The sequence below is a fragment of the Bacillus thuringiensis genome (assembly GCF_022095615.2).
In the GTDB taxonomy this organism is placed as follows: Bacteria; Bacillota; Bacilli; order Bacillales; family Bacillaceae_G; genus Bacillus_A; species Bacillus_A cereus_AG.
In genome coordinates, this window is the sequence record NZ_CP155559.1 from 4,617,501 (window position 1) to 4,675,171 (window position 57,671).

The following is a 57,671-nucleotide window of genomic DNA, read 5'->3' on the forward strand; positions in this document are numbered from 1 at the left end:
TGTACTGACTACTTTTTCCGGCTTCCTTATACATAGATTAGAGCCATCGCACTTCACCACATGGTTTGATGGAGTTTGGTGGTCAATCGTTACTATTTTCACTGTTGGCTATGGTGACTTTGCCCCGCATACACTAATAGGCAAACTTATCGGTATGGGTATTATTTTATTAGGAACCGGATTTTGTTCTTATTATATGGTTCTGTTCGCTACTGAAATGATTAGTAAACAGTATATGAAGATTAAAGGAGAAGAAGCTGCGACTTCTAACGGGCATATGATTATTGTAGGCTGGAACGAACGGGCAAAACATGTTGTAAAACAAATGCACATCTTACAACCGAACCTTGATATCGTTTTAATTGATGAAACACTTTCTTTACTCCCAAAACCATTTCATCATTTAGAATTTATAAAGGGTTGCCCCCATCACGATCAAACCTTATTAAAAGCTAATATTACAACGGCTCACACTATATTAATAACAGCTGATAAAGAAAAAAATGAAAGCTTAGCAGATACACAGTCCATTTTAAATATTTTAACTGCAAAAGGACTCAATCCAAACATTCACTGCATCGCTGAACTTCTTACTTCTGAACAAATACAAAACGCAACGAGAGCTGGTGTATCAGAAATTATAGAAGGAAATAAATTAACGAGCTATGTATTTACCGCTTCTCTTTTATTCCCTTCCATTTCAGGTGTACTATTTTCACTTTACGATGAAATTTCTGATAACAAATTACAACTAATGGAGCTTTCTCTGACCTGCACCGGACAAACTTTTGCAAATTGTAGCTATACTCTTTTAAAGCAAAACATTCTCTTATTAGGTATAAAGCGCGACGAACAATATATGATTAATCCAGTCCATTCCTTTGTCCTCATTGAAAGCGACATACTCATTGTTATTCGCCATTAAGAAAATGTTTTTCTAGTTCCTGCATAAGCACTTTCCCAATATTGATATATTTTCTTTTCACATCTCCATCTGGATCTTTCGGCTCAGCAAATTGATCCATTCCACTTGTTCCAGCTGTTAAAGTATTTACATGATCATCTAGTTCATCTTGATATACGTGTGAAAGAATATACGGCGTTTCAAGACGGACGATTACGCCCGGCACATCTAGTTCGCCATTCACCGCTGTAAATGGCACTCGTAAAAATTGATAGCCATCTTCTTCATCGATTTTATAATCAAAGCACCCTTTATCATAATCCCAATTGCCACCAATGCTATATCCAAGTGGCTTCATTATCTCTTCTAACTTATATAACGCATATGTACGTCCTTCTAAGTTTGATTGAATTGGAATCAAGCCCATCCCTCCTAGACTTTTTCTTTAGCATACCCACTCTAGTTTGAATATACCGATGAACTTTTCGATGAAATAATAAAAAGCGACCGGAATCCGGTCGCTTTTTATTATTTTAAACGCTCTTCTAATTCTGCTTTTAACTCTTCAAATCCTGGTTTACCAAGTAAAGCAAACATGTTTTTCTTGTATGCTTCTACTCCTGGTTGATCAAATGGATTTACGCCTAATAAATAGCCGCTCATCGCACATGCTTTTTCGAAGAAGTATACAAGGTAACCGAATGTATACTCATTTAATTCAGGAATATTTACGATTAAGTTTGGTACGCCACCATCGCTATGTGCAAGTAATGTACCTTCGTATGCTTTTGTGTTTACGAAGTCTACAGTTTCACCAGCAAGATAGTTTAATCCATCTAAATCGTTTTCTTCTGATTCGATTGTTAGTTCATGTGTAGATTTACCTACTTTCAGAACTGTTTCGAATAAGTCACGACGACCTTCTTGAACGTATTGACCTAATGAGTGTAAGTCAGTTGAGAAGTTTGCTGAAGATGGGAAAATACCTTTTTGATCTTTTCCTTCACTTTCACCAAATAACTGTTTCCACCACTCAGAGAAATATTGAAGTGCTGGCTCATAGTTAACAAGCATTTCAATTGTTTTTCCTTTATTGTATAAAGCATTACGAACTACTGCATATTGGTAAGCTGGGTTTTCTTCTAGTTCTGATGCACCGAAGTCACCATGACCAGCAGCTGCACCTTTCATCATCTCTTCAATATTTAAGCCACTTACTGCGATTGGCAATAAACCAACTGGCGTTAATACAGAGAAACGTCCTCCAACATCATCCGGAATAACGAATGTTTCGTAACCTTCGTTATCAGCTAATGTTTTTAATGCACCACGCGCTTTATCTGTCGTTGCATAAATACGTTTGCGAGCTTCTTCTTTTCCATACTTTTCTTCTAATAACTTACGGAAAATACGGAATGCCAGTGCCGGCTCTGTTGTTGTACCTGATTTGGAAATAACGTTAATAGAGAAGTCTTTACCTTCTAATACATCCATTAAATCTTTCATGTAAGTGGAGCTAATGTTTTGTCCAACAAATAGCACTTGTGGAGTTTTACGTTGTTCTTTAGAAAGTGTGTTGTAGAAAGAATGGTTTAACATTTCGATTGCTGCACGTGCTCCTAAGTAAGAACCACCGATACCTACAACAAGTAAAATGTCAGAGTCATTTTTAATTTTTTCTGCGCATTTTTGAATGCGAGCAAATTCTTCTTTGTCATATTGAAGCGGAAGCTCTACCCACCCAAGGAAATCGTTCCCAGCTCCAGTTTTTTCGTGGATTGCATGATGTGTTACTTTCACTGCATCACGTAAATAAGATATTTCATGTTCACCGATGAAGGATAACGCTTTAGAATAGTCGAACGTTACATGTGTACTCATCTTTTTCCCTCCAATTATGGATATGTATTTCTGTATTCACTTTAGCGAAACTGAAGTTGTAAATCAAGCGATTCAACTAGTGTAAACGTAACCAATATATATTTTTTAGAAAAAGTTCATTTTTTGCATAAAAATTCGCATTTTTCGGTATAGATGTATATACATCCTTTTTATTATATTTTTTATGTATAAAAACAACATAACTACCCCATTCTATAAAGGAGTTAATTAACTCATCGCTTGCTCATGCTTCACAATTAAGGGGGGCTTTTTCATGAGTACTCTGCAACGTATCGCATTAGTCTTTACTGTAATTGGCGCTGTGAACTGGGGACTGATCGGGTTCTTCCAGTTTGACTTAGTGGCAGCCATTTTCGGTGGACAAAACTCAGCTCTCGCACGTATTATTTACGGAATCGTCGGTATTTCTGGGCTTATCAATCTTGGTTTACTCTTTAAACCATCAGAAAATCTTGGTACTCACCCAGAAACGAACGAAATCCACTAGTCAGTATGTCTTTATTTCACCTCCGACATACGAATATGATTGCATGCAATCATATTTGCAAATATATATCATAAGACAAAGTAAAAGAGGAGCGCTCATATGCGCTCCTCTTTTACTTTGTTAACTCGGACTCTTCAATCCATTCTGTTAGCTTTTCTCGCAGCGTATTAAATCCGTTCTCAGATGGATTCGGTATAAGAATCCGTCCTTGTTTTCTTTTCGCCGCTTTTAACGATAAACTCATTTTTCTGTGTTCTTCATCAATTGAAAGTACCTTTACTTCTACTGTATCGCCGACTTTTAAAAAGTCATGAATATCCTTTACAAATCCATTTGTAATTTCAGATATATGCACAAGCCCTTGTGTTTCTGCATCTAACGCTACAAATGCACCGTAATCTTGAATCCCAGTCACTTTCCCTGTTACAACCACTCCTGTTGTATATTGTTCTGACATATGAAACACTCCCATACGTTTACCATTTTCTCTACACTTGTAGATAGCAAAGCAGATGATTTATTGTTAAATATCCGATTAGTTAGTACGTACCCTAAGTAAAGCGACTCAGGATACGCATACCTTATATTAGTAAATTATACCACTATGACAGAACTCATTCAAAATTAACGAAAAATTTCCTGTAGTACGTATAATTCTCCAATATTGGGATAGAATACTAACACATGGCTTTCTAGTATTCCCCCCCTTTTATGGACAAAACGTATTACGTTTTGTCCTTTTTTTATTTTCTATAAACCGTTCCATTCTCTTCATTGCTTCCATTAGTTGTTCAAGCGATGTTGCATACGAGCAACGAATAAATCCTTCACCACTTTCGCCAAATACACTTCCAGGTACAACAGCCACCTTTTCTTCTAATAATAACTGTTCTGCGAATTCTGCCGAAGATAGTCCAGTTGAAGAAATAGCAGGGAAGACATAAAATGCTCCGCCCGGCACATGACACGTTAAACCCATTTCATTAAAAGATGTCGTCATAAAATTACGGCGTTTCTTATAACTATCTCTCATCCGAATTACTTCATCATTCCCCGCGCGTAACGCTTCAAGTGCTGCGAATTGAGACATCGTCGGTGCACACATCATGGAATATTGGTGGATTTTGAGCATTAATTCTGAAAATTGAACAGGAGCTGCAATCATACCAAGGCGCCATCCTGTCATCGCAAAACCTTTTGAAAATCCTGAAATTAAAATCGTATGCTCGCGCATATTTTTAATACTCGCGAAACTTGTATATACTTCGTCGTATACAAGCTCTGCATAAATTTCATCAGATAATACGATTAAATTGTACTTCTCAACAATCACTGCTATTTCTTCAAGCTCGGCTTTGTTTAACATTGCACCTGTTGGATTATTTGGTGAACAAAGCAAAATTGCCTTTGTTTTCGCTGTAATAGCTGCTTCAATTTGTTCTGGTTGTACTTTAAACTCGTTTTCTAAAGTCGTTGCCACAGGAACCGGAACTCCTCCAGCTAATGTCACAAGCGGTGCATAAGAAACGAAACTGGGTTCAATAATGAGTACTTCATCATCAGGATTTATAATGGCACGCATCGCTACATCTAACGCCTGACTCGCTCCAACTGTAACAATGATTTCATCGTTTGGATCATAAGATACTGCAAATTGTTTTTTTAGATACTTTGCTATTTCTTGACGGAGTTCCAATAATCCTGCATTTGCTGTATATGACGTATATCCTTGTTCTAAAGAACGGATACATGCTTGCCTCACATTCCAAGGTGTAACAAAGTCAGGCTCTCCTACTCCAAGAGAAATAACACCTTTCATATTTGCTGCTAAATCGAAAAACTTTCGAATACCAGATGGCTGTAAAGATTCTGCCGTTCTAGATAGTTCAAATTGCTTCATGGTGTCACCACAATGCGCTTATCATCATCGTTTTTTTCGTAAATAATTCCCTCATGTTTATACTTCTTCAAAATGAAATGCGTTGTTGTAGAAACGACAGATTCAATTGTTGCTAATTTCTCAGAAACAAACATCGCTACTTCTCCCATTGTCTTTCCTTCTAATGTAATAGAAAGATCGTATGTCCCTGACATTAAATACACAGATTTCACTTCTGAATAACGATAAATTTGTTCAGCAACCGCATCGAACCCAACGCCGCGCTTTGGCGTAACTTTCACATCGATCATCGCCGTTAAACCTGTATGTTCTTTCACCTTTGTCCAATCGATATGTGTTACATAATCCACAATAATCTTTTCCGCTTCTAATTTTTCAACCATCTTCTTTACTTCTTCTACTTCTATATTTAACAGCTTCGCTAATGTATCTACAGTTAATCGACTACTTTTCTCAAGACAAGCTAATAATTCTAATTCCTTTTCTGTCACCATATAAATCATCCTTCCTTTTCGTTTGTGTCTAAATTATACAAATACCCTTTCCAGTTTGAAAAGAAGATTTTTTTAGTGAATTATGTCAAAATGAAGTGAAACTTTAATCAGCGGAAAAATGTGGGATAAAGTGAAAGGGGATGGAACCATGAAACCAAAAGTTTATATTGCTGAACCAGTTCCAACATTTGTAGAAAACTATTTATCAGAACACTGTGATTATGAAAAATGGGAGCAAAATGAGAAGGTACCTCGTGATATCCTATTGGAGAAAATACAAGATAAAGATGGCTTATTAAATTTCGGATCTGCTATTAATGAAGAATTATTAGAGGCGGCCCCTAACTTAAAAGTAGTAAGCAATATTTCTGTCGGTTACGATAATTTTGATTTACAAGCGATGGAAAAGCGAAATGTCATCGGAACGAATACACCATACGTACTAGATGATACAGTAGCCGACCTTGTTTTCGCTCTTATGTTATCTGCCGGTCGCCGTGTTTGTGAACTCGACTCCTACGTGAAAAATGGTGAATGGAAAGCCGAAATTGGAAAAGAACACTTCGGGCTGGATGTACACCATAGTACAATCGGTATTATCGGTATGGGCCGAATTGGAGAAGCTGTCGCAAAACGAGCGAAATTCGGATTTGATATGAATGTTCTTTATTATAACCGTCGCCGTAAAGAAGAAGCAGAGCAAAAATTCGATGCTACATATTGTGATTTACAGACACTACTAAAACAGTCTGACTTTATTGTCCTTCTCACTCCATTAACAGATGAAACGTACCACCTTATCGGAGAAAAGGAATTTTCATTAATGAAAGAAACTGCAATCTTCATTAATGCTTCTCGCGGAAAAACAGTAGATGAAGAAGCGTTAATCCATGCATTAACAGAAAAGATGATCTTTGCAGCAGGCATCGATACATTTACACAAGAACCGATTCAAAAAGATAATCCACTCTTATCACTACAAAATGTTGTGACTTTACCACACATCGGATCCGCAACATTAAAAACTAGGCAGCAAATGGCTATGACCGCCGCTGAAAATTTAGTTGCAGGGTTACAAGGAGAAACACCGCCTAATATTGTTCGCAGATAATAATGAATAAACGAAAGGCAAGATGACATCGTCATCTTGCCTTTTTTTGTTAACATATTTTCTTCTTCCTTGGAAATGATATGAACAAAAATCAATGGAGTGACAAAAAATGAATCACGAATATACTTGTCCTTATTTCACTTTTTCCACTCGCGGCACTACTATTCATTACGAATTGTATGAACATGACAACAAAACAGAACGTCCTACTTTTGTGCTCATTCACGGCTTTTTATCTTCCTCATTCAGTTACCGCCGTCTCATTCCTTTACTATCGAAAGCAGGAACAGTAATTGCTCTTGATTTACCGCCGTTCGGAAAAAGTGATAAGTCTCATCTCTTTAAGTATTCTTATCACAATTTAGCAACGGTTATTATCGATTTAATTGAACATTTATCTCTCTCAAACATTGTGTTAGTTGGGCATTCTATGGGTGGACAAATTTCTCTCTATGTAAACCGTATACGCCCTGAATTAATCTCCAAGACAATTTTATTATGCAGCTCTAGCTATTTAGCACGCGCAACCTTACCTTTACTGTACTCTTCTTATTTACCGTTCTTTCATTTATACGTAAAGAACTGGATTATACGGCGCGGGATTGTTCATAACTTAATGAATGTCGTTCATGATCACTCATTAATTGATGATGAAATGAAGGAAGGTTACTCTGCTCCTTTTTATGACAACCGTATATTCCCTGCTTTAACTCGTATGATAAGAGACCGTGAAGGTGACTTATCTTCAACTGAATTACAAAAAATCAAAACACCTACACTACTCATTTGGGGTGAAAAAGATCGTGTCGTCCCTGTACATGTAGGTCATCGGCTACACAAAGATTTACCGAATTCAAAATTTATTTCTTACGAAAACACAGGGCATTTACTACCTGAAGAAAAACCTGAACACGTTTATGAAGAAATTATCGCTTTTTCTGCGCAGTAATTACAAAGGGCTGTCGGAAATTCCGACAGCCTATAATGAACAACTTCCGCCTTCTTTTATTACAAGTAATTCCACAGCTAACTTCTCACATTTTCCAAGCGCAGGTACTTCCTCAAAAGACATAAAGTATATATGTTGAATCTTCTTTGCGATGTATTTTGGATCGTCAAACACACTTACGACGTTCACAACATCGCTCGCTTCTGTTTCATAAAACTCCGGTCCCATTTGAAACGGATCCCAATTCTTCACAACCTCTATCATCTTTTCATATGTACCCATTCGCTTCCCGCCTTTTCACTTTTTAATACTTTTCTTTATCCTATCACATCAGCTATTCTATAAGAAGAGAGAGAACTTTCATAACTTATCGTTTTTACAGAAGAAGGGGGCAAACTTATGCAACTATTTCATAAAGCAGTCAATCGACGTGGAACTCATAGTACAAAATGGGATACGTATAAAAACGAAGAACTTCTCCATGCTTGGATTGCTGATATGGATTTTGAAGTACCACAACCAATTCAAACTGCTTTAAAGAAACGTATCGAGCATCCTATTTTCGGCTATACACTTCCTCCCGAAAATATTGGAGATATTATTTGTAACTGGACAAAAAAACAGTACAACTGGGATATTCAAAAAGAATGGATTGTCTTTAGCGCGGGAATCGTTCCAGCTCTTAGTACAAGCATACAGGCCTTCACAAAGGAAAATGAATCTGTTCTCGTACAACCACCTATTTATCCACCATTTTTCGAAATGGTTACAACAAACAATAGACAATTATGCGTGAGTCCATTACAGAAACAAAATGATACATATGCGATAAACTTCGAGCATTTAGAAAAGCAATTTCAACAAGGCGTCAAGCTCATGCTTCTTTGTAGTCCTCACAATCCAATCGGGCGTGTTTGGTCAAAAGAGGAACTCGCACAGCTTGGCACGTTATGTACAAAGTATAATGTAATCGTTATCGCGGATGAAATTCATGCCGATATTATTTATGGAGATCGTACTCATACGCCATTTGCTTCTTTATCTGAAGAATTAGCAACACGCACCATTACTTGTATGGCTCCGAGTAAAACATTTAATATCGCCGGATTACAGGCATCGATTATTATCATTCCAAACGAAAAACTCCGTCAAGCCTTTACAGCTATCCAATATAGACAAGGTTTCCACGGATTAAATACATTTGCCTATACAGCGATGCAAAGTGCCTATACAGAATGCAACGATTGGCTAAATGAAATTCGATTATATATAGAAGATAACGCTAGGTTCGCTTGTAAATATATTAAAGATCACATACCTGCTCTTTCTGTAACGAAACCAGAAGGTAGTTTTTTATTGTGGATTGATTGCTCTCGCCTACAGCTTTCTCAAAACGAACGCACCACACTGCTTGAGGAAAAAGGGAAAATCATCGTTGAACCTGGTGAGAAATACGGATTAGGCGGAGAAGAACATATTCGAATTAACATCGGCTGTCCAAGATCTGTTTTAGAGGAAATTTTAAATAGACTGCGCCATACTTTTTCATAATAAACTCCTTTGTCAGTTTTTGTAGGTAAATCGATATATTTTCACTTCCGTTTCACAAAAAAAGCTACCATGCACGGTAGCTTTTACTTTTTCTTTATATCCGATGCTTTTTTTACAATGACACCACAAGCAATTCGATCACCGGATTTACCTGCTGGTTGTGTCATACCATCATCAGCGTTTTCTGTAATAATAATAGATGCTCCATCTTTTCTATGAATCGTCGTTTTTCCTTCTTCAAGCGTTATGTGCGGCGCATCGATTTCTGCTTTAATCTTTCCAGAACCGTCTGCAATTACGTTCGGTAAATCTCCATTTTCTGCACCTTTCGGATTAAGAAGTCCATGCTTTTTATTATCAGGATTAAAATGATTCCCAGATGATTCAAATCGTGGTGCTTTACACTCACCAATTTCGTGTACATGTATGCCGTGCGGGCCAGGTGCGAAACCTTCCCCTTTAACCGTAATTTTCACTCCGCTTGTTTGCTGTACTACTTTTGCAGTCCCCACTTCATCACCTGAAGCATTATGTAATTTCACGTCAATTTCTTTCGGCTTTCCTTGGTCACAACCTGCCATCAGAAATAATAAACAACAACTGAAAAAAAGCCGTTTTTTCATTTTATTCCCTCCAAAATATATTCTGCCCTTAGATTGTCCGAGCATAGAGGGAAACATACAAAAATGAGTTACTGTTTCTTTTCCGCTAAAAGTTTTTCTTCAACTTTCTGTAATCGATCTGCTTCTCGTTTTGATACACGAATGAACATACGCCATGTGGCAACAGCACCAATGATAAATAGAACGCAAACAATCCCTGGAATAATATATTCTGTTTTATCTTCCGGAAAATATAAAGGCATCATATTGAACACTCCTTATGATTGGATTAGAAAACATCAGAATTTTCTGTTATATATCTTTAGATTATAGTTGAACCGATTCATATTCTCAAGGGGGCGTTCCGAAAGCGAATGATTTCTTTGACTCCTTCTCCTACTTTCCTTACTATAAACTTGAGGTGAAAAATATGAGAGAAACATTTGAAATTGGCGAAATCGTTACTGGTATTTATAAAACTGGAAAATACATCGGCGAAGTTACAAATAGCCGCCCTGGCAGTTACGTCGTAAAAGTGTTAGCTGTTTTAAAACATCCGGTGCAAGGTGACTTACATAACGTAAAACAAGCTGACGTACCATTTTTCCATGAAAGACGCGCCTTAGCTTTCCGTGAACAAACGAACATTCCGGAGCAAATGGTGAAGAAATATGAAGGAGAAATTCCAGAGTATACAGAGTCACTCAAATTAGCATTAGAAACTCAAATGAATTCATTTTCTGAAGATGATTCACCTTTTGCGGTTCGTAGTCTAGAAACATTAGAGCAGTTAAAAAAAGACTACAAACTTTAAAAAAACAAAACGACCAAATTACATACTGTGCAATTTGGTCGTTACTGTGTACTCACTTTCTTTAACACTTTTGAAAAATCAACGAGTTCTCCTAATGTTGGAGGTGCTGGTTTCACTAAATACTCTTTATCTTTTTCTACTAATTTAAAAATGTTATACGTCGTCATCGCATCATCTAGCGCACAATGATGCTTACCCGTCCCTGCTTTTCCATACGCCTCAATTGCTTTCCACAATCCTGTTTGATTTCTCTCCCCAAAAAACTTCTTATACTCAAGTGATAGGTCACGACACTGTCCTAAGAATGGAAAGTCTACTCCCGCCATTTCACAATTGTGCTTCAACACTTTCATATCCATATTTCCCCACGTAACAATGGTTGGTTTACATCTCTTTTCATATTCTGCAAGTTTTTCAACGAGTTCTGGAAACGAAATTCCTTTATCTACGACTTCTTGTTTAATTCCTAAAAATTTCTTACATCGATCCGTTAAAGAAGGAAAAGTTTTCGGCCTAACATGAGCAGAATACGTGTCTTCTACCTTACAGCCAACAACCGAAACGAGTCCTACCTCAATAATTTCCGGGAAAAATCCTTTTGGTTTTTTTCTGTGCTGGGGCATCGTAAACTCAAAATCCAAAAATAAAAATTGTTGTTCATCCATACGATCCCTTCCTTATCATCTTTGTCATTCCTTTCTATTTGACACTCCTACACGAACAAGCTCGAATGCTAATTCCATTTTAAATATTCAGATTGGATGTATCTTATATATATGTCAAATGCCCACAAATATTTTTAAAAATAAGAAAAAATGACCAATGCAGAAAATATGACAAAATACCCTCTCTCATTTACATCCTCCATTTTTCTACTTTATAATGACGTTATGTGTGTTTCATCTAGTTAATTTTTGACACACTAAGAAAAGTGAATGAAAGGAGATGAGAGTTTTGCACGAAACAACGCAAGAGCTCGCAAACTGGCAGTATTATTTTGCTATCGCAGTCTTTTTAATTACATATGCCATTATTATTTCAGAAAAAATTAATCGCGCTGTCATCGCACTTCTTGGTGCAGCACTTATGGTAATTATGGGGGTCGTTGATTTACACAACGCCTTTACGAAACATATTGAATGGGGGACGATTACGCTACTCATCGGTATGATGATTTTGGTGAACATTACGAGTAAATCGGGTGTCTTCCAATACGTTGCCATTAAAGCAGCAAAAGGAGCTCAAGGAAATCCAATTAAAATTTTAATTTCACTTTCCTTACTTACTGCGCTTGGTTCCGCATTTTTAGATAACGTTACAACTGTACTTCTTGTTGTTCCAGTTACTTTATCTATTACGCGCATACTGCAAGTAAATCCTGTTCCTTATTTACTTTCTGAAATTATTTTTTCAAACATCGGAGGAACAGCAACATTAATTGGTGATCCACCTAACATTATGATCGGTTCTGCAAATAAGCATTTAGATTTCAATGCTTTCTTGCTAAACTTAGCGCCAATCGTAATTATTATTATTGCAGTTACAGCAGTAATACTTTACTTCATGTACCGTAAACAATTAATTGCTGATCCTGTACAAGTTAAAAAATTAATGAGCCTTGATGAAAAACAATACATTAAAGATCCAGTATTAATGAAAAAATCTTTAACAGTACTTGGACTTACAATTGTAGGTTTCATGACTCATTCGATCTTCCATGTTGATGCAGCTATCATTGCCTTAACTGGCGCTACTGTTCTTATGCTAATTGGTGTGAAAGAACATGAAATTGAAGAGGTATTCGCAAGTGTAGAATGGGTAACAATCTTCTTCTTCGCAGGACTATTCGTACTCGTTGGAGGACTTATCGATATCGGGCTTATCAAAACGTTAGCTCAAAAAGTAATTGGAATAACGGGCGGAGATATTTCTCAAGCATCTATCCTTATTCTATGGGTATCTGGTATCGCCTCTGCAACAATCGATAACATTCCATTCGTTGCAACAATGATCCCACTTATTAACGATATGGCAGTTGGGCTAGGTTTATCACCTTCTGACGCACAAATCGACGTATTATGGTGGGCATTAGCATTAGGTGCTTGTCTAGGCGGAAACGGAACATTAATCGGAGCTTCTGCTAACGTAATTGTTGCAGGTATCGCAAGCCGCGAAGGACATAAGTTTAGCTACATGGACTTCCTAAAAGTCGGTTTCCCAATTATGATCGTTTCATTAATTATTTCTCATATTTATATTTATTTACGCTACCTTATGTAGTAGAAAAAGCGCCCAAATAAACAGGGCGCTTTTTTCATTACACATATTTAAAATATATCAACTCATCAACAAAAAATAACAAACCTACTCATTATACCTCATCGGCTCGTTCCGAATAATGAACAAGTGAATCGGCAAGAACACCGAAAATGTGATTACATGAATAATCGTAAATAATATAGAGTTCGTTCCATATCTGTCTAAGATAGCGTAGATGAGATAAATAGATAATACAAGTGATACAGCTGTTGCTATTAAATATAGAATGGGTACGAAGTTAAAAATAAAACATGCGACATATATACCGAATACTTTCCATCCTGCTTCTTCTTTCAAGAAATCCGGTAATTTATCTTTCGCTAAGTCACCCCATACCTTACTATTTACAAAAGGAATAAAAGCAAGAGCACCATCCGTTGCACCATCATTTTTCGCCATCGTATACAGTGCAAAAGCCGTTAAAAAATACGCAATAATTGCCCAAATTATGATAACAAGAATAAACGCAAAACTAAGAGCAAAGAAACCTGCTAGTAAGCCCTGATCTTCCATCTTATCCTCTCCTCTCTACTCTCAACATATTTCGTTACATTGCAAGTTATGTTTTAAAATTCAACCAAACTCTCTGTATAATAATAGGAGTAAGATAATTAGAGAGGAGAACGGACCTATGCATCCATTTGTAAAAGCATTACAAGAACATTTCATAGCTCATAAAAGCCTTGAAAAAGCAGAACCGATGGCACGTTATATGAAAAATCACTTCCCGTTTCTCGGTATTCAAACTCCCGAGAGAAGACAGTTATTAAAAGACGTTATTCAAATACATACTCTCCCAGATCAAAAAGACTTCCAAGTTATCGTACGTGAGCTTTGGGATTTACCGGAACGTGAATTTCAGGCAGCCGCACTCGATATTATGCAAAAATATAAAAAGCATATAAACGAAACGCATATCCCCTTCTTAGAAGAACTGATTGTCACGAAGTCTTGGTGGGATTCTGTTGATAGCATCGTCCCCACATTTTTAGGTGGTATTTTTTTAAACCACCCGGAATTAATTTCTGCCTATATTCCAAAATGGATTGCATCAGACAACATATGGTTACAACGCGCCGCTATTTTGTTCCAGCTAAAATATAAACAAAAGATGGATGAAGAGCTTCTTTTCTGGATTATTGGACAACTACATTCGTCAAAAGAATTTTTCATTCAAAAAGCGATTGGCTGGGTCCTTCGCGAATACGCAAAAACGAATCCCGCTGTCGTTTGGGAATACGTGCAAAATAACGAGCTTGCCCCGCTCAGCAAACGTGAAGCAATTAAGCACATTAAACAAAATTACGGAATAAATAACGAAAAAATAGGCGAGACTCTATCATAGATAGACGCGTTCCTCTATTGAGATTTAAAAAAGAACGTGTTAGAATATGTTCATTATTATTAATATAAGTAGCGATGACGGACTTATAAGTACTTGCACAAAAAGCGATTCAGGGATAGTGAAAGCCTGAAGCCGCAAGGAAACGGCAGTCCCGAGCAATACGTGATAAAGTGGATGCACCTGTTGTGTATCAACTAGGGTGGAACCGCGGGCAAACGCTCGTCCCTAGGCAATTAAGCCTTGGGATGAGCGTTTTTTTTATGTTTTTCAAAGCATATACTGCTCGTTTCATAAGTGCCAGAGCACGTCATCGCCAATACGTTAACTTTCAAAAGGAGGATTTTCTTATGTATTCAATGGAACAAGTAGTAAACTTAGCGAAACATCGCGGTTTTGTTTTCCCTGGTTCTGAAATTTACGGTGGTCTTGCAAACACTTGGGATTACGGTCCACTTGGAATCGAATTAAAAAATAACGTTAAAAAAGCTTGGTGGAAAAAATTCATTCAAGAATCTCCACATAACGTTGGTTTAGACGCAGCTATTTTAATGAACCCAAAAACTTGGATCGCTTCTGGTCACGTTGGTAACTTCAACGATCCAATGATCGACTGTAAAAAATGTAAAGCGCGTCACCGTGCTGACAAATTAATTGAAGATGCATTAGATACAAAAGGCATCGAAATGGTTGTTGATGGTCTTACTTTCGACCAAATGGCTGACTTAATGAAAGAACATGAAGTAAAATGTCCTGATTGTGGTAGTGAAGATTTCACTGAAATCCGTCAGTTCAACTTAATGTTCAAAACATTCCAAGGTGTTACCGAGTCTAGCACGAACGAAATCTTCCTTCGTCCTGAAACAGCACAAGGTATTTTCGTAAACTTCAAAAACGTACAACGCTCTATGCGTAAAAAACTTCCATTTGGTATTGGCCAAATCGGTAAGAGCTTCCGTAACGAAATTACGCCTGGTAACTTCACATTCCGTACACGCGAATTCGAACAAATGGAACTTGAATTCTTCTGTAAGCCTGGTGAAGATTTAGAGTGGTTCGCATTCTGGCGTGAAACTTGTAAGAACTGGTTACTTTCACTTGGTATGACTGAAGAAAGCATGCGTCTTCGTGACCACGGTGAAGAGGAATTATCTCACTACAGTAACGCAACAACTGATATTGAATTCAGATTCCCATTCGGTTGGGGCGAACTTTGGGGCGTAGCATCTCGTACAGACTTCGATTTAAAACGTCACATGGAACACTCTAACGAAGACTTTAACTATATCGATCCACAAACGAATGAGCGTTACGTACCGTACTGCATCGAGCCATCTTTAGGTGCTGACCGCGTAACATTAGCATTCTTATGTGATGCATATGAAGAAGAGCAATTAGAAAATGATTCTCGTACAGTTCTTCGTTTCCACCCTGCTTTAGCACCATACAAAGCAGCAATCTTACCATTATCTAAGAAGCTATCTGAAGGTGCTACTGAAGTATTCGCAGAACTAGCTAAAGACTTCATGGTAGACTTTGACGAAACTGGCTCTATCGGTAAACGTTACCGTCGTCAAGACGAAATCGGTACACCATTCTGTATCACTTACGACTTCGACTCAGTTGAAGATAAAGCTGTTACAGTACGTGACCGTGACACAATGGAACAAGTTCGTATGCCAATTAGCGAACTAAAAGGTTTCTTAGAGAAGAAAATCCAGTTCTAATTATAAGAAAAAGAGGCGCTCTATTGAGCCGCCTCTTTTTACTTTTCACGTTTTTCTTTAATTGCTACTGTACATCTTGATATACATAGTAAATCGTCATTCTCATCAATAATACGCACATCCCAAACCATCGTTGAATGTCCTCTATGTATCGGTGTTCCAATCGCTGTTACAATTCCATCTTTCTTTGAGCGAATGTGATTTGCATTAATTTCTAGACCGAAACAGATACATTTCTCTTGATCAATTAAATTGTATGAACCGACACTTGCTACTGTTTCTGCTAACGCAACAGAAGCACCACCGTGTAAAAATCCAAATGGCTGATGCGTACGCTCATCTACAGGCATCGTAGCAACCACCTTATCTTCTGTCATCTCTAACAACTCAATTCCAAGTGAATCCATTAAAGTTTTTGCCATATCATTTCCCCCTTCTCTTACTTTAATTTAATGTATAATTTTACCTATTTGTTTTCAAACTACTTATAACACTTATATAAGGAGGTTTCACCTAAATGAAACAGAAATTTTGTATATTACTGCTTATGTTCTCCTTGCTGACTATTGTACCAAATTGTACACTAGCCGCCAAAGCATCCAACCTGACAATTGATGTTCAGACTGTAACGCAAAAAGGTAAGAAACCTTATATAGAATATCAAATTAACAGACCTTCTTTTCACAATTTTTCCGATTCTAAATTTCAAAATAAGCTCAATTTCTATTACAAAAAATCTACTGACAAATTTAAAACCAAATTAGAGAAAGAAGCAAAAAAATATTATAAAGAAACAGAAGGGTCTAGCACACCATTTCATCCGTACGTGGCGAATGTTGATTATAAAGTCTCCTTAAACAAACCACCTTTTCTTAGTCTATATGTGAATTACTATCAATATACAGGCGGAGCACACGGTCTGTATACGTGGAAGGCAAACACATTTGATTTAAATGAAAAAAAGTTACTACACTTAGATGATGTATTTCAACAAGAAGATAAATATAAAGAAGTAATCCGTGCTGAGATTGTAAGACAAATTAAACAAAATGAAAGCATTTATTTTCCCGATGCAACTGAAAAGGTCATGAGCACAAAAAAGTTCCACTTCTTTTTAGAACCGGACAATCTCGTCATTTATTTCCCTTTATATGAGATTGCTCCTTATTCAAGCGGTATTCCGCAATTTCGTATTCCATATACGTTGCTAAGAGATTATTTGAAGCCTTCTTATCAAAATATTTTAATTGACAACAAGTAAATATTTTCGCTACGATAATGTTAACCTAAAAACAACAGGAGGTTAACATTATGAGGAGATTTCATGTTTTAGATTTAGCATTAGCTGCCATGTTCGTCGCTCTTATGGCCATTGGTGCAAATATTGTATCTTGGGCACCATTCCTACAAGTAGCAGGCATCCCATTATCTATGCAACCATTTTTCGCAATTTTAGCAGGGCTTCTTCTTGGAAGTAGACTTGGTGCATTATCAATGACTGTTTACATGCTTGTTGGAGTAGCAGGTGCACCAATCTTCGCTAACTTCAAAGCAGGATTTGGGGCACTTCTAGATCCTACTGGTGGTTTTATTATCGCATTTATTATCGTTGCTTACGTATCAGGAAAACTAGTAGAACAAAAGGAAAAACCAACATTTCGTACATTTGCAATTGCCTCTTTCACAGGAATCATTTTAACTTATATTATCGGTACTACTTATATGTACGGGGCAGTCAATCTCTTCATGGGCGGTAATATGAGCTATAAAACAGCTTGGATGATTATGATGTGGTTCGCAGTAAAAGATATTGTATTTACCATTATCGGTGCTATTATCGCACCTCGTATATACTATGCTGTACGTCGTTCCGCTTATCAGCATTCTCATTCGACGATTTCATAATAAAAAAGAGTTATTTCAGCATACTGAAATAACTCTTTTTTTATATTAAGAATTTTGCTTCGTGTATTCTTCTAAAATTTTCTGCATCATTGGAACCATGTCATCACGTAATTCTGGGTGTTGCAGGGCCATTTCGATTGTCGTTTGAACGAATCCTAACTTTTCACCTACGTCGTAGCGCTTTCCTTCGAAATCGTAAGCGAATACACGTTGAATTTCGTTTAAGTTTTGGATTGCATCTGTTAACTGAATTTCACCACCAGCACCAACATGTTGCTGTTCTAAGAACATGAAGATTTCAGGTGTTAAAACGTAACGTCCCATAATTGCTAAGTTTGAAGGTGCTGTACCTGCTGCTGGTTTCTCAACGAAATTGCGAACTTGGTAACGGCGTCCTTCTTGCTCTAATGGGTCGATAATTCCATAACGGTGTGTTTCATCTTCTGGAACCGTTTGTACACCAATAACAGAAGAAAGCGTTTTATCATATTCTTCAATTAATTGACGTAAACATGGTTTTTCAGCTTGAACGATATCATCACCTAATAAAACAGCAAACGGCTCGTCACCGATGAATTTACGTGCACACCAAACTGCATGCCCTAATCCTTTTGGTTCTTTTTGACGGATATAGTGAATATCTACCATTTTTGAAGAAGCCTGTACTTTTTCAAGTAACTCATACTTTTTCTTTTCTAATAAGTTTTGCTCTAACTCAAATGCATTATCAAAATGATCTTCAATAGAGCGCTTCGTTTTACCAGTAACGATAATAATATCTTCGATTCCTGATTTTATCGCTTCTTCTACAATGTATTGGATAGTTGGTTTATCTACTATCGGTAACATTTCTTTTGGCATTGCTTTTGTAGCTGGTAAAAAACGTGTTCCTAATCCAGCTGCTGGGATTATCGCTTTTCTTACTCTTTTCATCACAAAATACCCTCTCTTCTGTCAGAATCAATAACGATTATTTCCTTACATAGAACAAAAGGGAGGCTCCACTCCCTTTTATTCCCTACTACTTAAAATTACTTTATATTATAAACGATTCATAATATCTTCTTTAATAGTAAGTAACTTTTGTTCACTATTTTGTAAAGAATTATCTTGAACACCAAAGTAGAACTTAATCTTCGGTTCAGTTCCAGATGGGCGTAGGCAGAACCAAGAACCATCTTCTAATTGATATTTTAACACATTTGATTTCGGTAAGTGAATCTCTTCTTTATGTCCATCTTGTAAAGATGTAACGATGCTCGCTTTATAGTCTTCAACTGCTACAACTGTTAAGCCCGCTACTTCTTTCGGAGGATTCTCACGGAATGTTGCCATCATCTCTTGGATTTGTTCCGCTCCATCTTTTCCTTTTAGCGTTAACGATACAAGGTCTTCACGGAAGAAACCGTACTTCGCAAATACTTCTAATAGACCATCGTATAACGTTTTACCTTGTGATTTGTAGTATGCAGCTACTTCACATGCAAATAGAACAGATTGTACTGCATCTTTATCACGACAGAATGGACGGATTAAATAACCATAGCTTTCCTCATAACCGAATTGGAATGCGTATTGTCCGCTTTCTTCATACTGTTTAATTTTCTCACCGATAAATTTAAATCCAGTTAGCGTATCAACTGTATCTAAACCGTATGCTTTCGCGATTGTACGGCCAATTTCAGACGTTACGATTGTTTTTAATACAACACCGTTTTCTGGAAGCGTTCCGTTTTCTTTCTTTTGAGATAATAAGTAATCAAGCATTAATGCACCTGTTTGGTTACCAGTTAATACTTGGAACTCACCATCGTGATTACGAACTGCAACGCCTAGGCGGTCTGCGTCAGGATCCGTTGCGATTAACACATCTGCGCCTACCTTCTCACCGTCACGAATTGCATACTCAAACGCTGCATGCTCTTCTGGGTTCGGTGATTTCACTGTAGAGAAGTTCGGATCTGGTAACTCTTGCTCTTTTACAACTGTTACATCTGTAAATCCAACTTCTTCTAAACCACGGCGTACAGAAATATTTGATGTTCCATGTAATGGTGTAAAGACGATTTTTAAGTCTTTACCAACATTTTGTACCATTTCTTTATTAATGATGACATTGTTCAATTCTGCTGCATATGCATCATCTACTTCTTGTCCAATAATATGTAATAAACCGTCAGCTTTTAATTGCTCCACATTAGCAACCTCAACTGTTAACTCATCCTCTACTGCATTTACATAGCTAATTAACTCATCAGCTTCTTTTGGAGGCAACTGCCCACCATCTTCACCGTATACTTTGTAACCGTTATATTCAGGAGGATTATGGCTTGCCGTAAGAACGATTCCACTTACTGTATGTAAATGACGAACTGCGAAAGAAAGCACTGGCGTTGGACGTAAGCTTTCAAACACATATGTAGTAATACCGTGCGCACCCAGTGTAGCAGCTACTTCCATTGCAAATTCAGGTGATTTATGACGAGAATCATACGCTACAACAACACCGCGTTTTTTCGCTTCTTCACCTGACTTTTCAATAAACTTCGCTAATCCTTGTGTCGCTTTACGAACTGTATATACGTTTAAACGGTTCGTACCAGCACCCAGTTCACCACGCATACCACCTGTGCCGAACTCTAGATTTTTATAAAAACTGTCCTCGATTTTCTTCTCATCTTGCTTCATGTTTTCTAGCTGCTCTTTTAATTCTGTATCTAATTCTGCATATGAAAGCCAGCGACTAAATTCTTGTTTCCAATTCATATTTCTATCTCCTCTCACTTGTCATACCTTTATTATATGAAAAAAACAACCTGTATCTCAATATTTTTTACAATCTAACAGGATTTTACTAGGAATATTTGTATACACTATGGTTAAATACTCCACTAAAGGGAATGAGGATTATGCAAGAATGGGGCTTGTCAGAAGAGCTCAAAATACAAACAAAGCAAATGATTGAAATTGCCGAAAAAGAATTATCAATTATGAGACAAGCAATTGATCAAGAAGATGAATGTATTTTGTGCAAAATGGAAGATATTCATCATATGTTAGCAAACGTACAAACATTGGCAGCTACATACTATATTCAAGCGTATTTATCACCTTATACAGAAAGCTCACATTTTATCACAACAGCTGTTCAACATTTAAGTGCCCGAAAACATGGTGCTCTTATCGTTGTAGAACGAAACGAGACACTTCATCCTTTCGTTCAAACCGGAACAACGTTAAACGCTCATTTAACCGCACCACTGCTCGAATCCATTTTTTATCCAGGTAATCCTCTTCATGACGGAGCCGTTCTCGTTAAAAATAATCATATTGTTTCAGCTGCTAATATTCTTCCATTAACGAAAAGCACAGAAGTTGATTCTGAGCTAGGAACACGTCACAGAGCTGCTATTGGCTTATCAGAAAAAAGTGATGCGCTTATTTTAGTTGTCTCTGAAGAGACAGGTCGCACTTCATTTGCCTTAAATGGGACGTTATATACGATTTCTTTATAGGATCCATCTTTCACTATGGAACAGTACAATAGGAAATAAAATTATATCTACTTACCGAAAAAAGCTGCCCATAATCATACTAATAAAAAAGGCTGTTCCAAAATATTGGAACAGCCTTCTCTTATGGATCTTACTCTTCTCCGAAACGCTCAACAAATGTTGCAAGTGTACGTACCATTGCGCCTGTTGCTCCAGCTGGTCCTAAATCATGCGCTCCTGATGTTTCAGATGTTCCAGCGATGTCTAAGTGTACCCATGGTGTATCTTCAGCGAATTCACCTAGGAATGTACCTGCCATAACTGCATGTCCTTCACGACCTGGTGAGTTATTTAAATCAGCAAACTTACTGTTTCGAACGCGTTCTTTATCACGATCAAAAATCGGTAATTGCCAAATTGATTCATCTGTTTCCATAGATGCCTCTAGCACTTGCTCAAACAACTCTTCATTGTTTGTCATTGCGCCTGTCGTATGATTTCCAAGTGCTACAATTACACCACCTGTTAATGTCGCAACATCAATCAGATAGTTTGCACCTAGTTTTTTCGCATACGTAATACCATCAGCTAACGCTAGGCGACCTTCTGCATCTGTATTTAATACTTCAATTGTTTTTCCGCTCATAGATGTGATTACATCGTCTGGCTTAAATGCTGTACCACTTACAACGTTATCAGTCGATGGAATAACAGCAATCACATTTTGCTCTGGACGAAGTTCACCGATAATTTCCATTGCACCTAATACAGAAGCAGCACCGCCCATATCACCTTTCATACCGACCATGCCTTCACGTGGTTTTAAAGAATAACCACCTGTATCGTATGTAATCCCTTTTCCAACGAATCCAATGACATCTGTCCACTCTTCTTTTCCTTTATAAATAAGAGCGATCATTTTTGGTGGCTCTGTACTACCTTGGTTTACTGCAAGTAACGCACCCATACCAATATCTTCCATCTCTTCTTTCTCAAGAACTTTATAATCCATATCATACTTTTCCGCTAACTCAACAGCATACTCAGCAAGCTTTGTTGCTGTTAATACGTTTGGCGGCATATTTACAAGTGTACGAGCTGAATTTGTTGCACGTCCATGTACGTATCCAACTGTTAATGCAGCTTCAACTTCTTGTGCATCTTCCGCTGTAATAGCCGTGAACTTCTCTAGTTCCACACGATCCTTTTTATCTGATTTATACGTTTGTAACTCATATGTACCAAGACCTTGTACTTCTGCTGCAATGTGAGCTACATCAATCGCGTCTAATTTCTCTGTTACGAAAGAATCAAGTAAGATTGCTGCATCTTGTACTTTTGCTGCCTGCAGTGTTTTAAACGCCTTACCAAGAGCAGCACGTAATGTTTCCGTCGTATACGATTCTTTCTTTCCTAAACCAACGAAATAATAACGTTTCACATTTGTTTTCCCTAAACTATGTACTTTCGAAATAGCTTTCTTCTTAGTAGAAAGTTCTTTCTCTTCTAATAAAACTTGTAATTGTCCTTCAAACGCTTTGTCCAGTTCTTGTACAAAACTACTCGTTTTCTCTTCTTCAAATAAGGCAACAATTACCGCTTCATGGCTTGCGAATTCTTTTTGTACTTGAAACATGTTCAGACCCCCTAAATTTCTCTACTCTACCTTTATTATAACTTTATTTTCGATAAAATGCGACAATTCTAACTTCTGTTACATCCTATATAATCCATACTTCTTCTATATAAAATTAAAAAAGCCTAGCGTAATTCCCACTAGACTATCTTTGTTTTAAATATTGACCGCGAAATACTTGCATCGTTTCGTCTTGATTTAACATCGTTAACTCTTCCTCTGAAAACTTACCATCTCCAACTTTCACTACATACACATTTACTTTTTTCTTACCCCATTGGCTATAAACATCTTTCACCGTATCATAGTACAAATCAAGGCGGTTTCCTTTTATTGCACCGCCCTTATCAGCTACTACACCATATCCATAACCTGGTACGAATAAAATTGTTCCAATTGGGAATACGCGTAGGTCCGCTGCGATTGTGGAATATAAATCCCTTTTCGCCTTAACACCTGAATATGTAATACCATACTCCGGATGTCCCGGCCTCTTACCAGTTGACTCAATTCCTGACGTATAACCTGTTGCAGTCATTTCAATTGAACGATATTTAGACCAGTCTTTCGCCTGCTCTAAAGCATTTATCACTTCTTTACTCGGAGCAACATTTCTCTTAACTTCTGCTGCATGTACTTCTTTTGCACTCGTTCCCTCATATCTCTTTACAATCTCTAATAAAGAAACTCCTGTGAAAGCATTCCATGTTACGCATAATGCGGATACAAGTAAACAAGTCATCATAATGCGAATACAATATCGTTTTAACATTTTTATATTCCACACTCCTTCATCGTTAATCATTCCCTATACAATGAAGGAATATGCAAAAAAATAATCCCCAAATGAATTGGAGATTAAAACATTTGATATCCGCTTTTCCGAAGTTTCTTAATTATAATTCCGGCCAAGGCAGCACCTACTAATCCAGTAGATAGAATAAACACATCTGCCTGTCCTAAATGCGATACACTTGTCCCAAATGAAGAGAACGCTTCTTTCGGCTTTGAAAAATAATCCCACATACTCGCTTTATTAATAATAAGCATACAAATAATTGGATACACAATAACCATTACCCACGTAGCTCGCAAAATCATGTTGAGTAAAAATCCAATTCCAAAAAACAAAATGAAGAATAACATCATTGAAATAAGTAGTACCGGTATACTCACTCTTTCTCCCTCTCCTTCGTCTGTGCCGTAAATACGTGATAGGCTGTATAACCAAATTGCTCTCCTGGATCTAATGTTTTGTTCATCTCAAGATGTAGTTCTGACCTTCCTTCAAACAAATATTTGATAAGTAAAGACGTATTTGGATCGTCTGCAATCGTATGTGGATGTAAAAATGCTACTTCAGACAATTCTTTCTCCTGTACAATAATGTTTTCTCCTTCAGGCTCCAAAAGGAAAATAATCATATTATCACTAATCTCATTGCGAATCACACCCGATCGAACACCAATGATCCCCTTCACATGAGCGACGATACCTGTCTCTTCTAACACTTCACGTTTCACAGCTTCATCAACCGTCTCACCTTCATTTACAAAACCAGCCGGTAAAGACCATTTCCCCTTTAATCCACTGTATTTTTTCTTAACGAACAGCCACCTGCCATCTTTTGTAGCTACTAAGCCACCAACAGCTAGCCATACTTTCCCTCGTTTCTCCATGATGTAATACCCTCCTCTACTAGAACGGACAGAATATTCTTTCTTTTTTTATATATTATACTATATTTTTAATACGAAAAAAGCAGAAACAGCTCTTAGCCGTTTCTGCTTTTTTCTACTATATATTAAAATAACTTCAATTTACCTTTTTTAAGAACTAATAAAGGTCCACCTAATAAGAATAGGTAACGGTTATCGATAACTTTCTTCATGAAGGAAGCTTTCCAACCTGTTAACTTTTTGCCCATAACAACGCCCATTGCATCGTCATGACCTAATGAACATACAGATCCTTTATTGTCGAATGCGAATGTTTTCATTTCGCCTTTGCCACGAACTAATACAGTTAAGTTGTGTGCAATGTTGTAACCTTGTTGAATTGCGATTTGTGCTGTTGGTGGGTATGGACGGTTAATTTCTTCGTTAATGATTAACGCTGCGTCACCAACCATGAATACATCTTCGTATCCTGGAGCGTGCATGTACTCATCAACTTTTACACGTCCGCGCATTGCTTCAAAGCCAGACTCTTCTACAATACCGTTACCACGAACACCTGCAGCCCAAACTACTGTTTCAGACTTTAGTAATTCAGTATCATCACCGTTTGCAACGATAATACCTTCTTCAGTTGCTTCTTTAATTGCTGTACCGATGCGGAATTCTACGCCTTTTTTCTCAAGTTGTTTTACAGCGTATTCTACTAATGCTGGATCGAAACCTGGAAGTGCTGTTGGAGCAGCTTCTACACAGATGATACGTGCTTTTTCACGTGGTACATTGTACTCTTTGCAAAGTTCAGGAACACGATTTGCAAGTTCACCTACGTACTCGATACCAGTAAATCCAGCACCACCAACAACGATTGTTACTAATTCATCGCGTTGTTCAGTTGCATATTTAGCGAAACTAGCTTCCATATGCTCACGAATTTGACGAGTTGCATTAATGTTAGCGATTGAGAATGCATACTCTTTTAATCCTGTAATTCCGAATGTTTCTGATTCGAAACCAAGACCGATTACTAAGTAGTCATACTCTAACTCGCCGTCTTTTAAGATAATGCGTTTTTCAGCAGCTTTAATTTCTACTACTGTATCTTGTACAAAGTTCACTTTATTTGTATCAATAACGTCTTGAATATCTAGACAGATTTTTTCATCTTGTAATGTACCAGCTGCGCTCTCGTGTAACCAAGTCGCTTGGTAGTGATAGCTGTTGTTATTTACTAACGTAATTTCAGCTTCATTTACAGATAATGCTTTTTGCAGACGAACAGTCGTAATCATCCCGCCATAACCTGCACCTAAAACTACGATTTTTGGAGTCTTCACCAAATCACAACCCTTTTCTTTATATAATATTAATAAAAAATAATACCAAGTACTAAAAACTCTATTTGTCAAGAATGTGGAATTTATCACATTCTATATCGTAACAAAACGCAGTCAAAAAATCGTACGAATTTTGTCATAGAAATTTAACATAATACTTCCCTATATTAGTCGGTTTTATTCCAGAATTCAAGCGTCTGGCGAATTATCAATATTTTAAAATAACATAGCGTTTTCAAGGGTTTTTCAGCCTTTTTTTCATGTATTTTCCTTTCACCCTATTTTATACAATTAAAAAAGCATCTATGCGAAAACTTACACACAATTCAGTCGTTTTCGGAAGTATTATGAACTCAAATATGCTATCATTTATTTGAAAGTGTCATCATTTGCAGGATTTTCGTGTACATATGAACAATATATGAAATCAATATCAAAATTCCATCTATAGGGGGAATGAAAGTGGCAGAAAATCAAAAAGTTTACGACATAACAATTATTGGTGGTGGTCCAACAGGACTGTTCACAGCATTTTATGGCGGTATGAGACAAGCAAGTGTAAAAATCATTGAAAGCTTACCTCAACTTGGAGGACAATTATCCGCACTCTACCCTGAAAAATACATTTATGATGTAGCTGGATTCCCGAAAGTGCGCGCACAAGAATTAGTTGATAACTTAAAAGAGCAAATGAAGAAATTTGACCCAACCGTTTGTTTAGAAGAAGCTGTTGATACGCTTGAGAAACAAGCTGACGGTATATTTAAACTTGTTACGAATAAGCAAACTCACTATTCTAAATCAGTTATTATTACTGCTGGCAATGGTGCTTTCCAACCACGCCGCTTAGAATTAGAAGGGACAGCAAAGTACGAAAAGAAAAACTTACATTATTTTGTTGATGATATGAATAAATTTGCTGGTAAGCGTGTCGTAGTATTTGGCGGCGGCGACTCAGCAGTGGATTGGACAATGATGTTAGAGCCGATCGCTGACAAAGTTACAATCGTTCATCGCCGTGATAAATTCCGTGCGCATGAACATAGCGTAGAAAGCTTAATGAATTCTCGTGCAGAAGTAAGCACACCATACGTTCCAGTTGAACTCATTGGTGATGACAAAATTGAACAAGTCGTTCTTCAACACGTAAAAACAGAAGAAAAAATTATCATCGATGTCGATGATGTTATCATAAACTACGGCTTCGTTTCCTCTCTTGGTCCAATTAAAAACTGGGGCTTAGATATACAAAAAAACAGCATTCTCGTGAACTCAAAAATGGAAACAAATATTCCTGGCATTTACGCTGCTGGTGACATTTGTACATATGAAGGAAAAGTGAAACTCATTGCTTGCGGCTTTGGTGAAGCACCAACAGCAGTAAACAATGCAAAAGCTTACTTCGATCCAAGCGCAAAACTTCAACCGATGCATAGCTCAAGTATGTTTTAATATACAAAAATAAAGCTCCTTCCATGTATGGAAGGAGCTTTTACTTTATATATATTAGAAAACGAATTATTGTTTTCTTCTTCTACCTAATATGAATACTACTCCGCCAACTAAGAATGAAACTCCCGCACCAACTGACATCATCCATGGAGACGCTGCCCCTGTTTTCGGTAACTCTCTTTCTACTTTTACTTGCGGCTCTTTAATTAATTTTTCCAGTCTTACTTCCGGTTTCTCCGGTTTCACTTCTGGCTCTTTCGGGTCTTTCGGGTCTTTCGGGTCTTTCGGGTCTTTCGGGTCTTTCGGGTCTTCCGGTTTCACTTCTGGTTCTTTCGGGTCTTCCGGTTTCACTTCTGGTTCTTTCGGATCTTCCGGTTTCACTTCTGGTTCTTTCGGATCTTCCGGTATCTTAAAATCTTCTTTTGTTTTCGGTAAAATCGTAACTGTCGGTTCAAGTGGTAGATTTATTTTATCGTCCACTACCGCTTTATTTGTTATCCCTTTACTTGGTGATGCTTTTACCTTCGCTTTAAAAATAATACTACGTTCTTTCGTATCTGTAATTTCTAGATACTTGGCGATTACTTTTCCAAACTCCATTTTTAACTCTATTGGATTTGGCTCAGCACCTTCAAATCTAAGGCTATCTTGCACGTATTCTAAACCTACTGGAATTTCATCTTCTACCTTTACCTCGGCGACTTTTCCGTTTTCTACCGTATTTTTGAAACTGATTCGGTATTCGACTTCTTCTTCTAGCTTCGGTTCTTTATTACTTACTGTCTTCGTTGCTTTTAACTTACCATCTTTATATTCTGGCTTTATTGTCGCTGTCGGTTCTATAACTGGATGGTTCGGATCATCCACATGAATAATCGCTTTATTTGTTATTTCTCCTCCAACTTTTACTGTTTCTTTTACCTTCACTTTAAAGATGATATTTCTTTCTTTCGTATCCATAATTTCCGGATACTTCGCTGTTACTTTTCCATTCTCTACTGTAAGCTCTGTTGGTACAGGCTTATCACCTACAGCCTCCAGGCTATCTTTCACATATTCTAAACCGGCTGGAATTTCATCTTCAATTTTCACATCAACTAACTTCCCGCCATCTACTGTGCCGTTAAAAGTAATTCGATATTCAATCTCTTCTCCTAACTTCGGTTCATGATTACTTACTTCTTTCCTTGCCTCTAGTTTCCCATCTTTATATTGCGGCGTAATTGGTATAAGTGGCTCAACTGGCGGAGTCGTCGGATTATTATCATCCACAATCGCCTTGTTTATAATCTCTTTTCCTACTTGTACCGTTTCTTGTACTCGCACTTTAAAGATGATGCTTCTTTTTTTCGTATCTGTAATTTCCGGATACTTTGCTGTTACTTTTCCATTCTCAACATGAAGTTCTACCGGATTTGGTTCCGGCCCATCAGACTTTACACTATCTTGTACGTATTCTAAACCGGCTGGAATTTCATCTTCTACCTTTACCTCAGTTAGTTTTCCGTTCTCTATCGTATTTTCAAAGCTAATTCGATATTCTACTTCTTCTCCTAACTTCGGTTCATGATTACTTACTGTTTTTTCTGCTTGTAATGCACCATCTTTATATTGAGGCTGAATAGCGATAATCGGTTGCTCTGGTGGATTTATTGTATCTTCCACAATCGCCTTATTCACAATTTCCTCGCCTATTTTCGCTTTTTCTTTTACTTTCACTTTAAAGATGATGCTTCTTTCTTTCGTATCCACAATTTCGGGATACTCTGCAAGGACGATCCCATTTTTCACTTTTACATGCAATGGTTTCGGATTCTCTCCCTCAGCTCTTTCACTACCTTCTACAAACTCTAAGCCACTTGGTAATTCATCCTTAATCTTCACCTTCGCTACTTTTCCATGCTCAACTACGTTACGGAAAGTAATTCGATACTCTACTTCTTCTCCTAATTTTGGAGCTGGATTATTTACTGTTTTCTCAGCTTTTAATTTTCCATCCTTATACTCCGGTGTAATAATCGCTTCTGGTTTTTGCGGCGGATTCTTTGGATTATGATCATCCACAATTGCCGTATTCACGATTTTCTTACCGACTTTTGCTGCTTCCGTTACTTTCACCTTAAAGCTAATGCTACGCTCCGCTGTATCAGTGATATTCTCATACTTCGCTGTAATTTTTCCAGCTTCTTCTTTTAACTCTACCGGATTTGGTTCATTACCTTCTGCTTTTAAACTATCCTTCACATACTCTAAACCAGTTGGTAATTGATCCTCAATTTTCACTTCTGCTAGTTTTCCGTTTTCTACCGTATTTTTAAAACTAATTCGGTACTCTACTTCTTCTCCTAGCTTAGGATCTTTTTTACTTACCTTTTTATCAGCTTTAACTTTACCGTCTTTATGCTGCGGTGTAATATCTACTTCCGGTCGCTCTTGTGGATTTTTTGTATCATCAACAATTGCTTTATTTACAATTGCTTTGTCCACTTCAACTGAATCTTTCACCTTCACTTTAAAGATAATGCTTCTTTCTTTCATGTCAGTGATATTGTTATACTTCGCGATAACTTTACCAGCTTCTTCTTTCAACTCTACTGGGACTGGCTTATCACCTTCTGCTTTTAGACTATCCTTCACAAATTCTAAACCAGATGGGATTTCATCTTCTATCTTCACCTCGGCCAGCTTTCCATCTTTCACCGTATTACTAAATGAAATGCGGTATTCGATTTCTTCCCCTAGCTTCGGTTTATGATTATTTACCTTTTTATGAGCATTAATTTTACCGTCTTTATATTGCGGTGTAATTTTAGCTGTCGGTTCAGTTATAGGGTGGTTCGGATCATCCACATGAATAATCGCTTTATTTGTAATGCCCTTGCCTATTGCAACTGAATCTTTCACCTTCACTTTAAAAACGATACTTCTTTCTTTCGTATCCATAATCTCTGAATACTTTGCCATTATCTTACCATTTTCTACTTTCAACTCCACTGGTTTTGGCTCTTCACCTTCAGCCTTTTCGCTTCCTTCTACAAACTCTAATCCAGCTGGAATTTCATCCTCTATCTTCACCTCGGCTAGCTTTCCATCTTTCACCGTATTATTAAAAATAATTCGATATTCGATTTCTTCGCCTAGCTTCGGTTCGTGATTACTTACTTCTTTTCTCGCTTCAATTTTTCCATCTTTATATTGCGGTGTAATCGGTACATAAGGCTCTTCTGGCAGATTCTTTGTATCATCCACAATCGCCTCATTTACGATTTCTTCTCCCGCTTTTACGTTTTCTTTTACCTTCGCTTTAAAGACAATAATTCTTTCCTCTGTATCTGTAATTGCTGGATATTTTGCCATTACCTTATTATTTTTCACCTGTAGCTCTACTGGTTTCGGTTTAGAACCTTCTGCCATGATGCTGCCTTCTACATACTCTAAACCAGTTGGTAATGTATCCTTTATATTTACCTCTGCTAGTTTTCCGTTTTCTACCGTGTTTTTAAAACTAATTCGGTATTCTACTTCTTCTCCTAGTTTCGGTTTATGATTATTCGCTACTTTCTGAGCAGCAATCTTGCCATCTTTATATTGTGGAATAATTGCCACATGCGGCTTTTCTGGCTCGTGTGTTGTATCTACTACGATTGCCTTATTGACAATTTCCTTACCTATTTCTGCCTCTTCTTTTACTTTCACTTTAAAGGCAATGCTTCTTTCTTTCGTATCTGTAATTGCTGGATACTTTGCCAGTACCTTGCCGTTTTCCACTTTCAGTTCTACCGGACTAGGCTTAGAACCTTCTGCTTTTAAACTGTTCTCTACATACTCTAATCCAGTTGGAATTTCATCTTCTACTTTAACCTCAGTTAGCTTCCCGTTTTCTACCGTATTTTTAAAACTAATTCGGTACTCTACTTCTTCCCCTAACTTCGGCTTCTTATTGTTTACAACCTTCTCTGCTTTCAGCTTACCGTCTTTATATTCTGGTGTAATCGTTACTTCCGAGGTTGTTGGATCTTTCGTATCATCAACAACTACTTTATTGACAATACCTTCACCAGCTTTGAAGTCTTCTTTTACTTTCGCTTTAAAGACGATACTTCTTTCTTTTGTATCCGTAATCTCTGGATATTCGGCAATTACTTTTCCATCTTTCACTTGCAATTCTACCGGCTCTGGCTTAGAACCTTCTGCTCGTAAACTATCTTTCACATACTCTAACCCATTCGGTAAATTATCTTCTATTCTCACCTCTGCTAGTTTCCCGTTTTCTACCGTATTTTTAAAGCTAATTCGGTATTCTACTTCTTCTCCTAACTTCGGTGTTTCATTATTTACTACTTTTTTTGCTTCAACTTTTCCATCTTTATGCTGCGGCGTAATTTCTGCCTTCGGTGTTTCTGGTTTGTTTTTCCTATCATCAATAGTTGCTTTATTGACGATTTTTTCACCGATTTTCACTTCTTCTTTTACTTTCACCTTAAAAGTGATACTTCTTTCTTCTGTATCCGTAATCTCTAGATACTTCGCCAGTACCTTACCGTTTTCCACTTTCAATTCCACTGGATCCGGCTTAGAACCTTCTGCTTTCACACTGTTTTCTACATACTCTAAACCTTCTGGTAAAGTATCTTCTATTTTCACCTCTGCTAGTTTTCCGTTTTCTACCGTGTTTTTAAAGCTAATCCGGTATTCTACTTCTTCTCCTAACTTCGGTGTTTCATTATTTACTACTTTTTTTGCTTCAACTTTTCCGTCTTTATGCTGCGGAGTAATTTTCGCTGTCGGTGTTTCTGGCGGATGTTTCGTATCACTCACAATTGCCTGATTGACAATTGTATCGCTCACATTACCTTTTACTTTCACTTTAAAGGTAATACTTCTCTCTTTTGTATCCGTAATTTCTGGATACTTCGCCAGTACCTTACCGTTTTCCACTTTCAATTTCACTGGATCCGGCTTAGAACCCGCTGCTTTTAAACTATCTTTCACGTACTCTAATCCATTTGGTAAATCATCTTCTATTATTACCTCTGTTAGCTTTCCATGTTCTACCGTATTTTTAAAACTAATTCGGTATTCGATTTCTTCTTCTAACTTCGGTGTTTCATTATTTACCGTCTTTTTCGCTTCAAGTTTTCCGTCTTTATACTGCGGAGTAATTTCTACTTTTGGTGTTTCTGGTTTGTTTTTCGTATCATCAATAATTGCTTTATTGACGATTTTTTCACCGACTTTTACTTCTTCTTTTACTTTCACTTTAAAAATGATATTTCTTTCTTCTGTATCCGTAATCTCCGGATACTTCGCCAGTACCTTACCGTTTTCCACTTTTAACTCTACTGGATTTGGTCCGGCACCTTCTGCTTTCAAACTATTTTCTACATACTCTAAACCTTTTGGTAAAATATCTTCTATTTTCACCTCTGTTAGCTTTCCGTTTTCTACCGTATTTTTAAAACTAATTCGGTATTCTACTTCTTCTCCTAACTTCGGTGTTTCATTATTTACGCTTTTCTTTGCTTTAATTTTTCCATCTTTGTGTAATGGCGTAATTTTTACTTCCGGCTCTTTTGAATCTTTTGTATCATCAACAATTGCCTTATTGATGATTTCCTTGCCTACTTCCGCTTCTTCTTTCACCTTTACTTTAAAGACGATACTTCTTTCTTTCGTATCCGTAATATTTTCATATTCAGCGATAACTTTTCCATCTTTCACATGTAACTTGACTGGAGCCGGTTTATCGCCTTCCGCCTTTTCACTACCCTTTACATACTCTAAACCGTTAGGGATTGTATCCTTTATTTTTACCTTTTCTAGTTTTCCGTTTTCTACCGTATTCTTAAAGCTAATTCGGTATTCCACTTCTTCTCCTAGTTTTGGTGACGGATTATCTACTGTCTTCTTCGAATCAATTATTCCCTCTTTATATTGCGGAGTAATTCTTTCCTCTGGCTTAATCGGCGGATTTTTCGTATCATCAACAATTGCTTTATTGACGATTTCTTTACCTACTTTTGCCTCTTCCTTCACCTTTACTTTAAAGACGATACTGCGTTCTTTCGTATCCATAATATCGATATACTTAGCTTTAACTACTCCAGCTTCAACTGTTAATTCTACTGGACCCGGTGCTTCCCCTTCAGCCTTAACACTATTTTCTATATATTCAAGACCTTCTGGAATTGTATCTTCTATTCGCACCTCTGCTAGTTTTCCGTTCTCTACCGTATTATGAAAACTAATGCGGTACTCGATTTCTTCTCCTAGCTTCGGCTTTTCATTATTAACTACCTTTTTAGCGGCAATTTCACCTTTTTTACTTTGCGGTGTAATAACAACTTTTGCATCAATCGGATCATGTTTCGGATCTTTTGCAACTGCTTTGTTTACAATTGCTTCCCCTACTTTTGCCGTCTCTTTTACTTTCACTTTAAAAACAATACTTCTTTGTTCCATATCCGTAATTTCTGGATATTTTGCAGTTACTTTGCCATTCTCCATTTTTAGTTCTACTGGCTCTGGTTTTATACCTTCCGCTTTCAAACTATCTTTCACGTATTCAACACCTGCAGGTAATGTATCTTCTACCAATACCTTTTCTAGCTTTCCGTTTTCTACCGTATTATGAAATGTAATGCGGTACTCCACTTCTTCTCCTAATTTTGGTGTTTGATTCGTTACGCTTTTATCTACGTCTACTTTACCCTCTTTATAACCTGGCGTAATTTTTTCTTCGGGATGCTCAGACTGCCCATTCGGATCGCTCACAACTGCTTTATTAACAATTGTTTCTCCTATTTTTGCCTCTTCTTTTACTTTCACTTTAAAAATGATGCTTCGCTCTTTCGTATCCGTAATCTCTGGATATTTTGCGATTACCTTACCATTTTCTACTTTTAACTCTACTGGATTTGGTTCAGCACCTTCAGCTCTCTCACTGCCTTGAACAAATTCTAAGTTAGCTGGAATTTCATCTTCTATTGTAACTGCCTCTAGTTTTCCGTTTTCCACCGTATTTTTGAAGCTAATTTGATATTCAACTTCTTCTCCTAGCTTCGGCCTCTTATTTGTTGCTTTTTTCTTTGCATCAATTTTGCCGGCCTTATGCTGTGGTGTAATCTTTTCTTCTAGATCCTTTGGTGGATTTGTTTTATCACTAATAATTGCTTTGTTAACAATTTCTTCACCAATTTTTGCAGTTTCTTTTACTTTCGTTTTAAAAACAATACTTCTTTCTTCCATATCCATAATTTCTGGATACTTTGCAATGATTTTTCCATTTTCGAATTTCAGTTCTACTGGCTCTGGCTGTACACCTTCAGCTTTCAAACTGTCTTTCACAAACTCAAGACTACTCGGTAATTCGTCTTCAATCGTCAATACATCTAGACGTCCATCTTTGATAATGTTTTTAAAAATAATGCGATACTCTACCTCATCACCTAAACTCGGTGTTTTGTTAGAAGCTATTTTTGTCGCTTCTATTTCTCCAGGAACTTCTTTTGGAAGCGTAACCGTAACATTTGCATCATCTGCAGTTTCATAATTTACCTCGGTACTATCTTTTCCCTTTACAGCAACGATATTTTTTATTGTTGTATCTGATTGTACAGAAGCTTTCACTTTTACTTTGAATGTAATAATGGCACTTTCACCAGGCTGTAACACACCACCGTCTGTAGCATCTGCCCCTTCACCAATACGGAAATCAATTTGATTATTTACAAATTCTGCTTCATCATCATTCGCATCATCAGTTTTTTGTCCTTTATTACTACCAGTAACATATTGAATGGATCCCGGAACATACTCTAAGCGATTATCTAATTTATCAAATCCTTTTACATTAGATACCGGTGCTTGATTGTTCTTCGTATCATTCTTCACTTCAATTTGGTACGTAAACTCTTCACCTGCTTTAATCTCCTTAACTTCTTTACCAGCACTATCTAACGCCTTTTTATCCACTTGTAAGTTTGGAGCATTATGTTCTGTTACGAATGTAGCATTGTTTAATACGTAAATATCACCAGTACCACCATTTGCTCTAAAACGCATTTTTGCTTCTTTTAAATCATTTTTTACTTGAGTGGGCCCTTCAAAGTGATATGTATGAATGTCAGTACTGAATGAATTTGTCCAATCCGGGTTATATCCTGGATATTTTTTTGTAACAAACTCGTTAGTACCGTCTACTTGTACTTCTGTCATAGACGAATCATTCGCATCATTATCTTTACCGTTAATATTTTTTATCTTTATATATCCAGCACCAAAATCATATTCTCCATAATCATATGCATATCCATCTTTCTCAGCTGGATCACCTTGCGATGAAAAATAACTAAATTTCGCCTTAAAAGCACCTTCTTTTGGTGTGTTTATTTTATTAACACTAATATCTGTCCAGGCTGTACTTTTTTGAGAGACTAACCCTTCCCAAATCTTCATATCTTTTACGGTTTCTTTATAGTTTTCATAAACTAATATAAGATTCCAGTTACCCCAGTAATAGCCGCCACCTGTTACATCTTTAATTTGTGGTACATTCGCAACTGTCAACGTTTGAGAAATACCTTGCTGTGCAATTACATTTGTTACATCTGCATACGCAACATATCCTGCGCCACTACCTGAGTAATTAGAAATATAAGGTAGGTAATCCGCTTTTCGTATGCTATCAGCACTTACCTCTGCATATTCTTTATTTCCCATTTTCATTTTGACTGGTTGCCTTACTTGATCCTCGGTAACCTTTCTATCAGCAATATTTCCTGGTAACCCCATTGCTGCTGTCCAGAATAAGTAAGCCTTTTTCACTTTACTTCCAGTTGGAATTTTTGGAAATGCACCTGTTGATGAATTAAAAGTACTATTATCGTTATCAACATCAACCGTCATTTTATTCGTTTTATAACCCATACTTTGTCTTCCATAATGATCCGTGGTCAAACCAAGCGTCACATTACCAGTCTGTACTAAATTACCAGGAGCAATTGTAGAATACAGTGGATCTCCAAACCCTTGCTTATCTCCTGTTTGGATTTGAACCGTTGAAGCATTCTCTGATGCAGCTTGTACTTCTACATCACTCTGATTTTTCGCTTCTTTTTCTAGTTGCTTCTCATCTTTAGCTACTGGTTGCTTTACAAGTTCTGTGTTGGATGTAGGTTTATTTTTATCTTCTACAGATACTTTTAATTTTTCATCCACTTCTTTAGTTTTAGCATCAGCCGGTGACCCGATATTTTTCTTACTACTGTCAGCCTCATCATCAGCATTAGCTTCAACCTTGTCTTCAGAAGGAATCCCTTCAACATCTACAGACATGATCCCTATTTGTACTTGATCTTTTTGCACACTAATCTTTTGTTTGTATTCTTTATTAAAATGCTGCGTGCGACTAGCTTTTATTAATACAGTCATTTTTTCGTGTGACTTTACATCTTGAATTTTAAGATTAGAAGAAAGAAGCTTTCCTCCCTTATCTTTTTCCTCTATATAGAAATCAACTACCTTATTTTCCGGTAACTTCTCTCCGTTTACTTTCATAGATTGAGGAAGGAACATAATTTCATTGTCATTATTTTGTTTAAGCACCAATTCTTGAATTGGTATATCTCCCGTATTTTCAATCGTATATTGAAATACGTGCTCCCCCTCAGCTACTTCTCCCTTATATATTGCAGCATTCACTTGCTCTGCCTTAATTCTTACATCATTTCCTTGTAACTCATCCCAGCTCTTTTTATTTATCTCTGTAGCAAAAGCGCTAGGTGAAGGTAATATGATGGATAGGAGAAGTGTAATCATCGTTACGACATTAAAACATTTCAAAATTTTTTTCATATTTTCTACCTCTCTCCTTTCTATATATTTGCTATCCGTCTACTTCACTTCAGTACCCACCTCATTTAGTAGTCAGGAACATAGCAATATACCCACTCGCAACAACCCGCCCTACGAAGATGCATCATTGAAATTCCTATTTCAACAATATAAACCTCATAGAATATTACTATTTTAATTTATCAAAAATAGCATATATATCGGGTACTTATATAAACCTATAAAACACCTTATGGTATAGGCCTATATAACAGTTTAAGGATACATAAAAAGCTTAACATATCCCTAAATCTATTCATACATACAATAGAAAATCTGCCATTTTTAGTCATTTCAGTTTGTTGTTTATGATTAAAATTTTCAAAAAATAATAACCGTTACATGTAAAAATATGTTATATTAAACAGGAACAAACGTTCTTATTTAAAGGAGGAATTTTTCATGATAAACGAACCTATTATCGTAAAAAAAGAAGCTTTCCAAGCAATCGGTGTTTCGCTTACGACGACAAATGAAACAGAGGCATCTACTGAAGGCAAAATCCCCGGGCTTTGGAACCGCTACTTCCAAGAACAAATCATGCATCAAATCCCAAATCAACAAACGAAAGAAACATTTGCTTTCTACTCAAACTACGAATCAGATGAAACTGGTACATATCAATTTACGATCGGTATGCCCGTTTCTTCATTAGAGGACGTTCCTGAAAATATGACAACTTTAACAATACCTGCCGCTACGTATGCGGTATTTACAACGAGAAAGGGACCAGTTGCTGAAGTCGTTTGCGAAGCTTGGGAATATATTTGGAAATGGTCGAAAGAAAATAAACGTGCTTTTACAACAGACTTTGAGCTTTATGATGAAAAAGCAGCAGATCCAACCAACGTACAATTGGATATTTATATCGCATTAGCCTGAACGACAAAAAAGAAGATACCATTTGGTATCTTCTTTTTTGTCGTTAAATAGCCACTGTGCAAATTCATTATTATTGTCTACAATGAGAAAGTGCAGTATAGAAATATTAGAAACTGTATAAAGTGATTGTTAACAGGTTTTTCAGTTTAAATTTGTCACATAGAAAGGAAGCAATATGGAGGAACTACAACAAAATAAATCTGCTTTAGAGGGAAGCGGAAAGCCGTTATTAAAAAATACGAATTTCCTTTTTCTTTGGGCAGCTACACTCTTTTCAAGTTTTGCTTTAGCCTTTTTTACTTTTTCACAAACGTGGTACATAGCAAAAACATTAAACCTTGAGGCTTCACTCGGTGTTGTTTTCGTAGCTCTTAGTGTTCCAAGGCTTATTTTTATGATTATCGGTGGTGCTGTAGCTGATAAATTCCCGAAAAAAAACATTATGTTTTATTCTAATATTATTCGTGCTATTCTTGTCGCAACCATCCTTACATGGTTCATCGTAGGTGATGTAACACTATATACATTTGCTTTATTCGCTTTATTCTTTGGGCTTGCTGATGCTTTTTTCTGGTCCGCTGATGGTTCTATCTTGCCTGAACTTGTAGAAAAAAGCCGTTTAACACAAGCAAATTCACTTACACAAATGACAAATCAAGCATCGGTCATCTTAGGCCCTGTACTTGGCGGAATTCTTATCAAATTTACGAACTATGAAACGATCTTTTCGATCACGATTTTATTACTGATCGTCGCAGCCATACTCGTTCAAAAAATACAATTTACAGTGCCAGAACAGCAAAATACAGACAAAGGCATGTTCACTTCTATTAAAGAAGGAATTTTATACGTAAAGGAATCACCATTCCTTTCCACTTTCCTTCTTTGTAGCGCCTTTCTAAATTTATTTTTAATTGGTCCGATGCAAGTCGGTTTCCCGCTTTTCGTTAAAAATGTTCTGCACGGTGACTCGCTCCAGTTCAGTTACCTAGAAGCATCTGTAGGAGGCGGAATGGCAATAGGCGCTGTCATTGTCGGTTTAAAAAATATTAATCGTAGACGCGGTCTATTTTGCATTATCATGATGCTACTGTCTGGTGTATTCTTCTTATCCATCAACTTTAGTACCATGCTTTGGCAAGCATTATTAGCTGGCATGTTTTATGGTATTACAATTGCAATGGCTATCGTTCCGCTTATGGCGATGATTCAATCGACAGTAAAAGAAGAAATGATGGGACGCGTAATGAGTTTACTTATGCTATCATCAATGGGATTCATTCCGCTTTCTTATGCATTCACATCAATCGCGCTTGCAATAGGAATTCCAATCGTAACCGTTATGAAAAGCGGTGCAATCGCCGTTATCGTCTTCGTACTATTTGTAGCGATTCGTGTTCCAGTTGTAAGAAAGTTCGATTAGCTACTTGGAGTCATGTATTATACGCATGGCTCTTTTTTAAATGGATCAAATAACGGTATCCCCTTACTTCTTCTCACAGCTGCTCCCCATTCTAATCCAACCTCTAAAAATAGATCCCGCACTGTACTATATAAAAGAGCCCTAACATTTTTACGGATTTCCCCGTATTTATACGCTCTCACAACACTCTTCACTCGCCAAATGAGGTTTCCATACACTTCTTCATCAGCTAATATTTGCTCCAGTAAAACACCTTGCTCTAGTAACCCGCTCTTTTTATACGCAAGTTCCACCTTACTCCAAAATATATTAATCTTCTTCGGATTACTCGTCATCGGCACAAGTGCGTATATAAAAGGCTTCGGTATATCATGGCGACAATACGTTTCATCAAGCTCGTACGTTCCTTTTCTTTTCTCTTTTATTTGTGGAATGTTTTTAAAAAGAACTGTTTCCCCCTCACATTTTTGCTCATTTCCACTACAGCCAGCTGCAGAATCCTCATTTTCACATGCGGACATTTTCATACGGTCATCCATGCGGTCAATTGCGGATGCAAGAAATACATATAAGTTCGCACTATACCCGCCGCGCTTATGCCTTTCTTTTGTCGCAACACGCTTTATAATTCCTAGTTCCTCTAACTTTGCAATTGAGCGGCGTACTGTACGAATACTTTTTCCAACATTCGTCGCAATCGTCTCCATTAACGGACAAGCAACTCCTACTGTTTTCTGTTTCTCATTCACCGCATACTTTCCTAAAAAATGAATAATGATAGAATCAGTTTTATTTAATTGAAATCGATAGTACTTCAAAACTTGTTTTTGATATGTATTAAACTCTTCTTTACTTCGAAATTCACTATATGGTTTCATTAAATTATATAAGCTTCCCATTTTTATCACCTCATATATAAGTAAGAGGCAGGAAGAGAAATTGGCGTGACATTGAATATTTTTTATTGGAGATGAAAATATGATCGTAATTAGCGCTTGTTTAGGTGGTATCGCTTGTCGGTATGACGGCAATGACAATCTCGTTTCAAAAATAGAGGAGCTTCTGCAAAAAGAAGACACAGTCCTCATTTGTCCTGAAGTATTAGGAGGATTGCCAACGCCTCGTCCCTCAGCTGAAATTATTGGTGGGAATGGCGATGACGTTTTGGATGGAAAAGCAAAAGTAATGACAAAAGACGGTGAAGATGTTACAGAAGCTTTCGTGAGCGGTGCATATAAAGCTCTAGAACAAATTAAAAATTTACACCCAGAATATATTATTTTGAAAGAACGTAGTCCATCTTGTGGTAGTTCTACAATTTACACTGGAGAATTTAACGGGAATAAACAAACTGGTTTCGGAGTGACAACTGCTTTATTCAAAAGACATGGATTTACAGTCATTTCAGAAGAGAATTTTGAGAATATAAAAAGGAATTGACCCTGTTCGTCAATTCCTTTTTCTTTCTTATTTTGCACCTAATTTTTCTTTCACTTTCGCTGGAAGCTCGTCTTTCTTCACTTCTTCCCAAGCTGATACACCTTTTTTATCTGAGTGGTATACGCGTAGGAATGCTTCTTTACGAAGGTTTTTCACAGCTGTAAATTCTAATTCTTTTTCTTTACCTTCTTTATCAAATGCAGGTAACTTATACTCAAAATATTTGATTGGTTGACCGCCATCAGCTTTTTCATTCTTCTCAATTCCATCAGTTGTAATTTGAACGTAGTACTCATCTTTACCCATACGGTTAATATCACAACCAACTAACAAACTTGCAAATACAACTAAAATACTAAACAGTGCAATGTATCTTTTCATTTCCTTCACCTCATATGTTTTTTCTTATATTCTTATCTTAAAGCCCAGAGCTTAAAGAAGAAATTCAAAAACATGACATGAACATTACACTTTTGTAAGATAATAATTATTTCTTCACTCTAGAAACTGTCATCCCATCACCAATTGGAATAAGTACAGATTCTAACTTCGGATGATTTGCTACTACTTCATTAAATTTCTTCATAACTTCTGTATAACGTTTTTGTTTCGCACCTTCATCCACTACACTACCACCAGCTAGAACATTATCTGTAACAATTAATGCGCCTGGCTTAGCAAGCTGGATGCAGTACGTTAAGTAATTATCATAATTCTCCTTATCAGCATCGATAAAGAAGAAATCAAATCGCTTATTACCTGCAGCTAATTTTTCAAGACTTTGTAAGGCAGCACCAGTCATATACGACACTTGTTTTCCAAATCCCGCTTTATGTAGATTGCTGTGCGCTACCTTTGCATATTTCTCTTCTAGTTCAAGTGAAGTTAACGTGCCTTCTTCTCCAAAACCTTTCACAAGACAAATTCCGCTATAACCACCTAATGCACCTATTTCTAAAATATCTTTCGCTCCAGAAATAGAAACTAGCATCGTTAACAGTTTACCCGAAGAAGGTGATACCGATATCGGCGGCATTTCGTTTTCTTTCATGGAAGCAATCACTTCATCCAAAAGAACATCTTGACCACAAAATACAGAATCAATATAACGATTAATTTGTTTCATCAGATGCAGTCCCTTGCTCTAGATTTACCTTCTCATCTAACGTAGACGCTTCTTCTGTTTCACTCTCATGTATTTCAAATAGTTGTGTAAATTCATTAATAACCAGATCAATTGCCTTTAATTCCCCGATTAAAATTTGCTGAATAGACTGGAATTCTGGCTCACTTAACTGTTGTTTAATTGTAGCTCGTTTTAAATTCATCATTTCTAAAAAGGCAATTGCTCTCCCGCGGCGAAATGTTTTCGGCCCGCGATGATGAGATCCATCTCTCCCCCTATGACGCTCACCACGGTGACGGCCTTCTTTCATAAACTTATCTTCTCTCATTTCAAATCCCCCTTTGTATACAAATGTATACGTTTATTTTATAGTTCAAAGTGTATACGTTTGTATACAAAATGTCAAACAAAAGAAAAACCACTAATTAGAAAGGAATCATTTAACTCCTTTCTAATTAGCAGTTTCGTTTTCTATATGTGAAAAGGGATTTCTAAATGATGAATTGAATATATATTTATTGTTCTCTAACTTTTGAGCGAAAGTTTTTTACATACGTTTCATTCTGTCCTAATTTAAAGTTTTCGAGAGGAGAAATGCTATGAATTCTATTTTATTAGATGTTCCGTTACAAATAGAAACAGATAGACTCATTCTTCGAGCCCCCCTTCAAGCAGGTGAAGGGAATGTAGTACATGAAGCTATTAAAGATTCAATTAATGAATTAAGGCAATGGCTGTCTTTATTCCAGTCCATTCCTACTGTTGAAGAAACGGAAATTCTTCTGAGAAATGCGCATATAGATTTTTTGAAAAGAGAAAGCTTTCGCTATCTTATCTACCATAAAGAGACGAATGATCTTGTTGGAACGGCTAGCCTTCACCGAATTAATTGGAAGGTTTCTAAATGTGAAATTGGATACTGGATTAACACGCAATTTAGTGGCAATGGATATATGACAGAAGTAGTAAATGCGTTAATAAACCTTGGATTTCAGTTATTCAAATTTAGAAGGATTGAAATACGATGTGAACGTAATAACATGAAAAGTCGTGCGATTCCTGAAAAATTAGGTTTTGAGCTTGAAGGGATATTACGTAATGAAGATTTTTCAGCTGACGGCAAACAACTAACTGATACTTGCATCTATGCAAAGATAAAGTGAAATTTTAATCAACCCCAATTAGGCTTTTATGGAAAAAGAAAAGACCTCCTTAACGATTTTATTCCATCGCTAAAAAGGTCTTTTTCTATTTTGGCTAAAACCTTAGCACTCTTCTGGCTTACCAGCATTCGTCGCTGTACGGAAAGATGATCCACATCCGCATGATGCGATTGCATTTGGATTGTCGATTGTGAATCCGCCGCCAAGCATAGATTGTTTATAATCAATTTGTACTCCTTTAACAATTGGAGCACTTTCTGTATCGATAACAAATTCAACACCGAAAAACTCAAGAACTGTGTCGTCTTCTTTTGGTTCTACTTCAAATCCTAAGCCGTAAGAAAGGCCAGTACATCCGCCGCCATGTACAGCAAGGCGCACGTACTTCTCTCCATCTTCAGCATCTTTTAACATATCTTTAATTTGAAAAGCTGCTTGTTCTGTTACTTCAATCATGAAATACACCATCCTTTCTGTTCTCATTCTATTATACATCTTTACGCTTCTATCTTGTACTCATACACTCCGCGGCAAATTACTTCTGCTGGTCCTTTCATTAACACATTGCCTTCTTCTGTCCATGCAATCATTAAATCGCCGCCAGCTAAATGAACTGTAATTTCCTTACCACGTTCCATTTTCCCATTTAAAATAGAGGCTACAACTGCAGCACACGCCCCTGTTCCGCAAGCTTGTGTGACACCAGATCCACGTTCCCAAACGCGGAAGTTCATCTCTGCATCATTCAAAATCTCGATGAATTCAACATTTACTCGCTCTGGGAACATTTCATGTGTCTCAAGGACTGGACCAAGTGTTGTAAGGGGTGCTTGTTCTACATCATCAACAAAAATAACCGCATGCGGATTCCCCATTGAAACAGCTGTAAATGCATAACGATGATTATTGTATAAGAAATTTTCACGAATAAATGGTGTGTCCCCTTCACCAAGCATCGGGATTTCTGCATGTGTTAAACGCGGTGCTCCCATATCGATTTTCGCTAATGTAACTTTCCCTTCTTCTACCGTTACTTCCGCCGTTACAATGCCAGCTAACGTTTCAATTTTGAAAACTGTTTCTTCTACCAGTTTATGCTCATACGCATATTTCGCTACGCAGCGTAAACCGTTACCGCAGCTCTTTCCTTCTGATCCATCATTATTAAACATGCGCATTTTCACTGGAGCTACGTCAGATGGACAAATTAAAATCATTCCATCTGCTCCAATACCAGTATTAATATTTGAAACCTTTTCCGCCACAAGAGCTAAATCTTCTTCAGGAATTTGTTCTTCAAACATATTTACATATATATAACTATTGCCAAGACCATGCATTTTTGTAAAAGAAAATTGGCTCATTTGTACTCACTCCAAAAATAGTTTGTTATTTTAAGTATAAAATGCATGCTTTTAGAACACAATATGAATGTCCCCCGTTTCTCATATTTGACAACATTTGGCGATGAGCCATTCTTGCACAAATCGTGTAAGAAAAAAGCCCTTCTACAAGGGTCTTTTTTTATTTATCCCGCATTAACGGACAGTAAGACCTCCACTTCAAAATTCAACGAAAGCAAAGAAATTAGGTGGGGATCAACTGTCCGTAAAAGCCCGATTGGTTCAACTAATAATCATTTGGGGATGAATCCCCAAATGATTAAAGTTTCACTTTATATACAATATTATCCTCCCCCGCGAAAGAAGATTTTATCTAATAGAAAAAGAAAAAGGTGCTGCTGATTGCAACACCTTAAAACATTGGATTTTCATCCAAATACTCATATACATTATTGACAAGTTCTTCTACTGTAGCACCTTGTACTACTTCACCATTTACAAGTGCAAACGGCCCTTCAAAACAAATGCCACAATATCCTAAACAACCATACTCCATTACATCTAAATTCGGATCTTTTTCTAATTTCTCTAAAGCTGCTTGTGAGCCACTCGCAAGGTTACCTACACAAAATTCAATTAATGGTTTAATCAAAATTCTCCCCCCTGTACTACAAAACAAATTACCTTCTGACTTTATATATAAGAAGAAAACTAAGCTGTCTCTTGTTGTTTTCGTTATACATTCTAAACTATTTAGTTGCTTCACTATTTCACTTCAAAGTAGATGGTCTTATTTTATATAACATGCTATTCATAATGAAATAGTAACTAGAAAAGAAAAACAGTTTACTTTACTTTTCTTCTTATTGTACAACAGAGTATTCATTCATGCATTGTTATTTGTTCACAAATTCGATATAATTTGATTGAGTAAAGTCGAAATATTTTATTAATATAAAATTGTGTGATTAGGGGATATTTCAACAGAAAAGGGGTAATCCATCATGAAACACCTCGTAATACTAGGTGGCGGCTACGGTGGAATGAGAATTCTGCAACGGCTACTTCCAAGCAACCAACTTCCGGATGATGTACAAGTGACATTAATCGACAAAGTACCATACCATTGTTTCAAAACTGAATATTATGCATTAGTTGCGGGTACTATTTCAGAAACGCATATTCGCATACCGTTTCCTGAGCACCCACGCCTTAATATTCAATACGGCACAATAACAAATATTGATCTCGAAGAAAAAGCTGTTCACCTTGATGGCGGCGAAGCAATCCAATATGATGATTTAATTATTGGACTTGGCTGTGAAGATAAATATCATAACGTTCCTGGAGCAAAGGAATATACACACAGTCTACAATCAATTGAACAAACACGTAAGACATATGAACAATTAAATAGCCTAGAACCGAATGCAACAGTTGCTGTTGTTGGTGCTGGCTTAAGCGGTGTTGAAGTTGCAAGTGAACTTCGCGAAAGCCGTTCTGATTTAAAAATCTACTTATTTGATCGAAAAGATAGAATTCTATTCCCATATCCAGAGAAACTAAGTAGATACGTAGAAGAATGGTTCGTAAAACATAAAGTTAACATTATACGAAACTCTAACATTACAAAAGTAGAACCAAACATTGTGTACAACCACGATGAACCACTTGAATGTGATGCAATCGTCTGGACAGCTGGTATTCAAGCAAATGAAGTTGTTCGAAACCTTCCAGTTGAACAAGATGGTAGCGGACGGGTTGTTTTAACAAAATATCACAATATTCCAAATAACGAGCACGTGTATGTTGTAGGAGATTGCGCAGCACTTCCACACGCACCATCTGCCCAACTTGCTGAAGGTCAAGGAGAACAAATTGTCCAAATATTATTAAAACGTTGGAATAATGAAGCACTCCCTGATGAACTACCTGTTATCAAATTAAAAGGTGTTCTCGGTTCTCTCGGTAAAAAACACGGATTTGGTTTACTAGCAAACCAACCATTAATGGGACGTGTACCGAGATTATTAAAATCCGGTCTTCTTTGGATGTACAAATATCATAAAGGTTAATACTTTACAGACTGTCTACTAAGTAGGCAGCCTCTTTTATGAGTTAAAATATAATTATCAGACACATCTTTCTCAATATGGATGATGAATTATTTTTCATTTTTATATTAAAAACTATTGATAAACAGTGTATGCTATTTATAAGTTGTTTTATTATTTCCTTTAAGACCGAAGTCATTCGGTCTTATTTTTTGCGTTGTAAATACTTTTACAGGAGGCATTCCATTTTACTTATGAACTTAACGAAACTAAACGATCGAATAGAAGCGAAGAAGAAAGAATTGATCTATCTCGTTGAAAAGTACGGATTCACTCATGATAAAGTGATTTCTTTCAGCCAAGAATTAGATCGTTTACTTAACTTATTAATAGAACTCAAGACGAAGAAAAAACGTTGCTCTTTATAACCGTTATCTTCTCTTTTTTGATACGATATAAAGTGAAACTTTAATCAGTGGGGGTTTTGTTCATCCCCCACTGATTATTAGCCTTCACCAATCGGGCTTTTACGGGCAGTTGATTCCCCACCTAACTTCTTTGCTTTCGCTGAATTTTGAGGTGGGGGGCTTACTGCCCGCAAATAGCGGATAACTAGAATCAGAAAGGAGCCATTTATGTTTATATTAAAAGACGTTACATATAAAGATATACTACACATTCCTTATTTACAGATTCAAAAAGAAAAAATCACATGTATTATCGGTGAGAGTGGGAGCGGAAAAAGTACATTGCTCCGCATGTTAAATGATTTGCAATCTCCAACATCCGGCACAATTGAATATAACGGAAAACTAATTTCTGATTATCCCCCTATTCAGTTACGACGTGACGTAGTCATGCTTGGGCAAACGCCACCTATTTTTGATGGAACGATTAAAGACAATCTATTAATGGGACTTCGTTTTTCTGAAAAACCATTTCCAAATGATGATGCCTTGCGAAGTGCATTAACGACTGTTAGCTTAGAAAAAAATTTAGAAGACAACACTGATTCATTATCAGGCGGGGAAAAACAACGACTTGCTTTTGCACGTATCGTACTTATGGATTCACCTGTTTATTTATTAGATGAACCAACCTCGGCACTAGATAGCGATACAGAACGCCGCGTTATGAAACAATTTACTATACTAGCAAGAGAAAAGAAAAAAACAGTTATCTTCATTACACACTCACAACAGCTTCCAAAAGAAATTGCAGACGATATTATTGAGATTAGTAAAGCAAACGGTGCAACTAGAAAGGAAGTGCTCTCAGTTGAAGGGCGTTATTGAACTCCAAATTTGGCAACTTGCCGCTGCATATATTTTTATTCTTATATTAATTGGACTTGTAAAATTAAAAGGGATTCCGCGTGAAAAACAAATTGCGCTCGCAACATTCCGTATGACGATTCAGCTCGTGCTTGTTGCATATGTCCTTACATACGTATTTGAAAATAGTAATCCATTTTATACAATTGCTCTTATTACTTCTATTACTACCTTTGCAATTTTTAATATTTATAAACGAGTTAACATCCCAATGTCAAAAGACTTAAAACGAGTAGCCGCCCTTTCCATGGTTGCCGGATCAATTGGGCCACTTCTATTATTTATCTTTGTTATTATCGGTCATAACCCTTGGTATGCGCCGCAATATATCGTTCCGATTACAGGAATGTTAGTTGGGAATGCGATGACAGGTGTTTCTCTCGGTGCAAATACGTTCTTAAACAATATGAAATCACAAAGAGGTCAAATTGAAGGAGCACTTATGCTCGGCGCAACACCGAAAGAAGCAACTGCTCCACTCATACGCGACGCTTTTGACTCTGCTATTTTACCGACAATTAATTCTATGGTCGGAATGGGGATTATAAGCCTACCGGGTATGATGACTGGTCAAATCTTATCTGGTGTATCACCATTTACAGCCATTCAATATCAAATCGCCATCATACTTGGTATTTCAGGAAGTACTGCTTTCGCTGTCATTATCTTCTTACAGCTTGGATATAAAACATTCTTTAATAAGCGGTGTCAGTTGAAAGAGATTGACTATGGCGGGCGATAAATGATGCACCGTTCATGGGAAATAAAATTATATCGACTTACCGATAAAAAATGACAATAAAAAAGAGGAGGCTAATCGCCTCCTCTTTTTACTTACGCCTTCTTAACGAATTGTGATTTTAACTTCATTGCTCCGAAACCGTCGATTTTGCAATCAATATCGTGATCGCCATCAACTAGACGGATACTCTTTACTTTCGTACCGATCTTCACAACTGAAGAAGTTCCTTTTACTTTTAAATCTTTAATGACAGTAACAGCATCGCCGTCTTGAAGAACGTTTCCGTTCGCATCTTTTACAACTTTTGCACCATCATTATTTTCAGCTTCTGCTTCTTGGCCCCACTCATGGGCACATTCTGGACATACGAAAAGAACGCCATCCTCATACGTATATTCTGAATTACATTTTGGACAATTTGGTAAAGTAGCCATAAATTCATTTCCTCCGTTCATTATTTATACGTAAAAATCAAAATTGATGTTTACATCTCGATAAATAAAATTTGTATAGCATTTCTTTATAGTGCCATAGTCTCACGTTATTGACAAGCCTACCTCAAATTCTCATTTTTTATTGTATTTTACAAATTTTCAATTCGTATGGTGTTTCCAATAAAAAAGAAGAACCTTCACAAGATTCTTCTTTTCAAAATGAACGATTTCTGACTAGAACCCCAAACCATTTTCTTCAATGTAAAATTGATACTCTTCTAGCTCATCTTCACTTAACTTCTTATTATTCTCATATACTTCTTGCCATTCAAAATAGTCTTCACTAAAATAAACAGCAAATTTAATTTGCACGTTTTTCTTCTCCATATAATCATAACCAGTAAACTCTACTACGTCATAATCTTGTTCTTTCTTTACAAACTTCCAAGTTGGATTATCCGTCAAAATCTCTAAAGTAACACCTTCACTACTTGAACGAACGACATTTTGTATATTTGATAATAAAAATGTTTCACATGAAACTATCTATATTTTGTATTACTTTTCCTCTACACAGTACATGTAAATCCATTTCTATAAAATACGAAAGACGCCCTTTCAAAAAGGCGTCTTTTTATAGTTGAAAATTCAATAGTAAATAAAACGCATTGTTTAATACATGAATCCCAATTGGAACGAGTAAATTATTTGTTTTCTTATATGTATAGGCTAAACATATACCTATACCAAAAATATACAAAATACTACCTACTGTAAGGGGATGGGCTAAAGTAAATATAAAAGCACTTATAACAATGCTACTGAACGTAGAAAAGCGCTGAGATACTTTTGTGAAAAACATCCCCCGAAATAAAAGTTCTTCCCAAATCGGCGCGAAAATCGTGAGTACAACTACATATAAAATGATTTCACTTTTAGTAGGCTCAATTACTAGATTAGATTCATTCACACCAAGCCCATGTGGTAAAGCTAGATTTAATACCGCAAGATATATAAGCAGTACGATCATCGTTATTATTATCGTTACATAATGTTTGGAATTATTGAACTGTATTGATTTTACTAACTGTAAACAGTAATTTCTTGCTGGTGCATATATTAAGATAATAGTAAGAAATGTTACAGGCGGAATAAGATGATCTACATACCATGGATATAAGGAAGAGTCATATAAAAGGTTCAAAAAGCCCACTCCATACATGACCCCAAAAATAATTACTATCATACTGATTACTTCGAGCATACTCATTTGTACATTTTTTTCTTTATATGTAACTAACTCCGTGTCCATCATATCCCCTCCAGTATAATTAAACCTTTTTAACCATTATATACCATTTATTAACACGAAAACAGACGATACAATCTACTGCATCGTCTGTTTTCCCCCTACCATTTCTCTCTACACGTCTCAATTAAATGAAGTAAATACCTCTTCGTCATATCTGCCCTTCTCCACCTTGAGAGCATTCGCTTTTCTTTTGGATTCTGCCGTATTCTCGCTACTTCTTTTAATAAAAGCCCCCATTCTTCCGCTGAACGTTCTAACAAGTATTGCAATCCTCTATCTTTTGAGACGATTGTTTTATGATCCAGTGTATATAAAATACGCCCCATCGTAACGACTGCTGATTCTACCCATTCTTCTATGAAAAATAAATATGGCTGCTTCGCTTTTTCACTCCAGTACTGTTCTACGTTGTATTTCATCGTATTAACTACATCGTCCCATCTTATTTGATACGAAAGATCTTCCGCTTCTTTCCCGGTAACTGTAATACCTTGATTTTTCAATGTCCACCATGTGACCGCATTAATATCCCAATGACCCATATTCGCCTTACCATCTGCACAATACACGTATTCATTCATTTCATCGTTGTATTTCCCTAAATCAACAAGCGGAATATACATACCATCCATTCTTTTACCTAACGTACTACCACTAAGTTTCTTATGAAGCTCTACAAGTTGCTGTTTTTCAGCTTCATTCACAAAATCACTTATTACCGTAACAAAATCAACATCACTCGTTTCTGCATGAAATGCACCGAGTGCAATGGATCCGTAAATGTATACCCCGACTATTTTTTCATCTAAAAAAATTTCTTTTAATTCTACTGTGTACCGCTCCATTAACTGTTGTACTTCCTTTGGTAACGCATGCTTCACTCCATTTTTCACATCTATCCCTCCAATAAAAAAGAGCCTTTGCAAATTCGCAAAGGCTTCCTGCTTTATAAATATTTCTCGATTTCTTCGTAAACATCCTTCAAACGAGGATTTCCTTCTCCAACAATTTCTCCATTTACAAGAACGACCGGATAAAATAAATCTTCCTCCACTACGCGCTCTGCGAATGCTTTTTTATCTTCATCTTCTTGTTCTTCTTGAAAATCAATATACTCGAAATTAAATTTATTTTCTTGTCCTTCATATTTACGCCCAATCGCCGCTTGTAACCATTCAAACGTTTCTGTTGAAGATGGCATTCCAACGCAGCTCGCACAAATTACTTTCGTCCCATACACTTGAACATTAACCATTTCTTCTCCCCCACTTCTTGTTCCAACAGCATATTCAGATGTCTTAGTACATAAGCACATCATTTTACAAACTTATTCCATACCCCTATACTGAAAAAACACGATACAATATTTCGACATTAAAATAAGAAGAGAAAAAATAGATTTTCCCCTCTATCTTGATTATAATAAAACTGATGAAAGGAGTCGATAAAAATGGAAAACCCACATATGCAAGAACAAGTATTAGAAGTATTAGATAAATTACGTCCATTCTTACTTCGCGATGGCGGAGACGTTGAGTTAGTAGACATTGAAGAAGGTATCGTAAAATTGCGCCTTATGGGTGCTTGCGGAAGCTGCCCAAGTTCTACAATCACACTAAAAGCTGGTATCGAACGCGCATTACTTGAAGAAGTACCAGGCGTTATTGAAGTAGAACAAGTATTTTAATCTAAAAGCAGAAGCGGCTCGTTCTGAATGTGAGGGGGATGGAGCTTCTGACATAGAGGCGCTTTTTGCCTCGGCGGAAGAAGCGAAGCCACCGAACATTTTAGCCGCTGGAGCTGGATATTCTTAAAAGCGGAAGCGGCTCGTTCAGAATCGCTTCCTAAAAAGGGACCCAAATGGGTCTCTTTTTTTATTCAAACAACACTTCTCCTTTAACATCATAAAACAAAATTGGAAATCCTTCCCCAAAAATGAGATAATTAATACTATAGAATCGTTCACACATATAAAAGTAAAAAGACATAGGGGGACGACAAATGCCAAAAATGGGGAACACTTTTTTAACAATTCAGGAACTAGAAAAGAAAAAAGAGTATTTATTAGACCTTTCATCCGTTATACCAACATGGAATACGAGTTATCAATTTTTATTTAAAGAAATCCAGCAAGAATTATTGGGTAAAGTAAATGAAAAACTCGAAAGACATCAATTCGTTTTAAATATATGTACAGATCAGCAGGTAGGGGCATAATGTATTACATAAAATTGTGGTATAAAAAAGAGACCCCAGCGGTCTCTTTTTTATACTTTTAAGATAGCCAATCTAATTTTCTAATCCCAAGCTTATCTACTGGTAAACGAAGTGAGCCATAAAAATGCTTCATAAATTGCTCTGAGCGGTTCACATCGTGTAAAATGGCTTCTAAGCGATCTCTATATATGCTTTTTTGTTCTTCGTTTCCAGTTTGGTAATATCGTTCGACCGTTTCAAAATAGTGAAGCGGGAACAAGAGCCTTGCAAATAATAAGCGCCAACCAAATGAGGATAGCGAATAATTACGTTCATAATCTGTAACAAATTGAACAATTGTTTGCTCCCAGTCTTTCTTTTTTTCTATCGTCATATGGCGGATCCATTCTGCAATATCTCGACTCGGGTGATCATACACCCAATCAAAAGGAAGTTTGAGCCGCTTCGTTTGATGCCATAATAAAGGTGTGAATCGTTCTTGACAAATTGTTGCTGCATCAGTTACTTGCGGCGTAGCATCCATCTCTGTATCTACAACATATTGGATTGCATTTTCTGCAACTCCTAAGTAATACGGGAAGGATTCAATAAACAATTGATCGAATACGTCTGTAGGGTGGTTCATCACTTGTGATTGCCAAAATTTCTCTAATTGATCGAGCCTTTTTTCCCATAACGCTTTCCATTCACCAATACGGCTTAATTGCTCAATTTCTTCTGGAAAGAATGCACCTCGTTTATGGAATATAGAAAGCTCACTTCCTAATGATGTAGCATGTCGTTCTAACGCACGCATACCTTTTAATAAGCAGTAATTTTGTTCTTCTATCTCACTTACATAGTAGCCGTGTATAGTCGGAACGAAAGTCGCTACAGTTATATCCCCTTGCTGGTTCATATAATCACTGAGCTTTTTCATCTCTACAAGTACTTCTTCCTCCATTTCTCCAATTGGAACAAGTACATAAATTTTGTTGCGAATCCAAAAGCTTTTATAGGGGCCAAGGGGGATTAATTCTTTAACATGCATATGATAATGCTCATAAATATGATGAATCATCGCAGTCGCCACCTATGGTTTTTCTTTATATATATGAGCTTGTGCTCGCCTTTCATTCCTATGCACATGATAAAGCAACGAAACGTATACAAATACTAAAAAGAAAAAAAGGTGATAAACATGAAAGAATCAAATCAACTACAAGAAAGAGCATTACAACTATTACAAGAGCGCGGTGTAACAATTGACGATATTGCTGAACTTGTTCATTTTCTTCAAAAAAAATATCATCCAAATTTAGAGATGTCAGAATGCCGTTATAACGTTGAGCGTGTATTATCAAAACGTGAAGTACAAAACGCACTGATTACTGGTATCGAACTCGATGTCCTTGCTGAAAAAGGAATGTTAAGTGAGCCGTTACAAGATATCGTAAAACGCGATGAAGGCTTATACGGAATTGATGAAGTGATCGCACTTTCTATCGTTAATGTGTACGGCTCTATCGGTTTCACGAACTTTGGATATATCGATAAATTAAAACCTGGTATTTTAGAATTCTTAAATGATAAATCATCTGGAAAGGTACACACATTCCTTGATGATATCGTTGGCGGAATCGCTGCCGCTGCTTCAAGCCGTTTAGCGCACAGAGCTGAGCATTCGGAATAATAAAACATGAAAGACCGTCAGTTTCATACTGACGGTCTTTCATATTCCATAATCATAAATTCTCTTCCGCGGCTCAAAAAAGTAGGCCCTTGCTGAAAACCTATGTTTTTATATAGCGTAATCGCTCGTGTATTAAATGTCGCTACACTAAGTCGAAACGTCTTCGGCTTATATTCTTTCGCTGCAAAGGTTATCCCAGCTTGAAAAAACATTTTCCCCAGCCCATTCCCTGTTAACGCTGGCTTCATGCCAAGTCCGATATCAATTACATCTTCTCCACCATATAAATGAGCATCTCTTCCTCCTGGCACTTGTGCATTTTCCCCAAAACAAAAATAACCAATAAACTCTCCCTTATCGTCACAACAGCCATAATACGTCCCATCTAATAGTTCTTCTATTGCTTCTTCCTCCCCTGAAAAACTATACAAATCATAAGGTTCCTCATACGTCCACGTATTTATCTCATTTGCTTCTTCTACTGTTAACTTATGTATATCCACTTTCTCTTCCCCCTATTATATTTCTACTAACAATATTCGATATTCATCTTATAATTCATCTTTCTCAATATGTTTTTTAAATTTCTCGCTTTATTTTTATGGAAGATTTTCCTTATTATGTTACGATTAAACAGAATTATTTGAAATAAGGTGGTGACAATTTGAATTACTTTTCTTATCTCTCCTTAGAAGAACGTCAAAATTTTTTCTACAAAGAACCTCTTAGTTTTTCGAAAAGTATAGAGAAAGAGCAATTAGCGTACGCATTAGGGGCTACACTATATACTCCTGGCACGAAAGAAACTATCGCGGAAGATATAATTAGAAAAAAACATGTGGAAGCTACCTCGATTATTCTTTGTCTAGAAGACTCTATCAGCGATAAGGAAGTAAAACTTGCAGAGCAAAACATTGTCGTTCAAATACAGCAAATCGCCAACTTAGTCAGTGCCAACATACTAAATCAAGCAGACCTCCCACTTCTTTTTATTAGAGTTCGACAGCCCAGTCAAATGAAAACAATTGTTACTGAATTAGGTAGTGCTGTTCATTGCTTATGTGGTTTTGTCTTTCCAAAATTCACACCCGTTAATGGAAAGATTTATATCAATCAGCTTGCATATATAAACGAGCTACATTCATTATCCCTTTATGGAATGCCGATTTTAGAATCACCAGAAATTATGTATAAAGAAACACGTGTAGAATCATTATTACAAATAAAAGATCTACTAGATTCCTATCGTGATTACATCTTAAATGTACGTATTGGCGCTACTGATTTTTCAAGTATATTTGGTATTCGGCGCAATAAATACACCCCTATCTATCATATTACTGTTGTTCGTGATTGTATTTCCGACATTATTAATATTTTCTCCAGAGCAAAAAATGAATATGTTATTTCAGGATGTGTATGGGAATATTTTTCTAATGATTACGAAGAAGGGCTCATTCAAGAGGTATCGCTTGACCATGCAAATGGATTAATTGGAAAAACAGTTATTCACCCATCTCATATTAGAGTTGTACAAGCAATGCACATTGTTACAATGGAAGATTATTTAGACGCAAGGTCAATTTTACAAAATGCAGATACGTATAACGGAGTGCTAAAAAGCAGTTTTGCTAACAAAATGAATGAAGTAAAGCCTCATTATAACTGGGCTCGCAAAACCATTTTAAAATCTAATATTTACGGGGTGCTACATGAAAACAAACAATTCACCGATCTCCTTATTACAAACGCAAAACAACACGTATAACGTTTTAAATAATATAAAGGTTCATGTAGAAGTACGTGATAATCCATATAACTTAGAATTAGACAATCTTTTTCAAATGGCAGCGAGGATAAATAAGAAGCGGAGTTTTTTGTTTGTGAGTACAATTCTTGGAAAGCATCTTCCTATTAAACCTGCAATCTCTCTAACAAGTGGGCTCGCTCTCGCTGCAAGATATATGGAAGTACTACATAATGCTTTTCATCCGTTTCAAAAAGAAATTTTAAATCTTATTTCATTAGAAGTTGATGAAATTCCAGAAGAAGTATTTCATTATCAATATCCCTTGCAAGAAGAAGTGTTATTTATCGGATTTGCTGAAACAGCAACAGCACTTGGTCATTCTATGTTTCAATGCTTTCAAAATGCAAAGTATGTACATACAACTAGGGAATCGATACCCAACCTCGAATCTGTCATTACATTTGAGGAAGAACACTCCCATGCAACATCGCACCGTTGTTATGTGGATGAAAGCTTTTTTCAAAACAGCAATCCAATTGTTCTCGTAGATGATGAGATGACAACAGGAAAAACAGCATTAAATATTATTAGATCGATTCAAAATAAATTCCCACGAGAAGAATATATTATTGCTTCTTTATTAGACTGGCGTTCTAATACGAATAGAAGACAATTTAAACAATTAGAAGAAGAGCTTCAAATTAAGATTCATGTTATTTCTTTATTAGAAGGCAGTATTTATACAACTGGCCAACCATTGAATATTTCAAAAACAGATATTCAAATTGAAGAAACTAAACTTAATTTCAAAAAACATACCCTTACCTGCCCAACATTATCCTATACATCAAATTATATAAAATATACTGGGCGATTCGGCATTTCAGCATATGAACAAAAGCACATTCATTCTTTCGCTCAAGAAGCAGGAAGAACTTTAAATAGAGAAAGAATTGGAAAACGAACACTCTGTCTCGGAACGGGTGAATTTATGTATATTCCAATGAAAATTGCTGCTGAAATGGGTGAAAATATTTTATATCAATCTACAACACGAAGCCCTATCCACCCTGTTTCAAATGATGTGAACTACGCCATTCATAATCATTTCTCATATCCAAGTCCCGAAGATTCTACTATTACAAATTACTTTTATAATATTTCACCTCATGATTACGATGAAGTATTTGTTTTTATGGAACGTGATTTAGGAGAAGAAGCCCTATCTCCTCTTCTACAGCAGTTACAAACAGTTATTCCCTTTATTCATATCGTCTCATTTT

Annotated in this window: 58 protein-coding genes and 1 pseudogene (2 of these 59 cut by a window edge); 26 read left to right on the forward strand and 33 right to left on the reverse strand. The window is 36.7% G+C overall.

The features are described from left to right. A protein-coding gene (locus KZZ19_RS24015; RefSeq protein ID WP_237982110.1) for a potassium channel family protein crosses the window boundary here: on the forward strand, nt 1-925 show its 3' portion. It extends 71 nt beyond the left edge of the window; 925 of the gene's 996 nt are visible here — the last part of the coding sequence; the start codon falls outside the window, past its left edge; it ends in the stop codon at nt 923-925. Here KZZ19_RS24015 and KZZ19_RS24020 read toward each other — a convergent pair. Together KZZ19_RS24020 and KZZ19_RS24025 are read right to left on the reverse strand one after the other, a co-directional pair. Beyond that, the gene (locus KZZ19_RS24020; RefSeq protein WP_140392583.1) at nt 912-1,325 is read right to left on the reverse strand and encodes a YugN-like family protein; all 414 of its coding nucleotides are present in this window, start codon (nt 1,323-1,325) and stop codon (nt 912-914) included. The genes KZZ19_RS24015 and KZZ19_RS24020 overlap by 14 nt on opposite strands. A gap of 107 nt (nt 1,326-1,432) precedes the next feature. Further along, nucleotides 1,433-2,785: a glucose-6-phosphate isomerase gene (locus KZZ19_RS24025; RefSeq protein ID WP_088098211.1), complete on the reverse strand. Its 1,353-nt coding sequence runs from the start codon at nt 2,783-2,785 to the stop codon at nt 1,433-1,435. Nucleotides 2,786-3,059: 274 nt separating this feature from the next. On the opposite strand from KZZ19_RS24025, the gene KZZ19_RS24030 reads away from it, so the two are divergent. Continuing rightward, entirely contained in the window at nt 3,060-3,293 is a 234-nt protein-coding gene (locus KZZ19_RS24030) for a DUF378 domain-containing protein (RefSeq protein WP_000105787.1), read from the forward strand. A gap of 112 nt (nt 3,294-3,405) precedes the next feature. Here KZZ19_RS24030 and yugI read toward each other — a convergent pair whose 3' ends face one another. The 3 genes from yugI to KZZ19_RS24045 all read right to left on the reverse strand — a co-directional run bounded on the left by yugI (nt 3,406) and on the right by KZZ19_RS24045 (nt 5,687). After that, nucleotides 3,406-3,750 (reverse strand): S1 domain-containing post-transcriptional regulator GSP13, encoded by a 345-nt coding sequence (gene yugI / locus KZZ19_RS24035; RefSeq protein WP_348638013.1) that lies wholly within the window; start codon nt 3,748-3,750, stop codon nt 3,406-3,408. A gap of 252 nt (nt 3,751-4,002) precedes the next feature. Continuing rightward, nucleotides 4,003-5,193 carry an aminotransferase gene (locus tag KZZ19_RS24040; RefSeq protein WP_237982107.1) on the reverse strand — a complete coding sequence of 397 codons (1,191 nt, stop codon included), beginning with the start codon at nt 5,191-5,193 and terminating at the stop codon, nt 4,003-4,005. Continuing rightward, a complete protein-coding gene (locus KZZ19_RS24045; protein ID WP_061680264.1) occupies nt 5,190-5,687 on the reverse strand; it encodes an Lrp/AsnC family transcriptional regulator in 498 nt (165 codons plus the stop codon). Before KZZ19_RS24045 ends, KZZ19_RS24040 begins: the two co-directional genes overlap by 4 nt. Before the next feature lie 118 nt (nt 5,688-5,805). Here KZZ19_RS24045 and KZZ19_RS24050 point away from each other — a divergent pair, with 118 nt between their 5' ends. Together KZZ19_RS24050 and KZZ19_RS24055 are read left to right on the forward strand one after the other, a co-directional pair. Continuing rightward, entirely contained in the window at nt 5,806-6,798 is a 993-nt protein-coding gene (locus KZZ19_RS24050) for a 2-hydroxyacid dehydrogenase (protein WP_237982106.1), read from the forward strand. A 109-nt stretch (nt 6,799-6,907) separates the two neighbouring features. After that, nucleotides 6,908-7,747 carry an alpha/beta fold hydrolase gene (locus KZZ19_RS24055; RefSeq protein WP_237982105.1) on the forward strand — a complete coding sequence of 280 codons (840 nt, stop codon included), beginning with the start codon at nt 6,908-6,910 and terminating at the stop codon, nt 7,745-7,747. A gap of 30 nt (nt 7,748-7,777) precedes the next feature. On the opposite strand, the gene KZZ19_RS24060 is transcribed toward KZZ19_RS24055, so the two are convergent. Next, nucleotides 7,778-8,029, reverse strand: coding sequence for a YugE family protein (locus KZZ19_RS24060; RefSeq protein WP_000537643.1), 252 nt, complete (start codon nt 8,027-8,029; stop codon nt 7,778-7,780). A 117-nt stretch (nt 8,030-8,146) separates the two neighbouring features. Here KZZ19_RS24060 and KZZ19_RS24065 point away from each other — a divergent pair, with 117 nt between their 5' ends. Continuing rightward, nucleotides 8,147-9,298 carry a MalY/PatB family protein gene (locus KZZ19_RS24065; RefSeq protein ID WP_237982104.1) on the forward strand — a complete coding sequence of 384 codons (1,152 nt, stop codon included), beginning with the start codon at nt 8,147-8,149 and terminating at the stop codon, nt 9,296-9,298. An 83-nt stretch (nt 9,299-9,381) separates the two neighbouring features. Here KZZ19_RS24065 and sodC read toward each other — a convergent pair whose 3' ends face one another. Both sodC and KZZ19_RS24075 read right to left on the reverse strand, forming a co-directional pair. Beyond that, nucleotides 9,382-9,921 carry a superoxide dismutase [Cu-Zn] gene (gene sodC / locus KZZ19_RS24070; protein WP_088098216.1) on the reverse strand — a complete coding sequence of 180 codons (540 nt, stop codon included), beginning with the start codon at nt 9,919-9,921 and terminating at the stop codon, nt 9,382-9,384. 68 nt (nt 9,922-9,989) lie between these two features. Next, nucleotides 9,990-10,166: a hypothetical protein gene (locus tag KZZ19_RS24075; RefSeq protein WP_000982762.1), complete on the reverse strand. Its 177-nt coding sequence runs from the start codon at nt 10,164-10,166 to the stop codon at nt 9,990-9,992. A gap of 164 nt (nt 10,167-10,330) precedes the next feature. Here KZZ19_RS24075 and KZZ19_RS24080 point away from each other — a divergent pair, with 164 nt between their 5' ends. Then, nucleotides 10,331-10,714 (forward strand): kinase-associated lipoprotein B, encoded by a 384-nt coding sequence (locus tag KZZ19_RS24080; RefSeq protein WP_001209345.1) that lies wholly within the window; start codon nt 10,331-10,333, stop codon nt 10,712-10,714. A gap of 41 nt (nt 10,715-10,755) precedes the next feature. On the opposite strand, the gene kapD is transcribed toward KZZ19_RS24080, so the two are convergent. Next, nucleotides 10,756-11,379 carry a 3'-5' exonuclease KapD gene (gene kapD, locus KZZ19_RS24085; RefSeq protein WP_016085749.1) on the reverse strand — a complete coding sequence of 208 codons (624 nt, stop codon included), beginning with the start codon at nt 11,377-11,379 and terminating at the stop codon, nt 10,756-10,758. Between the two features lie 289 nt (nt 11,380-11,668). Between kapD and KZZ19_RS24090 the strand changes: the two genes are divergently transcribed. Continuing rightward, the gene (locus KZZ19_RS24090; RefSeq protein ID WP_237982103.1) at nt 11,669-12,994 is read left to right on the forward strand and encodes an ArsB/NhaD family transporter; all 1,326 of its coding nucleotides are present in this window, start codon (nt 11,669-11,671) and stop codon (nt 12,992-12,994) included. A gap of 84 nt (nt 12,995-13,078) precedes the next feature. Here the strand turns inward: KZZ19_RS24090 and KZZ19_RS24095 are convergent, their stop codons facing one another. Further along, nucleotides 13,079-13,546, reverse strand: coding sequence for a hypothetical protein (locus tag KZZ19_RS24095; protein WP_088098219.1), 468 nt, complete (start codon nt 13,544-13,546; stop codon nt 13,079-13,081). 118 nt (nt 13,547-13,664) lie between these two features. Here KZZ19_RS24095 and KZZ19_RS24100 point away from each other — a divergent pair, with 118 nt between their 5' ends. Continuing rightward, the gene (locus KZZ19_RS24100; RefSeq protein ID WP_237982102.1) at nt 13,665-14,378 is read left to right on the forward strand and encodes a DNA alkylation repair protein; all 714 of its coding nucleotides are present in this window, start codon (nt 13,665-13,667) and stop codon (nt 14,376-14,378) included. 347 nt (nt 14,379-14,725) lie between these two features. After that, entirely contained in the window at nt 14,726-16,102 is a 1,377-nt protein-coding gene (locus tag KZZ19_RS24105; RefSeq protein ID WP_088098221.1) for a glycine--tRNA ligase, read from the forward strand. A 38-nt stretch (nt 16,103-16,140) separates the two neighbouring features. Here KZZ19_RS24105 and KZZ19_RS24110 read toward each other — a convergent pair whose 3' ends face one another. Continuing rightward, complete coding sequence (locus tag KZZ19_RS24110; protein WP_001140610.1) at nt 16,141-16,524, reverse strand: hotdog fold thioesterase; 384 nt, start codon at nt 16,522-16,524, stop codon at nt 16,141-16,143. A gap of 95 nt (nt 16,525-16,619) precedes the next feature. On the opposite strand from KZZ19_RS24110, the gene KZZ19_RS24115 reads away from it, so the two are divergent. Beyond that, nucleotides 16,620-17,363: a DUF3298 and DUF4163 domain-containing protein gene (locus KZZ19_RS24115; RefSeq protein ID WP_088098222.1), complete on the forward strand. Its 744-nt coding sequence runs from the start codon at nt 16,620-16,622 to the stop codon at nt 17,361-17,363. Between the two features lie 50 nt (nt 17,364-17,413). Beyond that, nucleotides 17,414-18,007, forward strand: a complete 594-nt coding sequence (locus KZZ19_RS24120; protein ID WP_088098223.1) for a biotin transporter BioY — start codon at nt 17,414-17,416, stop codon at nt 18,005-18,007. Nucleotides 18,008-18,052: 45 nt separating this feature from the next. On the opposite strand, the gene galU is transcribed toward KZZ19_RS24120, so the two are convergent. Together galU and KZZ19_RS24130 are read right to left on the reverse strand one after the other, a co-directional pair. Further along, nucleotides 18,053-18,940, reverse strand: coding sequence for a UTP--glucose-1-phosphate uridylyltransferase GalU (galU, locus tag KZZ19_RS24125; protein WP_088098224.1), 888 nt, complete (start codon nt 18,938-18,940; stop codon nt 18,053-18,055). Between the two features lie 108 nt (nt 18,941-19,048). After that, nucleotides 19,049-20,773: a phospho-sugar mutase gene (locus tag KZZ19_RS24130; protein WP_088098225.1), complete on the reverse strand. Its 1,725-nt coding sequence runs from the start codon at nt 20,771-20,773 to the stop codon at nt 19,049-19,051. A 143-nt stretch (nt 20,774-20,916) separates the two neighbouring features. On the opposite strand from KZZ19_RS24130, the gene cdaS reads away from it, so the two are divergent. Beyond that, complete coding sequence (gene cdaS, locus KZZ19_RS24135) at nt 20,917-21,522, forward strand: sporulation-specific diadenylate cyclase CdaS (protein WP_088098226.1); 606 nt, start codon at nt 20,917-20,919, stop codon at nt 21,520-21,522. 130 nt (nt 21,523-21,652) lie between these two features. Here cdaS and pepA read toward each other — a convergent pair whose 3' ends face one another. From pepA to KZZ19_RS24160, 5 genes are all read right to left on the reverse strand, one after another. Then, on the reverse strand, nt 21,653-23,137 hold the full coding sequence (gene pepA / locus KZZ19_RS24140; RefSeq protein WP_237982101.1) for a cytosol aminopeptidase: 1,485 nt from the start codon (nt 23,135-23,137) through the stop codon (nt 21,653-21,655). A 145-nt stretch (nt 23,138-23,282) separates the two neighbouring features. Beyond that, nucleotides 23,283-23,909, reverse strand: coding sequence for a 3D domain-containing protein (locus tag KZZ19_RS24145; RefSeq protein ID WP_237982100.1), 627 nt, complete (start codon nt 23,907-23,909; stop codon nt 23,283-23,285). 86 nt (nt 23,910-23,995) lie between these two features. After that, nucleotides 23,996-24,313 (reverse strand): YuiB family protein, encoded by a 318-nt coding sequence (locus KZZ19_RS24150; RefSeq protein ID WP_237982099.1) that lies wholly within the window; start codon nt 24,311-24,313, stop codon nt 23,996-23,998. Beyond that, a complete protein-coding gene (locus KZZ19_RS24155) occupies nt 24,310-24,816 on the reverse strand; it encodes an NUDIX hydrolase (protein ID WP_237982098.1) in 507 nt (168 codons plus the stop codon). The genes KZZ19_RS24150 and KZZ19_RS24155 overlap by 4 nt, the downstream gene beginning before the upstream one ends. Nucleotides 24,817-24,941: 125 nt before the next feature. Beyond that, entirely contained in the window at nt 24,942-26,150 is a 1,209-nt protein-coding gene (locus KZZ19_RS24160) for an NAD(P)/FAD-dependent oxidoreductase (protein ID WP_140392588.1), read from the reverse strand. A gap of 462 nt (nt 26,151-26,612) precedes the next feature. Here KZZ19_RS24160 and KZZ19_RS24165 point away from each other — a divergent pair, with 462 nt between their 5' ends. Beyond that, nucleotides 26,613-27,602, forward strand: coding sequence for an NAD(P)/FAD-dependent oxidoreductase (locus KZZ19_RS24165; protein WP_141532670.1), 990 nt, complete (start codon nt 26,613-26,615; stop codon nt 27,600-27,602). Between the two features lie 66 nt (nt 27,603-27,668). Here KZZ19_RS24165 and KZZ19_RS24170 read toward each other — a convergent pair whose 3' ends face one another. Further along, complete coding sequence (locus KZZ19_RS24170; RefSeq protein WP_237982097.1) at nt 27,669-37,457, reverse strand: isopeptide-forming domain-containing fimbrial protein; 9,789 nt, start codon at nt 37,455-37,457, stop codon at nt 27,669-27,671. Between the two features lie 441 nt (nt 37,458-37,898). On the opposite strand from KZZ19_RS24170, the gene KZZ19_RS24175 reads away from it, so the two are divergent. Then, nucleotides 37,899-38,378, forward strand: coding sequence for a GyrI-like domain-containing protein (locus tag KZZ19_RS24175; RefSeq protein ID WP_237982096.1), 480 nt, complete (start codon nt 37,899-37,901; stop codon nt 38,376-38,378). A 175-nt stretch (nt 38,379-38,553) separates the two neighbouring features. Then, the gene (locus KZZ19_RS24180) at nt 38,554-39,801 is read left to right on the forward strand and encodes an MFS transporter (protein WP_237982095.1); all 1,248 of its coding nucleotides are present in this window, start codon (nt 38,554-38,556) and stop codon (nt 39,799-39,801) included. 17 nt (nt 39,802-39,818) lie between these two features. On the opposite strand, the gene KZZ19_RS24185 is transcribed toward KZZ19_RS24180, so the two are convergent. Next, complete coding sequence (locus tag KZZ19_RS24185) at nt 39,819-40,700, reverse strand: helix-turn-helix domain-containing protein (RefSeq protein ID WP_237982094.1); 882 nt, start codon at nt 40,698-40,700, stop codon at nt 39,819-39,821. A gap of 79 nt (nt 40,701-40,779) precedes the next feature. On the opposite strand from KZZ19_RS24185, the gene KZZ19_RS24190 reads away from it, so the two are divergent. Then, a complete protein-coding gene (locus KZZ19_RS24190) occupies nt 40,780-41,241 on the forward strand; it encodes a DUF523 domain-containing protein (protein WP_237982093.1) in 462 nt (153 codons plus the stop codon). Nucleotides 41,242-41,268: 27 nt separating this feature from the next. Here the strand turns inward: KZZ19_RS24190 and KZZ19_RS24195 are convergent, their stop codons facing one another. From KZZ19_RS24195 to KZZ19_RS24205, 3 genes are all read right to left on the reverse strand, one after another. Next, on the reverse strand, nt 41,269-41,622 hold the full coding sequence (locus KZZ19_RS24195; protein WP_237982092.1) for a YxeA family protein: 354 nt from the start codon (nt 41,620-41,622) through the stop codon (nt 41,269-41,271). A gap of 106 nt (nt 41,623-41,728) precedes the next feature. Continuing rightward, the gene (locus tag KZZ19_RS24200) at nt 41,729-42,367 is read right to left on the reverse strand and encodes an O-methyltransferase (RefSeq protein WP_237982091.1); all 639 of its coding nucleotides are present in this window, start codon (nt 42,365-42,367) and stop codon (nt 41,729-41,731) included. Beyond that, nucleotides 42,354-42,695 (reverse strand): hypothetical protein, encoded by a 342-nt coding sequence (locus tag KZZ19_RS24205; RefSeq protein WP_088098239.1) that lies wholly within the window; start codon nt 42,693-42,695, stop codon nt 42,354-42,356. Before KZZ19_RS24205 ends, KZZ19_RS24200 begins: the two co-directional genes overlap by 14 nt. 271 nt (nt 42,696-42,966) lie before the next feature. Here KZZ19_RS24205 and KZZ19_RS24210 point away from each other — a divergent pair, with 271 nt between their 5' ends. Further along, complete coding sequence (locus KZZ19_RS24210; protein WP_237982090.1) at nt 42,967-43,530, forward strand: GNAT family N-acetyltransferase; 564 nt, start codon at nt 42,967-42,969, stop codon at nt 43,528-43,530. A gap of 102 nt (nt 43,531-43,632) precedes the next feature. Here KZZ19_RS24210 and KZZ19_RS24215 read toward each other — a convergent pair whose 3' ends face one another. From KZZ19_RS24215 to KZZ19_RS24225, 3 genes are all read right to left on the reverse strand, one after another. Next, the gene (locus KZZ19_RS24215) at nt 43,633-43,986 is read right to left on the reverse strand and encodes a HesB/IscA family protein (RefSeq protein ID WP_098343500.1); all 354 of its coding nucleotides are present in this window, start codon (nt 43,984-43,986) and stop codon (nt 43,633-43,635) included. Nucleotides 43,987-44,027: 41 nt separating this feature from the next. Next, nucleotides 44,028-44,894 carry a diaminopimelate epimerase gene (gene dapF, locus KZZ19_RS24220; RefSeq protein ID WP_098343499.1) on the reverse strand — a complete coding sequence of 289 codons (867 nt, stop codon included), beginning with the start codon at nt 44,892-44,894 and terminating at the stop codon, nt 44,028-44,030. 391 nt (nt 44,895-45,285) lie between these two features. Then, nucleotides 45,286-45,525: a YuzB family protein gene (locus tag KZZ19_RS24225; RefSeq protein ID WP_000595026.1), complete on the reverse strand. Its 240-nt coding sequence runs from the start codon at nt 45,523-45,525 to the stop codon at nt 45,286-45,288. 352 nt (nt 45,526-45,877) lie between these two features. Here KZZ19_RS24225 and KZZ19_RS24230 point away from each other — a divergent pair, with 352 nt between their 5' ends. From KZZ19_RS24230 to KZZ19_RS24245, 4 genes are all read left to right on the forward strand, one after another. Beyond that, nucleotides 45,878-46,948: an NAD(P)/FAD-dependent oxidoreductase gene (locus KZZ19_RS24230; protein WP_088098243.1), complete on the forward strand. Its 1,071-nt coding sequence runs from the start codon at nt 45,878-45,880 to the stop codon at nt 46,946-46,948. A 233-nt stretch (nt 46,949-47,181) separates the two neighbouring features. Then, nucleotides 47,182-47,355, forward strand: a complete 174-nt coding sequence (locus KZZ19_RS24235) for an aspartyl-phosphate phosphatase Spo0E family protein (RefSeq protein WP_001054620.1) — start codon at nt 47,182-47,184, stop codon at nt 47,353-47,355. Nucleotides 47,356-47,562: 207 nt separating this feature from the next. Beyond that, on the forward strand, nt 47,563-48,222 hold the full coding sequence (locus KZZ19_RS24240; RefSeq protein ID WP_237982089.1) for an ABC transporter ATP-binding protein: 660 nt from the start codon (nt 47,563-47,565) through the stop codon (nt 48,220-48,222). Further along, the gene (locus tag KZZ19_RS24245) at nt 48,206-49,003 is read left to right on the forward strand and encodes an ABC transporter permease (protein ID WP_237982088.1); all 798 of its coding nucleotides are present in this window, start codon (nt 48,206-48,208) and stop codon (nt 49,001-49,003) included. The genes KZZ19_RS24240 and KZZ19_RS24245 overlap by 17 nt, the downstream gene beginning before the upstream one ends. A gap of 92 nt (nt 49,004-49,095) precedes the next feature. Here the strand turns inward: KZZ19_RS24245 and phnA are convergent, their stop codons facing one another. The 5 genes and pseudogenes from phnA to KZZ19_RS24270 all read right to left on the reverse strand — a co-directional run bounded on the left by phnA (nt 49,096) and on the right by KZZ19_RS24270 (nt 52,004). Next, on the reverse strand, nt 49,096-49,437 hold the full coding sequence (phnA, locus tag KZZ19_RS24250) for an alkylphosphonate utilization operon protein PhnA (RefSeq protein WP_000212737.1): 342 nt from the start codon (nt 49,435-49,437) through the stop codon (nt 49,096-49,098). A 234-nt stretch (nt 49,438-49,671) separates the two neighbouring features. After that, a pseudogene (locus KZZ19_RS24255) lies at nt 49,672-49,953 on the reverse strand (DUF2628 domain-containing protein); the annotation flags it as partial. A 118-nt stretch (nt 49,954-50,071) separates the two neighbouring features. Then, nucleotides 50,072-50,749, reverse strand: a complete 678-nt coding sequence (locus KZZ19_RS24260; RefSeq protein ID WP_237982087.1) for a CPBP family intramembrane glutamic endopeptidase — start codon at nt 50,747-50,749, stop codon at nt 50,072-50,074. A 98-nt stretch (nt 50,750-50,847) separates the two neighbouring features. Continuing rightward, a complete protein-coding gene (locus KZZ19_RS24265; protein WP_237982086.1) occupies nt 50,848-51,642 on the reverse strand; it encodes a nucleotidyltransferase domain-containing protein in 795 nt (264 codons plus the stop codon). A gap of 53 nt (nt 51,643-51,695) precedes the next feature. Next, on the reverse strand, nt 51,696-52,004 hold the full coding sequence (locus tag KZZ19_RS24270; RefSeq protein ID WP_000248590.1) for a YuzD family protein: 309 nt from the start codon (nt 52,002-52,004) through the stop codon (nt 51,696-51,698). Nucleotides 52,005-52,199: 195 nt separating this feature from the next. On the opposite strand from KZZ19_RS24270, the gene KZZ19_RS24275 reads away from it, so the two are divergent. Beyond that, on the forward strand, nt 52,200-52,436 hold the full coding sequence (locus KZZ19_RS24275) for a NifU family protein (RefSeq protein ID WP_000431159.1): 237 nt from the start codon (nt 52,200-52,202) through the stop codon (nt 52,434-52,436). A gap of 314 nt (nt 52,437-52,750) precedes the next feature. Further along, on the forward strand, nt 52,751-52,966 hold the full coding sequence (locus KZZ19_RS24280; RefSeq protein WP_088098256.1) for a carbonic anhydrase: 216 nt from the start codon (nt 52,751-52,753) through the stop codon (nt 52,964-52,966). 58 nt (nt 52,967-53,024) lie between these two features. Here the strand turns inward: KZZ19_RS24280 and yutH are convergent, their stop codons facing one another. Continuing rightward, nucleotides 53,025-54,026, reverse strand: a complete 1,002-nt coding sequence (yutH, locus tag KZZ19_RS24285) for a spore coat putative kinase YutH (RefSeq protein WP_088098257.1) — start codon at nt 54,024-54,026, stop codon at nt 53,025-53,027. Between the two features lie 120 nt (nt 54,027-54,146). Between yutH and KZZ19_RS24290 the strand changes: the two genes are divergently transcribed. Then, nucleotides 54,147-54,638: a phosphatidylglycerophosphatase A family protein gene (locus KZZ19_RS24290; protein WP_000665100.1), complete on the forward strand. Its 492-nt coding sequence runs from the start codon at nt 54,147-54,149 to the stop codon at nt 54,636-54,638. 23 nt (nt 54,639-54,661) lie between these two features. On the opposite strand, the gene KZZ19_RS24295 is transcribed toward KZZ19_RS24290, so the two are convergent. Then, entirely contained in the window at nt 54,662-55,141 is a 480-nt protein-coding gene (locus KZZ19_RS24295; RefSeq protein WP_237982085.1) for a GNAT family N-acetyltransferase, read from the reverse strand. A 161-nt stretch (nt 55,142-55,302) separates the two neighbouring features. On the opposite strand from KZZ19_RS24295, the gene KZZ19_RS24300 reads away from it, so the two are divergent. Together KZZ19_RS24300 and KZZ19_RS24305 are read left to right on the forward strand one after the other, a co-directional pair. Continuing rightward, nucleotides 55,303-56,406 (forward strand): HpcH/HpaI aldolase/citrate lyase family protein, encoded by a 1,104-nt coding sequence (locus KZZ19_RS24300; RefSeq protein WP_237982084.1) that lies wholly within the window; start codon nt 55,303-55,305, stop codon nt 56,404-56,406. Further along, on the forward strand, nt 56,351-57,671 hold the 5' portion of the coding sequence (locus KZZ19_RS24305; protein WP_237982083.1) for a phosphoribosyltransferase family protein. Its footprint extends 26 nt past the window's final position; only the first 1,321 of its 1,347 coding nucleotides appear in the window; the start codon lies at nt 56,351-56,353; its stop codon lies off the right edge, out of view. The genes KZZ19_RS24300 and KZZ19_RS24305 overlap by 56 nt, the downstream gene beginning before the upstream one ends.

Coding starts and splice junctions, on each gene's coding strand:
- KZZ19_RS24025 (WP_088098211.1), bottom strand. CDS start 2,785: ATGAGTACACATGTAACGTTCGACTATTCTAAAGCGTTATCCTTCATC.
- KZZ19_RS24030 (WP_000105787.1), top strand. CDS start 3,060: ATGAGTACTCTGCAACGTATCGCATTAGTCTTTACTGTAATTGGCGCT.
- yugI (WP_348638013.1), bottom strand. CDS start 3,750: ATGTCAGAACAATATACAACAGGAGTGGTTGTAACAGGGAAAGTGACT.
- KZZ19_RS24040 (WP_237982107.1), bottom strand. CDS start 5,193: ATGAAGCAATTTGAACTATCTAGAACGGCAGAATCTTTACAGCCATCT.
- KZZ19_RS24045 (WP_061680264.1), bottom strand. CDS start 5,687: ATGGTGACAGAAAAGGAATTAGAATTATTAGCTTGTCTTGAGAAAAGT.
- KZZ19_RS24050 (WP_237982106.1), top strand. CDS start 5,806: ATGTGGGATAAAGTGAAAGGGGATGGAACCATGAAACCAAAAGTTTAT.
- KZZ19_RS24055 (WP_237982105.1), top strand. CDS start 6,908: ATGAATCACGAATATACTTGTCCTTATTTCACTTTTTCCACTCGCGGC.
- KZZ19_RS24060 (WP_000537643.1), bottom strand. CDS start 8,029: ATGGGTACATATGAAAAGATGATAGAGGTTGTGAAGAATTGGGATCCG.
- KZZ19_RS24065 (WP_237982104.1), top strand. CDS start 8,147: ATGCAACTATTTCATAAAGCAGTCAATCGACGTGGAACTCATAGTACA.
- sodC (WP_088098216.1), bottom strand. CDS start 9,921: ATGAAAAAACGGCTTTTTTTCAGTTGTTGTTTATTATTTCTGATGGCA.
- KZZ19_RS24075 (WP_000982762.1), bottom strand. CDS start 10,166: ATGATGCCTTTATATTTTCCGGAAGATAAAACAGAATATATTATTCCA.
- KZZ19_RS24080 (WP_001209345.1), top strand. CDS start 10,331: ATGAGAGAAACATTTGAAATTGGCGAAATCGTTACTGGTATTTATAAA.
- kapD (WP_016085749.1), bottom strand. CDS start 11,379: ATGGATGAACAACAATTTTTATTTTTGGATTTTGAGTTTACGATGCCC.
- KZZ19_RS24095 (WP_088098219.1), bottom strand. CDS start 13,546: ATGGAAGATCAGGGCTTACTAGCAGGTTTCTTTGCTCTTAGTTTTGCG.
- KZZ19_RS24100 (WP_237982102.1), top strand. CDS start 13,665: ATGCATCCATTTGTAAAAGCATTACAAGAACATTTCATAGCTCATAAA.
- KZZ19_RS24105 (WP_088098221.1), top strand. CDS start 14,726: ATGTATTCAATGGAACAAGTAGTAAACTTAGCGAAACATCGCGGTTTT.
- KZZ19_RS24110 (WP_001140610.1), bottom strand. CDS start 16,524: ATGGCAAAAACTTTAATGGATTCACTTGGAATTGAGTTGTTAGAGATG.
- KZZ19_RS24115 (WP_088098222.1), top strand. CDS start 16,620: ATGAAACAGAAATTTTGTATATTACTGCTTATGTTCTCCTTGCTGACT.
- KZZ19_RS24120 (WP_088098223.1), top strand. CDS start 17,414: ATGAGGAGATTTCATGTTTTAGATTTAGCATTAGCTGCCATGTTCGTC.
- galU (WP_088098224.1), bottom strand. CDS start 18,940: ATGAAAAGAGTAAGAAAAGCGATAATCCCAGCAGCTGGATTAGGAACA.
- KZZ19_RS24130 (WP_088098225.1), bottom strand. CDS start 20,773: ATGAATTGGAAACAAGAATTTAGTCGCTGGCTTTCATATGCAGAATTA.
- cdaS (WP_088098226.1), top strand. CDS start 20,917: ATGCAAGAATGGGGCTTGTCAGAAGAGCTCAAAATACAAACAAAGCAA.
- pepA (WP_237982101.1), bottom strand. CDS start 23,137: ATGTTTCAAGTACAAAAAGAATTCGCAAGCCATGAAGCGGTAATTGTT.
- KZZ19_RS24145 (WP_237982100.1), bottom strand. CDS start 23,909: ATGTTAAAACGATATTGTATTCGCATTATGATGACTTGTTTACTTGTA.
- KZZ19_RS24155 (WP_237982098.1), bottom strand. CDS start 24,816: ATGGAGAAACGAGGGAAAGTATGGCTAGCTGTTGGTGGCTTAGTAGCT.
- KZZ19_RS24170 (WP_237982097.1), bottom strand. CDS start 37,457: ATGAAAAAAATTTTGAAATGTTTTAATGTCGTAACGATGATTACACTT.
- KZZ19_RS24175 (WP_237982096.1), top strand. CDS start 37,899: ATGATAAACGAACCTATTATCGTAAAAAAAGAAGCTTTCCAAGCAATC.
- KZZ19_RS24180 (WP_237982095.1), top strand. CDS start 38,554: ATGGAGGAACTACAACAAAATAAATCTGCTTTAGAGGGAAGCGGAAAG.
- KZZ19_RS24185 (WP_237982094.1), bottom strand. CDS start 40,700: ATGGGAAGCTTATATAATTTAATGAAACCATATAGTGAATTTCGAAGT.
- KZZ19_RS24190 (WP_237982093.1), top strand. CDS start 40,780: ATGATCGTAATTAGCGCTTGTTTAGGTGGTATCGCTTGTCGGTATGAC.
- KZZ19_RS24195 (WP_237982092.1), bottom strand. CDS start 41,622: ATGAAAAGATACATTGCACTGTTTAGTATTTTAGTTGTATTTGCAAGT.
- KZZ19_RS24200 (WP_237982091.1), bottom strand. CDS start 42,367: ATGAAACAAATTAATCGTTATATTGATTCTGTATTTTGTGGTCAAGAT.
- KZZ19_RS24205 (WP_088098239.1), bottom strand. CDS start 42,695: ATGAGAGAAGATAAGTTTATGAAAGAAGGCCGTCACCGTGGTGAGCGT.
- KZZ19_RS24210 (WP_237982090.1), top strand. CDS start 42,967: ATGAATTCTATTTTATTAGATGTTCCGTTACAAATAGAAACAGATAGA.
- KZZ19_RS24215 (WP_098343500.1), bottom strand. CDS start 43,986: ATGATTGAAGTAACAGAACAAGCAGCTTTTCAAATTAAAGATATGTTA.
- dapF (WP_098343499.1), bottom strand. CDS start 44,894: ATGAGCCAATTTTCTTTTACAAAAATGCATGGTCTTGGCAATAGTTAT.
- KZZ19_RS24230 (WP_088098243.1), top strand. CDS start 45,878: ATGAAACACCTCGTAATACTAGGTGGCGGCTACGGTGGAATGAGAATT.
- KZZ19_RS24235 (WP_001054620.1), top strand. CDS start 47,182: ATGAACTTAACGAAACTAAACGATCGAATAGAAGCGAAGAAGAAAGAA.
- KZZ19_RS24240 (WP_237982089.1), top strand. CDS start 47,563: ATGTTTATATTAAAAGACGTTACATATAAAGATATACTACACATTCCT.
- phnA (WP_000212737.1), bottom strand. CDS start 49,437: ATGGCTACTTTACCAAATTGTCCAAAATGTAATTCAGAATATACGTAT.
- KZZ19_RS24260 (WP_237982087.1), bottom strand. CDS start 50,749: ATGGACACGGAGTTAGTTACATATAAAGAAAAAAATGTACAAATGAGT.
- KZZ19_RS24270 (WP_000248590.1), bottom strand. CDS start 52,004: ATGGTTAATGTTCAAGTGTATGGGACGAAAGTAATTTGTGCGAGCTGC.
- KZZ19_RS24275 (WP_000431159.1), top strand. CDS start 52,200: ATGGAAAACCCACATATGCAAGAACAAGTATTAGAAGTATTAGATAAA.
- KZZ19_RS24280 (WP_088098256.1), top strand. CDS start 52,751: ATGCCAAAAATGGGGAACACTTTTTTAACAATTCAGGAACTAGAAAAG.
- yutH (WP_088098257.1), bottom strand. CDS start 54,026: ATGATTCATCATATTTATGAGCATTATCATATGCATGTTAAAGAATTA.
- KZZ19_RS24290 (WP_000665100.1), top strand. CDS start 54,147: ATGAAAGAATCAAATCAACTACAAGAAAGAGCATTACAACTATTACAA.